Origin of the sequence: Acinetobacter sp. CIP 102529, from assembly GCF_000368325.1 — a bacterium.
GTDB lineage: Bacteria > Pseudomonadota > Gammaproteobacteria > Pseudomonadales > Moraxellaceae > Acinetobacter > Acinetobacter parvus.
Genome location: NZ_KB849355.1, coordinates 472,876 through 518,964 on the forward strand (window position 1 = coordinate 472,876; position 46,089 = coordinate 518,964).

Annotated in this window: 46 protein-coding genes and 6 pseudogenes; 14 read left to right on the forward strand and 38 right to left on the reverse strand. The window is 41.0% G+C overall.

Going from position 1 to position 46,089, the window contains the following annotated elements; translation table 11 throughout:
* Positions 1-178 precede the first annotated feature (178 nt).
* Positions 179-589, reverse strand: a pseudogene (locus F972_RS07330) (GTP-binding protein); the annotation flags it as partial.
* A gap of 260 nt (positions 590-849) precedes the next feature.
* On the opposite strand from F972_RS07330, the pseudogene F972_RS07335 reads away from it, so the two are divergent.
* The 5 genes and pseudogenes from F972_RS07335 to purB form a co-directional block, all read left to right on the forward strand.
* Positions 850-1,303: pseudogene (locus F972_RS07335) on the forward strand (transposase family protein); the annotation flags it as partial.
* Between the two features lie 64 nt (positions 1,304-1,367).
* Positions 1,368-1,856 (forward strand): NUDIX hydrolase, encoded by a 489-nt coding sequence (locus F972_RS07340; protein ID WP_034422924.1) that lies wholly within the window; start codon positions 1,368-1,370, stop codon positions 1,854-1,856.
* Between the two features lie 4 nt (positions 1,857-1,860).
* Positions 1,861-2,994, forward strand: a complete 1,134-nt coding sequence (mnmA, locus tag F972_RS07345) for a tRNA 2-thiouridine(34) synthase MnmA (protein WP_004757948.1) — start codon at positions 1,861-1,863, stop codon at positions 2,992-2,994.
* A gap of 18 nt (positions 2,995-3,012) precedes the next feature.
* Entirely contained in the window at positions 3,013-3,744 is a 732-nt protein-coding gene (gene hflD, locus F972_RS07350; protein ID WP_004757947.1) for a high frequency lysogenization protein HflD, read from the forward strand.
* Positions 3,745-3,847: 103 nt separating this feature from the next.
* On the forward strand, positions 3,848-5,236 hold the full coding sequence (gene purB / locus F972_RS07355; RefSeq protein WP_004682205.1) for an adenylosuccinate lyase: 1,389 nt from the start codon (positions 3,848-3,850) through the stop codon (positions 5,234-5,236).
* Between the two features lie 292 nt (positions 5,237-5,528).
* Here purB and F972_RS07360 read toward each other — a convergent pair whose 3' ends face one another.
* The 3 genes and pseudogenes from F972_RS07360 to F972_RS07370 all read right to left on the reverse strand — a co-directional run.
* Positions 5,529-7,691, reverse strand: a complete 2,163-nt coding sequence (locus F972_RS07360) for a malate synthase G (protein ID WP_004682206.1) — start codon at positions 7,689-7,691, stop codon at positions 5,529-5,531.
* A gap of 292 nt (positions 7,692-7,983) precedes the next feature.
* The gene (zapE, locus tag F972_RS07365) at positions 7,984-9,129 is read right to left on the reverse strand and encodes a cell division protein ZapE (RefSeq protein ID WP_004682208.1); all 1,146 of its coding nucleotides are present in this window, start codon (positions 9,127-9,129) and stop codon (positions 7,984-7,986) included.
* Between the two features lie 118 nt (positions 9,130-9,247).
* Positions 9,248-9,871 (reverse strand): annotated as a pseudogene (locus F972_RS07370) (helix-turn-helix transcriptional regulator); the annotation flags it as partial.
* 473 nt (positions 9,872-10,344) lie between these two features.
* On the opposite strand from F972_RS07370, the gene F972_RS07375 reads away from it, so the two are divergent.
* Positions 10,345-11,862: a flavin-containing monooxygenase gene (locus F972_RS07375; RefSeq protein WP_004757945.1), complete on the forward strand. Its 1,518-nt coding sequence runs from the start codon at positions 10,345-10,347 to the stop codon at positions 11,860-11,862.
* Between the two features lie 49 nt (positions 11,863-11,911).
* On the opposite strand, the gene F972_RS07380 is transcribed toward F972_RS07375, so the two are convergent.
* Positions 11,912-12,679 (reverse strand): META domain-containing protein, encoded by a 768-nt coding sequence (locus F972_RS07380; protein ID WP_004757944.1) that lies wholly within the window; start codon positions 12,677-12,679, stop codon positions 11,912-11,914.
* A gap of 95 nt (positions 12,680-12,774) precedes the next feature.
* On the opposite strand from F972_RS07380, the pseudogene F972_RS15305 reads away from it, so the two are divergent.
* Positions 12,775-12,914, forward strand: a pseudogene (locus F972_RS15305) (LysO family transporter); the annotation flags it as partial.
* A 74-nt stretch (positions 12,915-12,988) separates the two neighbouring features.
* On the opposite strand, the gene pyrF reads toward F972_RS15305, so the two are convergent.
* The 28 genes from pyrF to F972_RS07520 form a co-directional block, all read right to left on the reverse strand.
* Positions 12,989-13,669, reverse strand: coding sequence for an orotidine-5'-phosphate decarboxylase (gene pyrF, locus F972_RS07385; RefSeq protein ID WP_004757943.1), 681 nt, complete (start codon positions 13,667-13,669; stop codon positions 12,989-12,991).
* 33 nt (positions 13,670-13,702) lie between these two features.
* Positions 13,703-14,062 carry a lipopolysaccharide assembly protein LapA domain-containing protein gene (locus F972_RS07390; RefSeq protein WP_004679472.1) on the reverse strand — a complete coding sequence of 120 codons (360 nt, stop codon included), beginning with the start codon at positions 14,060-14,062 and terminating at the stop codon, positions 13,703-13,705.
* A 14-nt stretch (positions 14,063-14,076) separates the two neighbouring features.
* A complete protein-coding gene (locus F972_RS07395) occupies positions 14,077-14,379 on the reverse strand; it encodes an integration host factor subunit beta (RefSeq protein WP_004679473.1) in 303 nt (100 codons plus the stop codon).
* A gap of 157 nt (positions 14,380-14,536) precedes the next feature.
* Positions 14,537-16,219 (reverse strand): 30S ribosomal protein S1, encoded by a 1,683-nt coding sequence (gene rpsA / locus F972_RS07400; RefSeq protein ID WP_004679476.1) that lies wholly within the window; start codon positions 16,217-16,219, stop codon positions 14,537-14,539.
* A gap of 117 nt (positions 16,220-16,336) precedes the next feature.
* Positions 16,337-17,014, reverse strand: a complete 678-nt coding sequence (gene cmk / locus F972_RS07405; protein WP_004679477.1) for a (d)CMP kinase — start codon at positions 17,012-17,014, stop codon at positions 16,337-16,339.
* Positions 17,015-17,023: 9 nt separating this feature from the next.
* Positions 17,024-17,464 (reverse strand): SRPBCC family protein, encoded by a 441-nt coding sequence (locus tag F972_RS07410; RefSeq protein WP_004769394.1) that lies wholly within the window; start codon positions 17,462-17,464, stop codon positions 17,024-17,026.
* A 64-nt stretch (positions 17,465-17,528) separates the two neighbouring features.
* Positions 17,529-18,041 (reverse strand): tRNA adenosine(34) deaminase TadA, encoded by a 513-nt coding sequence (gene tadA, locus F972_RS07415; RefSeq protein WP_004769395.1) that lies wholly within the window; start codon positions 18,039-18,041, stop codon positions 17,529-17,531.
* A gap of 6 nt (positions 18,042-18,047) precedes the next feature.
* Positions 18,048-19,172, reverse strand: coding sequence for an enoyl-CoA hydratase/isomerase family protein (locus F972_RS07420; protein ID WP_171062538.1), 1,125 nt, complete (start codon positions 19,170-19,172; stop codon positions 18,048-18,050).
* Positions 19,169-19,882: a uracil-DNA glycosylase gene (gene ung / locus F972_RS07425; protein WP_004757938.1), complete on the reverse strand. Its 714-nt coding sequence runs from the start codon at positions 19,880-19,882 to the stop codon at positions 19,169-19,171. The genes F972_RS07420 and ung overlap by 4 nt, the downstream gene beginning before the upstream one ends.
* 46 nt (positions 19,883-19,928) lie before the next feature.
* Positions 19,929-20,525 carry a 6-pyruvoyl trahydropterin synthase family protein gene (locus tag F972_RS07430; protein WP_004757937.1) on the reverse strand — a complete coding sequence of 199 codons (597 nt, stop codon included), beginning with the start codon at positions 20,523-20,525 and terminating at the stop codon, positions 19,929-19,931.
* A 129-nt stretch (positions 20,526-20,654) separates the two neighbouring features.
* Positions 20,655-21,665 (reverse strand): type II secretion system minor pseudopilin GspK, encoded by a 1,011-nt coding sequence (gspK, locus tag F972_RS07435; RefSeq protein ID WP_004769396.1) that lies wholly within the window; start codon positions 21,663-21,665, stop codon positions 20,655-20,657.
* Positions 21,662-22,453 (reverse strand): type II secretion system minor pseudopilin GspJ, encoded by a 792-nt coding sequence (gspJ, locus tag F972_RS07440; RefSeq protein ID WP_004757935.1) that lies wholly within the window; start codon positions 22,451-22,453, stop codon positions 21,662-21,664. Before gspJ ends, gspK begins: the two co-directional genes overlap by 4 nt.
* Positions 22,450-22,854: a type II secretion system minor pseudopilin GspI gene (gene gspI, locus F972_RS07445; RefSeq protein ID WP_228127137.1), complete on the reverse strand. Its 405-nt coding sequence runs from the start codon at positions 22,852-22,854 to the stop codon at positions 22,450-22,452. The genes gspJ and gspI overlap by 4 nt, the downstream gene beginning before the upstream one ends.
* A gap of 169 nt (positions 22,855-23,023) precedes the next feature.
* Entirely contained in the window at positions 23,024-23,572 is a 549-nt protein-coding gene (locus F972_RS07450) for a pilus assembly FimT family protein (RefSeq protein WP_034422915.1), read from the reverse strand.
* Positions 23,573-23,583: 11 nt separating this feature from the next.
* The gene (locus F972_RS07455) at positions 23,584-24,192 is read right to left on the reverse strand and encodes a TetR/AcrR family transcriptional regulator (protein WP_004757931.1); all 609 of its coding nucleotides are present in this window, start codon (positions 24,190-24,192) and stop codon (positions 23,584-23,586) included.
* A gap of 40 nt (positions 24,193-24,232) precedes the next feature.
* A complete protein-coding gene (locus tag F972_RS07460; protein WP_004682231.1) occupies positions 24,233-25,006 on the reverse strand; it encodes a TatD family hydrolase in 774 nt (257 codons plus the stop codon).
* 23 nt (positions 25,007-25,029) lie between these two features.
* Positions 25,030-25,374: a PilZ domain-containing protein gene (locus tag F972_RS07465; protein ID WP_004682232.1), complete on the reverse strand. Its 345-nt coding sequence runs from the start codon at positions 25,372-25,374 to the stop codon at positions 25,030-25,032.
* 364 nt (positions 25,375-25,738) lie between these two features.
* Positions 25,739-26,710, reverse strand: a complete 972-nt coding sequence (locus F972_RS07470; protein ID WP_004769398.1) for a DNA polymerase III, delta' subunit — start codon at positions 26,708-26,710, stop codon at positions 25,739-25,741.
* A gap of 11 nt (positions 26,711-26,721) precedes the next feature.
* A complete protein-coding gene (gene kdsB / locus F972_RS07475; RefSeq protein WP_004769400.1) occupies positions 26,722-27,483 on the reverse strand; it encodes a 3-deoxy-manno-octulosonate cytidylyltransferase in 762 nt (253 codons plus the stop codon).
* Between the two features lie 9 nt (positions 27,484-27,492).
* Complete coding sequence (gene lpxK, locus F972_RS07480; protein WP_004682236.1) at positions 27,493-28,500, reverse strand: tetraacyldisaccharide 4'-kinase; 1,008 nt, start codon at positions 28,498-28,500, stop codon at positions 27,493-27,495.
* A gap of 2 nt (positions 28,501-28,502) precedes the next feature.
* Positions 28,503-30,230, reverse strand: coding sequence for a lipid A export permease/ATP-binding protein MsbA (gene msbA / locus F972_RS07485; RefSeq protein WP_004682239.1), 1,728 nt, complete (start codon positions 30,228-30,230; stop codon positions 28,503-28,505).
* Positions 30,227-30,655 carry an ExbD/TolR family protein gene (locus F972_RS07490; RefSeq protein ID WP_004682240.1) on the reverse strand — a complete coding sequence of 143 codons (429 nt, stop codon included), beginning with the start codon at positions 30,653-30,655 and terminating at the stop codon, positions 30,227-30,229. Before F972_RS07490 ends, msbA begins: the two co-directional genes overlap by 4 nt.
* Positions 30,656-30,669: 14 nt before the next feature.
* Positions 30,670-31,299 carry a MotA/TolQ/ExbB proton channel family protein gene (locus tag F972_RS07495; protein WP_004757921.1) on the reverse strand — a complete coding sequence of 210 codons (630 nt, stop codon included), beginning with the start codon at positions 31,297-31,299 and terminating at the stop codon, positions 30,670-30,672.
* Between the two features lie 47 nt (positions 31,300-31,346).
* Positions 31,347-32,234 (reverse strand): ParB/RepB/Spo0J family partition protein, encoded by an 888-nt coding sequence (locus F972_RS07500; protein WP_004682244.1) that lies wholly within the window; start codon positions 32,232-32,234, stop codon positions 31,347-31,349.
* Positions 32,231-33,013 carry a ParA family protein gene (locus tag F972_RS07505; RefSeq protein WP_004679507.1) on the reverse strand — a complete coding sequence of 261 codons (783 nt, stop codon included), beginning with the start codon at positions 33,011-33,013 and terminating at the stop codon, positions 32,231-32,233. Before F972_RS07505 ends, F972_RS07500 begins: the two co-directional genes overlap by 4 nt.
* 18 nt (positions 33,014-33,031) lie before the next feature.
* Positions 33,032-33,667 (reverse strand): 16S rRNA (guanine(527)-N(7))-methyltransferase RsmG, encoded by a 636-nt coding sequence (gene rsmG / locus F972_RS07510; protein WP_004679509.1) that lies wholly within the window; start codon positions 33,665-33,667, stop codon positions 33,032-33,034.
* 170 nt (positions 33,668-33,837) lie between these two features.
* Positions 33,838-34,527 (reverse strand): N-acetylmuramate alpha-1-phosphate uridylyltransferase MurU, encoded by a 690-nt coding sequence (gene murU, locus F972_RS07515; protein ID WP_004679510.1) that lies wholly within the window; start codon positions 34,525-34,527, stop codon positions 33,838-33,840.
* Complete coding sequence (locus F972_RS07520; protein WP_004682246.1) at positions 34,527-35,540, reverse strand: aminoglycoside phosphotransferase family protein; 1,014 nt, start codon at positions 35,538-35,540, stop codon at positions 34,527-34,529. Before F972_RS07520 ends, murU begins: the two co-directional genes overlap by 1 nt.
* A gap of 118 nt (positions 35,541-35,658) precedes the next feature.
* On the opposite strand from F972_RS07520, the gene F972_RS07525 reads away from it, so the two are divergent.
* Together F972_RS07525 and F972_RS07530 are read left to right on the forward strand one after the other, a co-directional pair.
* The gene (locus tag F972_RS07525; protein WP_004682248.1) at positions 35,659-38,133 is read left to right on the forward strand and encodes an LPS-assembly protein LptD; all 2,475 of its coding nucleotides are present in this window, start codon (positions 35,659-35,661) and stop codon (positions 38,131-38,133) included.
* Entirely contained in the window at positions 38,133-39,446 is a 1,314-nt protein-coding gene (locus tag F972_RS07530; protein ID WP_004757915.1) for a peptidylprolyl isomerase, read from the forward strand. Before F972_RS07525 ends, F972_RS07530 begins: the two co-directional genes overlap by 1 nt.
* Positions 39,447-39,551: 105 nt before the next feature.
* Here the strand turns inward: F972_RS07530 and fba are convergent, their stop codons facing one another.
* The 3 genes from fba to F972_RS07545 all read right to left on the reverse strand — a co-directional run bounded on the left by fba (position 39,552) and on the right by F972_RS07545 (position 42,289).
* Complete coding sequence (gene fba, locus F972_RS07535) at positions 39,552-40,589, reverse strand: class II fructose-bisphosphate aldolase (protein WP_004679518.1); 1,038 nt, start codon at positions 40,587-40,589, stop codon at positions 39,552-39,554.
* Between the two features lie 189 nt (positions 40,590-40,778).
* Positions 40,779-41,930 (reverse strand): ATP-dependent RNA helicase RhlB, encoded by a 1,152-nt coding sequence (rhlB, locus tag F972_RS07540; protein ID WP_004679520.1) that lies wholly within the window; start codon positions 41,928-41,930, stop codon positions 40,779-40,781.
* Positions 41,931-42,076: 146 nt separating this feature from the next.
* A complete protein-coding gene (locus F972_RS07545) occupies positions 42,077-42,289 on the reverse strand; it encodes a cold-shock protein (RefSeq protein WP_004679521.1) in 213 nt (70 codons plus the stop codon).
* Between the two features lie 355 nt (positions 42,290-42,644).
* On the opposite strand from F972_RS07545, the gene F972_RS07550 reads away from it, so the two are divergent.
* The 5 genes from F972_RS07550 (at position 42,645) to F972_RS07570 (ending at position 45,373) form a co-directional block, all read left to right on the forward strand.
* Positions 42,645-42,884, forward strand: coding sequence for a sulfurtransferase TusA family protein (locus tag F972_RS07550; RefSeq protein ID WP_004679523.1), 240 nt, complete (start codon positions 42,645-42,647; stop codon positions 42,882-42,884).
* Between the two features lie 131 nt (positions 42,885-43,015).
* Complete coding sequence (rpoH, locus tag F972_RS07555) at positions 43,016-43,885, forward strand: RNA polymerase sigma factor RpoH (RefSeq protein ID WP_004679525.1); 870 nt, start codon at positions 43,016-43,018, stop codon at positions 43,883-43,885.
* Positions 43,886-43,992: 107 nt separating this feature from the next.
* On the forward strand, positions 43,993-44,358 hold the full coding sequence (locus F972_RS07560) for a DUF423 domain-containing protein (RefSeq protein WP_004679527.1): 366 nt from the start codon (positions 43,993-43,995) through the stop codon (positions 44,356-44,358).
* A gap of 9 nt (positions 44,359-44,367) precedes the next feature.
* Positions 44,368-44,565 (forward strand): sulfur carrier protein ThiS, encoded by a 198-nt coding sequence (thiS, locus tag F972_RS07565; protein WP_004682254.1) that lies wholly within the window; start codon positions 44,368-44,370, stop codon positions 44,563-44,565.
* 22 nt (positions 44,566-44,587) lie between these two features.
* Positions 44,588-45,373 carry a thiazole synthase gene (locus F972_RS07570; RefSeq protein WP_004679530.1) on the forward strand — a complete coding sequence of 262 codons (786 nt, stop codon included), beginning with the start codon at positions 44,588-44,590 and terminating at the stop codon, positions 45,371-45,373.
* A 43-nt stretch (positions 45,374-45,416) separates the two neighbouring features.
* On the opposite strand, the pseudogene F972_RS07575 reads toward F972_RS07570, so the two are convergent.
* A pseudogene (locus F972_RS07575) lies at positions 45,417-45,851 on the reverse strand (metal-dependent hydrolase); the annotation flags it as partial.
* A 38-nt stretch (positions 45,852-45,889) separates the two neighbouring features.
* Positions 45,890-46,089: pseudogene (locus tag F972_RS15855) on the reverse strand (IS701 family transposase); the annotation flags it as partial.

Consider the following 46,089-nt stretch of genomic DNA (forward strand, 5'->3'; position numbering starts at 1 on the left):
TTGCTTTAAAATGATCGCAAGCATGATGAGCGAAAAGCACTTTAAATGTGACTTGTTCCATTTTAGAGATTTGTTTAAGATAAGATATAACTCATTGAGATGTGTCATAGTATTCGTCGTTAGAAAACAATTATTGTGACATTATTTCAATGAGTTATCTATTTTTGTCGTGTACAGAGTAAATTTTTAATAACTGATCATTTTGCACATCTATATGCGTAACCCCAATAACAATGTTATTACTATGGTTTTGAAACGCATCTAGATAGAACTCGAGGTCTTTTAAGCGATTAGGACTTGAGTGGTCAATGAGTACCACCGTACCAATTGCACCTTTACAGACAATCGTCCACATAAAGTCAAATCGGTCTTGCCCAGGCGTACCATATAAACCAATCTTGGTACCGTCTTCTAAACTAATTTCGCCGTAGTCAATTCCAACAGTCGTCAAGTATTTACTGTGTGCATCTAAATCTGTATTCACAGCTTCTGTACTAACAACAGGGATATCTGACAGAGCCTTAATTGCTCTAGATTTACCTGCCCCCATCGTTCCACCAAAAACAATTTTGTGTTGCTGAAGAATCATAAGAAATGCTGCTCTTATAAGTAAATATTTTTGACCCATGTCACAGATTTATTTTACCACAGATTTAAAAACATACCAAATACTTAATACTTAATACTTAATACTTAATACTGAATACGTCTAATTTTTTGCCATTGATTTTTTTATTCTTTAAATTATTTCCTATTTTTTGGTGACTATTTCACCATTCTTGGCACATTCATTTCAAAACCACAAAAAATTAGACCTCTTGCGAAAGTATAACCCCCCATAAAGAGCGAATGAGATATAAAACATTAAGCCGCTATACAGCTTCTGAATTTAAACGCTTGGTTGGCGTTCCTAGAGAATTATTTGATGATATGGTCAAAATTCTACAAGATTCGGAAACGCAAAAGAAGAAGTCAGGTCGTCCCCATACATTAAGTATAGAGGATCAATTATTATTGACACTCAATTACTTACGGAACTATAACACCCAACTTGAATTGTCAGCCACGTATGCGATAGCAGAAAGTAACGTCAACCGCACGATTCAAAAGGTAGAAAATTCCTTAATGAAATCAAGACGTTTTACTTTACCTAAGAGAACGATGCTAACAGCAGATGAGGATTTTAACTGGGTTATCATGGACGTGACAGAGAGTCCGATAGAACGCCCTAAAAAAACAGAAAAATTGGTATAGTGGGAAAAAGAAAAAACATAGCTTAAAAACACAGATTATTTTTCATCCTCTTCACCATAGCCAAAAATCCCCAAATTTCGTATGATACGCTTTTTAAAATCATGGTGCTTTGTATGACCGTTTGGACACCTCATGTCACAGTCGCCACTGTAGTCGAAAAAGACGGACGTTTTCTGTTTGTTGAAGAACACAGCGAAGGCTTTGTACATACCGTGTTTAATCAACCTGCGGGACATGTAGAATGCAGCGAAACCATTGTGCAAGCAGCGATTCGTGAGACCTTAGAAGAAACAGGTCATCATGTTGAAGTCGATCACTTGCTCGGGATTTACACCTATACGCCGCCCATGTTTCCAGATCGTACCTATTACCGTTTCTGCTTTCTTGCCCATGTCACCTCCGTTGAGGAAAATGCGCAACTGGATACAGGCATTGTCGGTACGGTCTGGATGAATCTGGATGAATTGCAGGAATCAGCCCGTGCCCGTAGCCCACTGGTTTTAAAAGCTGTTCAAGATGCCCTTACTGGCAAAAAATACCCCTTATCGCTCATTTATGAGCACCCTTTCTCTCCCTCATTCACTTCTCATTTGGACGCTTAATTAGATGCAACAACGTGTCATCGTCGGTATGTCTGGTGGTGTAGACTCCTCTGTTTCTGCCGCATTATTACTTCAACAAGGATATCAAGTTGAAGGTCTTTTCATGAAAAACTGGGAAGAAGATGATGGTACGGAATACTGCACAGCACTTGAAGACTTAGCTGATGCGCAAGCCGTTGCAGATAAAATTGGTATCAAGCTGCACACTGCGAACTTTGCAATGGAATATTGGGATCGTGTCTTTGAGCACTTTCTGGCTGAATACGCTGCGGGTCGCACACCAAACCCAGATATTCTGTGCAATAAAGAAATTAAATTCCGCGCCTTCCTCGATCATGCGATGACTTTGGGTGCAGACTTTATTGCCACAGGCCACTATGCACGTCGTGGTGCGAGTACACAAAACTCACGTGGTGAAACCTACGCACCTTTATTACGTGGTGTTGACAACAATAAAGACCAAACTTATTTCTTACATGCAGTTCATGGTCGTGAAATTAACAAGACTTTGTTCCCTGTCGGTGAAATTGAAAAACCGCAGGTGCGTAAAATCGCAGAAGAGCTTGATTTAGCAACGGCTAAGAAAAAGGACTCCACAGGAATCTGTTTTATCGGGGAACGCCGTTTTAGCGATTTCTTAAAACAGTATCTTCCTGCTCAGGCTGGAAAAATTGTCTTGGATAATGGCAAACAAGTTGGTGAACATCACGGCTTAATGTACTATACGCTCGGTCAACGCGGTGGGATCGGTATTGGTGGTATGAAAGGTGCGCAAGAAGGTGCATGGTTCGTATTGCATAAGGATGTTGCCAATAACCGATTAGTCATTGGACAGGGGCATGATCATCCGCTTATGCAAAGTAAACAGCTTTGGAGTGAAGCGATTGATTGGGTTGCAGGTGAACAAGAGATCCCACCTACGGGTTTCCGATGCACAGCAAAAACTCGTTATCGTCAGCCTGACCAAGCGTGTACAATTTACCATGATGAGCAAACCGAAAATGGTATTCGAGTTGAGTTTGATGAACCACAACGTGCTGTAACTCCAGGGCAAAGTGTGGTGTTTTACTCAGGAGAGGTGTGCTTAGGCGGTGGTGTCATTCACCATACTGATGCCCCTCAACCAGATTTTATTTAAGGATATTGGAATCGAAGCATGGCGGAGTTACCCTTTCAGCACACCCAAGCGTTGAATGTAAGACAAAACCGTGCTTTAGCATTGGCTGCTGTCTTCCAAGCAACTCAGCTGACCCATATGACTGCGATGGCGGGACAGCAGAGTATTGGAGATAGTGGTAATTTTTATTTTGAACTACTGATCAAAGCCAGTTTAAATATTCGTCCAGCCACCAATAATGCCACTCAAACTTTAGATTTTTTTAATCAACTTGCAGATATCTCTCTTGGTTTAAAAACATTAGAAAGTTGTATAACTCAACCTTTTAATACTGCTCCTAAATCTCGTATTCCGAAAATGTCGACTGCTAAACTCCCAATGTCTTATGCAATGGCGTTATTGCAATTAGAAAAGAAAGTGTATAGCAATCCTGAGTACGTCAAAATTATCGAAGCAGCTCAGCAAAAAATATTAAAACAGCTTTCATTTTTCGATAATAACTATTTGCACCCAAGTATTATTGCCAACCTCGCACAAACCTATGTTGAAACCGCAGGGCAAATCAATCCGCGCATTTTAGTCCGTGGTAATGCTGAAGCTTTTAAAGATATGAATCATACAAATCGAATCCGTGCTTGCCTCTTTACAGGTCTACAACTTGCGCATTTGTGGCGACAACTGGGCGGTAGTTCATGGAGTATGATCTTTAGTAAACGTAAGCTTTTACAAGATATTCAAGCTCTTGCTCGTTTGCAGTATCAGGTGGTATAAACCGATGCTAGAGCAAATTTTTTATACCGTTTTACAACCTCTATAAATCTCTCTTGAGGAATAAATAAAGTTCCGCAAGAGAGACAAACTTTAAGGAATCTGTATGAATGCTTTAACCGCACTCTCACCACTTGATGGACGTTATGCGAGCAAATGCGATGCTCTACGCCCTTTTTTGTCTGAGTTTGGTTTAATCCACGCTCGTGTTACGGTTGAAGTGCGTTGGTTACAAGCACTTGCAAATCGTGCAGAAATTATTGAAGTTCCTGCTTTTTCTGCTGAAACAAATGCAGCATTGGATGCAATCGTAACCAATTTTTCTGAAGAAGATGCGAATCGTATTAAAGAAATTGAACGTACGACAAACCACGATGTAAAAGCAGTTGAATATTTCCTTAAAGAAAAAATTGCGAATATTGATGAGCTACAAAATGCGGGCGAATTTATTCACTTTGCATGTACCTCTGAAGACATCAACAACTTGTCTCATGCATTAATGCTTAAAAATGGTCGTGAAGTTTTAGTTTCAAGTATGAAACAAATTCTGAATGCGATTTCTGCTTTGGCTATCACACACGCTGAGCAACCAATGTTGTCTCGTACACATGGTCAAACTGCAAGCCCGACTACGTTAGGTAAAGAGATGGCAAACGTTGCTTATCGTTTAGCGCGCCAAATCAAGCAATTTGAAAATGTTGAATTATTGGGCAAAATCAATGGTGCTGTCGGTAACTACAATGCTCACCTATCTGCTTACCCAGAAATTGACTGGGCTGCACATGCTCAAGCATTTGTTGAATCTTTAGGTTTAGCATTTAACCCATACACCACACAAATTGAGCCACATGACTATATGGCTGAATTGTTCGATGCATTACGTCGTTATAACACCATCCTGATCGACTTTAACCGTGATGTTTGGGGCTATATCTCACTGGGTTACTTCAAACAAAAATTGAAAGATGGTGAAGTTGGTTCATCAACCATGCCTCATAAAGTAAACCCAATTGACTTCGAAAATTCTGAAGGTAACTTAGGTATCGCAAATGCGGTATTGGGTCATCTTGGTGAAAAACTTCCTGTTTCTCGTTGGCAGCGAGACTTAACTGACTCAACTGTTCTTCGTAACATGGGGGTTGGTTTTGCACAAAGCTTGATTGCTTTTGATGCTTGCTTAAAAGGTATTGGTAAACTTGAGTTGAATGCGAACCGTTTAAATGAAGATTTAGACCAAGCACAAGAGGTTCTTGCAGAACCGATCCAAACAGTAATGCGCCGTTACAATGTTGAAAAACCTTACGAAAAACTAAAAGCATTGACTCGTGGTCAAGCAATGACACGTGAAATGATGGTGAACTTCGTTAATGGTGATGAACTTCTTCAAGTTCCAGCTGATGAACGTGCTCGTTTAGCAGAGCTTACACCTGCTACATATACAGGTAATGCAGCTGAACAAGCGAAACAAATTAATGATCTAATTAGCAAAATCTAAGTTTTGTTGATAAAAAAGCAAAGCCTCGGCTTTGCTTTTTTATGCGCTAACATCTTAATTTCTATATTTTTTAATTGATATTTTTGAAAAAATAAACCAACAATCTGTTTAATTTAGCTTACTCAAAAATTGCAAATCACGTTTTTTAGCTTCAATGATAGAACATTTATTAAATTTTGAAATTCACGCACATAAAATGACTAACAATACTGTGATAAGCAATATTTTACATATTTTAAGAAAACGAGGTTTTAAAAAAAGCCTCCGAGGAGGCTTTTCAGTTTAGAAGAAATTAATCACCTGTATAACCTTTTAATTTTAAACGTGCAGCATGTAACAATGGCTCTGTATAACCCGATGGTTGCTCAGCGCCTTTGAAGATCAGGTCAGAAGCTGCCTGGAATGCGATACCATCAAACTTAGGTGCCATTGGTGTATAAAGTGGATCATTGGCATTTTGCTGATCAACAATCACTGCCATGCGCTTCAACACTTCTTCAACCTGTTCGCGTGTTACAATCCCGTGACGTAACCAGTTCGCAACATGTTGAGAGGAAATACGTAATGTTGCACGGTCTTCCATCAAACCAACGTTGTTGATGTCTGGAACTTTAGAACAACCTACGCCTAGGTCAACCCAACGAACGACATAACCCAGAATACCTTGACAGTTATTTTCAAGTTCGTTGTTAATTTCTTCAGCAGTCCAGTTGGTTTCTGGAGCAAAAGGAGGTGTTAACAAGTCATCCAGAGACAACATATCTTCATTAGCCAACTCATCCTGACGTGCTTTCACGTTGATTTGATGGTAATGCAATGCATGAAGTACCGCACCTGTTGGAGATGGAACCCATGCACAAGATGCACCTGCATTTGGATGTGCAGTTTTAGTCGCCAACATATCTTTCATGCTGTCTGGTTTTGGCCACATGCCTTTACCAATTTGTGCCTTACCTTGTAGGCCACATGCCAAACCAATCGCAACGTTACGATTTTCGTAAGAAGCAATCCATTTCTGAGCTTTAACAGCTTCTTTACGGACCATTGGCGCTGCTTCCATAGAGGTATGGATTTCATCACCCGTACGATCCATAAAACCAGTGTTAATGAAAATCGTACGGTCTTTTGCAGCAGCAATACAGTTTTTCAAATTAACTGAAGTACGACGTTCTTCGTCCATAATCCCGATTTTAAGCGTCTTCGCTGGCAAGCCAAGTGCCTGTTCCGCACGCTCAAACAATTCAACTGCGAATGCAACTTCTTCTGGGCCATGCATTTTTGGCTTAACGATATACATAGAACCTTTACGAGAGTTCTTATTTTCGTTTTCGCCACGAATATCTGAAATTGTAAGTAATGGAGTAACTAATGCATCCATAATACCTTCAAATACTTCTTCACCTTCTACAAGGATCGCTGGGTTAGTCATTAAATGACCAACATTACGAAGAAGCATCAACGAACGACCATGTAAAGTTGTAGTGCCACCAATCAGGTTTTGAACAGTACGGTCTTTGTTTAAGGCACGTGTAATGGTTTTACCATTTTTCTCGATAGACTCTTGTAAGTCACCTTTCATCAAGCCCAACCAGTTACGGTAGCCTTCAACTTTCTCTTCAGCATCAACCGCCGCAACAGAATCTTCCAAATCCTGAATGGTTGTGATTGCCGCTTCAAGGGTTAAATCTTTCACGCCAGCAGCATCAGTTTTACCCACTGGGCTGTTTGCATCAATATCAATGATAACGTGCAGGCCGTTATTTAATAAAACGATTTCAGTTGGGTTTGCGGCTTCACCATTGAAACCAACAAATTGAGCTTCATGCGCCAAAGAAGTAGTCGAACCATCTTTTAAAGTCACAACTAGACGATTGTGATCAACCGCATATTGAGTTGCATCAGCGTGTGAGCCTTGTGCCAACGGGAAAGTCTGGTTTAAGAAATCTTTAGCGAATGCAATAACCTTGTCACCACGAACTGGGTTATAGCCTTTACCTTTTTCCGCACCATTTTCTTCAGAAATTACATCTGTACCATACAGTGCATCGTACAAAGAACCCCAACGTGCATTGGCTGCGTTTAAGCAATAACGTGCATTACGTACTGGTACAACTAGCTGTGGACCTGCCAATAAAGCAATTTCTTCATCTACATTTTCAGTTGTAACTTTAAAGTCAGCAACTTCTGGTTCCAGATAACCAATTTCAGTCAGGAATGCTTTATAGGCATTCAATTCAAATTTATTATTGCGGTGCCATTCATCAATCTTGGCTTGTAGTTCATCACGCTTAGCCAATAATGCCTTGTTTTTTGGGCTAAGATCGACAACGACTTGCTCGAAGTTTTTCCAGTAAGTTTCACTATCTAAACCAGATCCTGGTAAAGCTTCATTTTCGATGAAATCGTAAAGTTCTTTAGCAATCGCTAGCTTGCCTTGTTGAATACGTACAGTCATTGTCTTTCCTGATGGTGCTAACTTTTTATAACAAGATTCCTAGTATACCGATTTATACTAGCCTGAATAGTAATATCACATTCCTAAATAGTAAGCATTTTCTCTATAAGACGTATTGACAAGCGCAATTTTATCTCTTTATCAAAAAATCAAATTCCTGGGTACTTACAGTTTAGGCCTGCAATGTCCTCACATTTTTAAACGACTTTATTTATAGCAAAATTCAAACAAGAATAAAGCTTTCTCCCTCTAAATTTATAAAAAAGACATTCCGAAGAATGCCTTTGTAAATTTATGAGGTTTTTGCAACCTGTATCTGTCGATGTTCAGAATGCAGGTAGTCATCCGACTGCATTTCCAGCAATCTTGAACGGGTACGCTCAATTTCAAAAGCCAATTTCTGACCTTCATAAAGCTCAATAATTGAATCTTCTGACGTCAGCAATAATTTCACCCCACGATCATAAAACTCATCGACCAGATAAATAAAACGTCGGGTTCCTTCTGACAGGAAATCGGTCAAATTCGGAATATTGCTGACCAATACAGTATTGTAAATATTGGCAATTTCAATAAAGTCTGCTGGACTACGTGGCTTAAAGCATAATTCAGAGAATTCACACCACAATACATCTTCGGTATGCCCCAGCGTCTCTACCACACGATTGTTAATCATGATGGGTGTATTCGACTTGGTTTGAGTATGTGTAAGCGATTGGAAACGTTCAAGCATCCATGACTGGGCATCACTGCTTAATGGATATTTAAACAACTGTGCCTGTTTCAAAACTCGTAAACGGTAATCAATGCCTGCATCAACATTTAAAACCACACAGTTTTTCTGTACCAGTGTAATCGTGGGCATAAAACGGTCACGGTGAATCCCGTTTTTATATAAACCCTCTGGCGCAATGTTTGATGTTGCAATCAGGGTAATGCCACGCTCAAATAGTTTCTGGAATAAATCACTAAGAATCATTGCATCTGTCACGTTCGACACAAAGAACTCGTCAAAACAAATCACAACTGCATTTTTATAAATTTGATCGGCCACTGCATCCAGAGGATTACGCTGGCCTGAAAGCTTGTTTAATTCTTTATGGACGTGCTGCATAAAGTGATGAAAATGCATACGGGTCTTGCGGCGGAACGGGACAGCATCATAAAACTGGTCCATTAACCAAGTCTTGCCACGGCCTACACCGCCCCACATATAAACCCCTTTTGGATAGGTCTGACGACGGAAACGTCGAAATGCTTTCTTGGAAGCTTTATAACGAGTGAGTAATTCTTTCCATACTCGATCTAACTCTTGCACTGCCTGAGCCTGAGCTTCATCAGGCATAAACTGACCTGACTCAAGCGCTTGAGTATAGCGTTCAGCAGGTGATGCAGGAATAAATGCAGTGCTATGTGAGTCTGGTTTAGAATTTGACATAAGGACTTATTGCAATTTTAATTGGTGAAAATTATATCGAACATTGAGTTCAAAGGCATTAGATTTTAGGCTTAATTATCATGCTGTTTAAACATCATAATCTACCATTTTTAATTATTTAGCTATTTCGATGATATTGTCTAGGGCTTTGTCCAAACCATCTTTTAAAGGCATGATTAAATGCTGCAGGTTCAGAATATCCCAACATTTCGGCCACTTGCTCAATCGAATACGAACTGTTTTCAATGAATTTTAATGCCTTTTGCTTGATGAGCCTTTCCCGAATTTCCTTATAGCTGGTCTGCATTTGCTGTAATTGGTGCCTTAAAGTTCGTTCAGGCATGTTCAATGCACAGGCTGTTTCCGTCATGGTTGGAATCACGCCATTCTGCAGTTCCAGATAATCTTCAACATATTCGACAACGGTCAGCTTGAGGTTTTCATTCTTCTCCAGCTTTGCTAAATCCTGTAGGCATTTTTCCTCATACACCCGATAGGTCAATGTATCTGCGGAGGGGACTTTAATTTGCAGGATTTGAATATCGTCCAGAATGAATGCCGCCTGATCACAATCAAATTTGACATCCTGCCCATAATAGTCCTGATAGGCAGCCATCAATGCCAAGTCTTTTGGCCTTTTAAATGGTAATTCAATTTGAATGTGAGGAATTTCCAGCCCCATCATTTTAAAAATATCTTGTAAAAACCTATAGGTACCTGAGATTTCACATTGTGCTCGGAGATGACGCATGCCTTGAATCAAATACATTAATCCGAGGATAGATCTCTTCATAATTCCAAATGCAATTCTCAAAACTTTAGGGACGGTTGGTACTTTATCCATGATTGCGACAGAGGATATTTTTTAGACGATACAAGGCATGTTTTGCGAGATTTAGTATTCTAAATGAGCAGAACATAACGCAGTAGCGGCAAAAAATATCCCTGTCCCGTAGGGTGGTGGCTAAAAATCCCTCATACTTCGTTATGAAACTTGGCAAGGGAATAGCCATTCCCTGCGTTTCATGCCTCGTCTGATGAGTTTTTAGCCTACAACGCAATTCATTTATAAAGCAGCAACAGGCCCTATGTTGTACTATAAAAAAGCATGTAAATGAATTGCCGAAATGATCAAGTATTGCGTCTATACAATCATATTTAATCTCGATAAAACCTTTAAACTTGCGCGAAATTTAGCTGTGCAGGGCGTGGACGATGCGTGACGTAACCAAAAATGCGATTCAAAAAACCAAAGTTGCCATTATTGGTGCAGGTTTTGGTGGTTTGGCAATGGCTATTCGACTATTACAAAGTCAAATCAATGATTTTGTGATTTTGGAAAAGACCAATGATGTGGGTGGCACATGGCGAGAAAACCAGTATCCAGGTGCAGCCTGTGATGTTCAATCGCATATGTATTCCCTTTCATTTGCACCTAAAACCGACTGGTCCAAACGTTACGCAGAAGCAGATGAAATTTTTACTTATATTCAGGATATTACTGAACAATATAAATTAAAAGATTATTGTAAATTTAATCATGAAGTGACTCATGCTCAGTTTGATGAAAACCGCAATGTCTGGACTGTAGAATTTAAAGACCAGCCAACACTTGAAGCACAATTTGTTATTTTTGCTTCTGGTCCACTGCATGTTCCCCAAATTCCACACATTAAAGGGATTGAGAAATTCAAAGGCAAAGTCTTCCATTCTTCAAAATGGGAACACGATTATGATTTAAGTGGTAAATCTGTTGCCTCTATTGGTACAGGTGGCAGTGCCATTCAGTATATTCCTGAAATTGCACCCGAAGTAAAACAGCTTTATGTGTTTCAGCGTACTGCAGCATGGGTCATCCCACGTGATGAACGTAAATATTCACAACTCAGCAAGACTTTGTTCAAGGCATCGAATATTTATCGCCAAATCCATCGTACCCGCTTGTACTGGACCAATGAGTCTCGTGTCGTGCCGATTGTACAACCTCAGATCATGAAATATGGTCAAAAGCTTGCAGAAGCCTTTATTCGTTTTCAGGTGAAAGATAAAGAACTCGCCAAGAAACTAACTCCTGATTTCGTCATGGGTTGTAAGCGTATTTTGATTTCCAACAAATACTTTCCAACCTTTAACCGTAAAAACGTTGAACTGGTTACAGATGCTATTCAGGAAATTACTGCAAATGGCATCATCACCAAAGATGGTAAAGAACGTCAGATTGACTGCCTGATTTATGGTACAGGTTTTATTACCGATCCACGTATCTACTTAAAGCATTTTGATTGTGTCGGTCGTAATGGCATTGAGCTGAAACAGGCATGGAAAGATGGCGCTGAAAGTTACTATGGCATTGTCACCAAGAACTTCCCGAACCTGTTCCAGCTACTTGGTCCTAACACAATCTTAGGGCATAACTCTGTGATTTTCATGATTGAATCACAAGTGAACTATATTCTACAGTTGATCCAGACCGTTGATAAAACAGCTACTCAGGCGATTGAAATCAAGCATGATGCACAAGATCAGTTCAACGAACGTGTACAGGAACAGCTTAAAGGTACGGTATGGCAAGCAGGTGGCTGTAGCAGTTGGTATCAGGCGGCTGATGGCAAGAACTTCTCTCTATGGCCAACTTATACCTGGAAATACTGGTTAGAAACGCGTAAAGCGAATGTTGCTGATTATAATTTTATGAGTAATGACGCTAAGCAATCAAAAAAACAAGTCGCTTAAATTGTAATGATAAACGAGAGGATAATTTATGATCCTCTCGTTTATTGTTTTAAGGTTCGTAATAATCGCCATTACCTGACATTGGTGTGGTGTAGTAAACATCCACATACGGACGCTTGTGATCTTTTAGTGGAAAACGTTTCACTAAAATCATGGCATACGTATTTTCAATATGCTGATAATCTTCAATTTCATCTTGTTTAATAATTTGCCACTGTCCTTTTTCCCGATTCTCCCATAATCCGACCTCTTTAATTTCACGAATCTTTAAGCATTGTGGTCGTTCGGAAGCTGCGCTGTTATTTTCACAAGATACGAAATGAGGAAAAACCTCAAATGTTAAAATTTCAGGTTTAGACTGATATTTTGTTTCAGGTGTCATTTTTCCTACAAATGAATACTGCTGACTATCTAACATTTTAAATGTTAAGGTTGGTTGAGCAATATTAGTTGAATCCAAGGTAAATATAGCCTGCTTGTCTTGATCAAATAAATTTGTCGCTAATACTTCTTGTTTTGCTAATTCATCAGGACATCCCATAGCGGTTAGCACAAAACTTTCTGTCGCAATTAATTTTTTCCCCTGAATTTTATAAGGCGCACCCCCAGCATTACACCCTGTATTCACCCCAACACTATTATTTTCAAAGTTTAATTTAATTGGAGGATTCTCATTCGGGGGTTGATATTGCCAAACATATGAAGTTAATATTTTCTCTGGATCTAATGAAATTTTTTTTGGCTCCTGTACAACTGGGGTACAAGCAAGTAAACCCACACTACAGCATAAAAAGAAAAATATAGATTTAACTTGCATTTAGTCCCTCCTCCATACCTATCTGCTGATATTTTGTATAGCACTTTTCTGGGCATAATGGATGAATCATATACTGGGATAAAATAAAAAATTAAGCAACTTCAATGGATGTTACCCTGGCAATGGTGAAGCAATCATGTGGTACGTATTATGTACCTCATGCCATGATGAGCGGATTAATTCTTTCGCTACTCCCCCCCTATTGATAACTCTGTTTTTAAATCTGAAATTCTAATGAATATCAGTTGAATTGATCAAATCAATATAAAAGGCAAACACAAGTTCGCCCTTACATGAAGATCTATCGATTTAAATCGAAGCTAAAATAGACTTGAGCATCTCAGTTGGGTTTTCTGCCTTGGTAATTGGACGGCCAATGACCAAATGGGTTGAACCATCTTGCATTGCCTGTTTAGGTGTCACAATACGTTTCTGGTCATCTGCATTCGAACCCTCAGGACGAATACCAGGTGTTACCAATGCAAAATCTGCCCCTAACATTTCACGAAGAATTTTTGCTTCCTGTGCCGAACATACTACACCATCCAGGCCACTCTCTTGAGTGAGCTTGGCCAAGCGTTTAACTTGCTCTACAGGTTCGATATCCAAACCAATATCACGCAAATCTTCACGTCCCATTGACGTTAAAACAGTCACTGCAATCAATTGTGTTTGATAATTTCCTGCTTGCAAACGCTCAACACAGGTTTCCATCATCTTGCGACCACCAGATGCATGTACATTGACCATCCAAACACCTAGATCAGCCGCCGCACAAACCGCCTGAGCGGTGGTATTCGGAATATCATGGAATTTTAAATCCAAAAAAACTTCAAAACCCTTGTTCTTTAAGTTTTTAACAACAGATGGACCTTCATGAGTAAAAAGCTCTTTGCCTACTTTGACACGACATAGAGTAGGATCAAGTTGTTCCACAATTGTCAGAGCGTCGTATTCGCTTTTTGCATCCAAGGCAACAATGATACTCAAGAGCTTTTCTTCCCAATAAAAATAAAGCCCATATTATAATGGGCTTTTATTTTCTGTGTGAATATCCAGCACAGTTTTTTCATGTCTTGTACTTGCAGCAGCCTGAGCAGCAGCTTGTTGAGCCACCTGAATTTGTTCTTTTCTCAGATGATCAATGTCTTTACGTAAACGTTTAATTTCCCAATTGGTTTGGAAAACCCTAAATACCTGGACACCAAGAAGTAGACCAACAACAATGCCTAATGCCAATGTTAATAGAAGCAATAGACCTAAACGCATCGCAGGGACTTGGGTAAACAATAAGTTTACCTCCAACTCTGCTGGGTTCTGCAAAACCAAGGCAAGCGAATAACCAAATATAGCAATAAGTAATGCAATTAATATATAACGCATACACACCTCGAATATTATTCAGCAGATTCGTTTACCGCATCACGAAGTGCTTTACCTGGTTTAAAGTGAGGAACGGCTTTCGCCGCAACATCAACAGCCTTACCTGTTTTAGGGTTACGTCCTAAACGTGGTTCACGATGATGCAATGCAAAACTGCCAAAACCACGAATTTCGATACGATCACCATTTGAAAGCGCTTCAATCATTTGGTCAATCATGATCTTAACTGCATCTTCAACTAAAGGTTCAGCCAAGTGTGGGTTTTTAAGTGCAATCCGTTCAATCAAATCAGATTTATTAAGTGCTTCAGTAGTCATTGATGACCTCTTTAATTATTGCTACTTTTTAATGTTTTTAATAATAACCTGTTTAAATACAAAACGGTAGCGCAGTACATAAATACTACGCTACCGTTTACAGTATTTTTGTATAAAAAAGTACTTCTCTGTTACAAGAAACGTACTTTTTAACAAATTACTTCATTTGAGCTTTAATTAAGTCACCAATAGTCTTAGGACCATTGCTGTCAGCAACTTGTGTAGCAGCAGCTTGACGAGCATTGTTTACAGCTTCTTTCTCTTCAGCTTCGTCTTTCGCTTTGATAGACAAGTTGATTGAACGAGACTTGCGATCAACGTTGATGATCTTCGCTTCAACTTCCTGACCAACTTCTAGGAACTTGGTTGCATCTTCAACGCGGTCACGGTTGATTTCAGAAGCTTTAAGTGTTGCTTCGATGTCATCAGCCAATTTAACTGTAGCACCTTTCGCATCAACAGCAGTTACAGTACCTTTAACCAAGGCACCGCGCTCATTCGCAGCCAAGAAGTCATTGAATGGGTCGCTGTTCAATTGCTTGATACCAAGGCTGATACGGTTGCCTTCAGCGTCAACAGACAAGATAACCGCTTCAACTGTGTCACCTTTCTTGTAACGACGAATTGCTTCTTCGCCTTGCTCGTTCCAAGAAATGTCAGACAAGTGAACTAGACCATCGATACCGCCTGGTAAACCGATGAAGATACCGAAGTCAGTGATTGACTTGATCGTACCTGAAACTTTTTCACCTTTGTCGTGGTTCTTAGCAAACTCTTCCCATGGGTTAGCACGAGTTTGTTTGATACCAAGAGAAATACGACGACGCTCTTCGTCAACTTCAAGAACCATAACGTCAACTTCATCACCAATCTGAACAACTTTAGATGGGTGGATGTTTTTGTTAGTGTGGTCCATTTCAGAAACGTGTACTAAACCTTCAACGCCTTCAGCGATTTCTGCGAAACAGCCGTAGTCAGTTAAGTTCGTTACGCGAGCTTTAACGATAGAACCTTTAGGATAACGGTTCATGATCGCCAACCATGGATCTTCGCCTAATTGCTTAAGACCTAAAGATACGCGGTTACGCTCTTTGTCAAACTTAAGTACTTTAACAGTAACTTCTTGACCCACTTCAACCACTTCTGATGGATGCTTGATACGTTTCCAAGCCATATCTGTGATATGCAGAAGACCATCAATACCACCAAGATCAACGAATGCACCGTAATCTGTAAGGTTCTTGATTGTACCAGTAACAGTTTGACCTTCTTCAAGCTGAGCAAGCAATGCTTCACGGTCAGCTGAAGATTCAGCTTCCATTACGGCACGACGAGAAACCACAACGTTATTGCGTTTAGCATCAAGCTTGATAACCTTGAACTCCAACTCTTTACCTTCAAGGTGAGTTGTGTCGCGAATCGGACGAGTGTCAACCAAAGAACCTGGCAGGAATGCACGTACAGGACCAATGTCAACAGTGAAACCACCTTTAACCTTACCAGAGATAACACCAGTAACGATTTCGCCATCTTCAAAGATTTTCTCAAGTTTAGTCCAGGTTTCAGCACGTTTCGCTTTTTCACGTGATAAAACTGTTTGACCCATACCGTTGTCAAGCGCTTCAACAACAACATCAACTTCATCACCAACCTGAACTTCAAGTTCACGTTGTTCATTTAAAAACTCAGCACGGTCAACAACACCTTCAGATTTAAGGCCAGTGTCAACAGTTACCCAGTCAGAGTCGATACTAACAACGATACCTTTAATTACGGCACCTTTGTCAATATTAAGGGTTGATTCGCTTTCTTCAAAGAGGGCTGCAAAAGATTCGGTCATGATATACCTAAAAAATTCAACGGTCTTGGATCAGACAAGATCGGTTTAGTTAAGTTGTTACATAGCCATAAAATCTGACCAGACCATGCTTCAACTGAAAATTCATTGAATATCTATTTATATACGACTATCGATATAATCAACCATGAGCTTAAAGACCTCATCAATGCCTATTGTAGAGCTATCAATGATATAGGCGTCTTCCGCTGGCTTGAGCGGAGCGACTTCACGCTCCATATCTCTTTTATCTCTAGCCTGTATGTTAGATAAAATGTCGCTTATTTTAGCATCAAGCCCCATACCCTGCAACTGTTTTACACGTCGCTCAGCACGCGATTCGGCTGATGCCGTAAGGTATAGCTTGGCTTGCGCTTCAGGAAAAATTGAAGTTGCCATGTCACGGCCATCGGCAACCAGTCCTGGATGCTGGATAAATGCACGTTGACGTTCAAATAATGCCTTTCTTAATTCTGGCACAGTTGCCACTTTAGAAGCATACTCACCGACCTGCTCTGTTCGAATGGTATTGGTGACATCTTTCCCCTCAAGCAACACCTGCGTAGCGGTCTCATTTGATTTAAATTCAATATCCAAATGAGTTGCATCATCAACACATTGTTCCAGCCTTGCCTCAATCTGGTCCAACAAGCCCTTTTGAAATAATGACAGCCCGAGTAAACGATATAAAGCACCAGAGTCTAAAAGATTAAATCCATAATAAGCAGCTATTTTGGCTGCCAAGGTCCCTTTGCCAGAACCACTAGGACCATCAATCGTAATAATTTGAACTGTCATTCCTGTCTCTTATGAAGCAACTGATTTTGCTAATTTTGAAAAACCTAGTGTAATCGCTGCCTTGAGTTGTGCAAGAACTAATTTACTTACAAATGGTGCTTTTGCGGTAAATTCAATCTTATAGGTCACCAAAGTGATGTAGGGTGTAATTTCCCTAAAATCAATTTGTCCCAAATGATGTTTTACCAATGGGTTGTTAATCAGCTTATATTCAATCCGCTTGTTTTCTTCCAGCAGGGTAATCTCTTCCTGTAATGGCTTAATCGGGCCAAAACCCATACGACGAATTGAGCCGATGCCATCAGGACGTTGAGGGTCAGCAGAATCCTTTACCCGCACCACCTGTAAAGGTGCAAACGCCTTGTTGTAGGTTGCATGTTTTGACAATAAATCAAAAACATCAGAGATGGGTGCATTGAATTCTTTTTTTATGGTGATTGCATTACGCATAGCTTCGCCTTTTTGATCTAACCAAAATCATGGGAGGGCCTAGTTTGCCACAACTACAAGGGCATTATGAATCATTTAAGGGCGTTTTTGACGAATGGATTTTTCTCTTTTCATCACGTCTACGCTTAAAAAACTCACTTAACTGGGATGAACACTGTGCCTGCATGCATCCCTGTTCGAAAGTGAATTTATGATTGTAATAGCCGCTTTCAAGTAGCTGTCTTGCACTGACCAACGAACCAGCTTTAGGCTCTGTTGTAGCAAACACTACTTTTTTGATACGGGCATGAATGAGTGCGCCAACACACATCGTACAAGGTTCAAGCGTCACATAAAGTGTGGCATCATCTGGCAAACGGTAATTATCTATAGCCTGACAGGCGGAACGAAGTGCCTGGATTTCAGCATGTGCAGTTGGATCAGAAAGCTTGATGGGTGCATTATAACCCGAACCAATCACCTTATTCTGGCTTACAATTACAGCCCCAACTGGAATTTCGTCCTGTGATGCGGCTAGGTTAGCCTGCTCATAAGCAAACTGCATCCAGTATTCATCATTCGTTTCAGTTGAACTCATATAGGGTTAAACAATCACACCATATTGTCTTAATAATGTATTCCAGCTATCAATCGTGGTCACTGGAGGGCAGTGAGATAAAATATCTTGTAATGTGATTTTCTCGGCTGCTTTCCATTCTGGTGATAAGTCCTTATCAACTAAACGTGCACGGACACCCTCGACAAAATCGGGATGACGAATTTTCCAGTCAGAGATTTGTGATTCTAATGCAAAAACTTCATCCCAGGCATGCCCTTGCTTGCCCCATTGCCATAGCAACCATGTAATCGCAGCAGTACTTGGAGAACCTTTTTGCAGATTCTCACTTGCCTGACGTAACCAGTCACTACTTGCATCACTCAGACCAATAATCGCTTGATAGTCATACTCAAAACTTTGACCACGGCAAACACTATGAATCACATCGATTGAGTTTTGCAGAGGACCTGCCGCTACAGGACGATGTAGACTATTTAAAGTATCATCAATGGCACGGAAAGCACCCGCAGGATAGTGATTCCAATCCACATTCAAAACTTTTTGAAGAACATTATCTCGCTGTGCTTCACAAATATGAGTTGCCCAACCAATGCTAAAAGCACCAGCTGCAGTCATAATTGAACCCGTTAAACCTGTAAACAGCCCAATTTGACCACGATCTGCAAGAAAACGACTTCCCCCTACATCAGGATAGAGACCAATATTGATTTCAGGCATTGCAAGACGTGAATAAGGTGTGACTAGACGGAAAGGCGCGGCCATGAATAGTCCTAAACCACCACCCATGACATAACCTTCACCCCAAACTACGATTGGCTTAGCATAGTTATGAAGCAATAAATCAAGCGCATATTCTTGTTCAAAAAATTTATTTGCCGTATCTACTTCATTATTAATGACAAGTTGACGGAGTTTACGAACATCACCACCCGCGCAAAAGGCTTTTGGTGTGGTTGAATCAAACCAGATTGCTTTAACACTGTCATCTTCATGAAAATATTCAAATACTTTCAATAAAGCACTCACAATTGACTCATCAAGTGCATGTAAAGATTTTGGTCGGTTTAAACGAACAATACGCCAACCATTTTTAGCGTTTTCGATAATTAAATCTGGGTGATAACTATTTAAATCGGGAGAAGTCATTATGCGTCCAGTTGCCAGTCTATTGGCTCAATGCCATGTTGTTTCAAATAATGATTTGTTTTAGAAAATACTTTACAGCCAAAAAAACCACCTCGGTTTGCAGACAAAGGTGAGGGATGTGCAGCTGTTAACACTAGATGTTTATTTCGATCAATGCGCTGTCCTTTACGTTGTGCATACGCACCCCACAAAATAAAGACCACATGCTCCCGCTGTTCATTCAACACATCAATGACAGCATCGGTAAACTCTTCCCATCCCTGTTTCTGATGAGAAGTTGGCTGTCCTGCTTCAACAGTCAGTACACTGTTTAATAGCAATACCCCTTGAGCAGCCCATTTACTTAAATCCCCATGACGGGAAATCGGCACTGTGAGATCAGTATGTAATTCATGAAAAATATTACGCAAAGATGGTGGTAATGCAACCCCTCTTTGTACAGAAAAGCTTAGACCATTTGCCTGATTTGGGCCATGATATGGATCTTGGCCCAAAATCACCACCTTTACCTCATTTAAAGGTGTTGTATTCAGTGCGCTAAAAATCTGTTTACCTGGAGGATAAATGGTTTTTTCGGCAAGTTTTTCCTGCTGCAAAAATTCACGCAAGTTATCCATTTTTTGGCTCAGTAAAAACTCTGACAATGAGGTTTTCCAGGACTCATCCAACTGAACTTTATTTAACTTGTCCTGCTGTTGTTCAGTAAATTGCATCAACATTCCCTGCAATAAATTCATTGGTTGTAAAGTAGAGGATCTCTCAGATATTGACTTGTAGTTCTACATTCGGATTCTGGAATCTTACTCCCTTTTTCAGGTTGTCATACATTTGAGGATCACTCCATTCCGCCTGCACCTGTTCTGAAAAAATAATCTGGTCTAAATTTAAGATACCCATTTGTTCGTTTTCAATATCTTCTATGAAACTTTGTGCATAACCTGTATCCGTTTCATGCACAATCACCGAATAAACCTCTACATCACCCTCACCATTTTGGGTAGTGGTTGAATGAAGCACCTGCTGTGCCAGATAAAAGAAAATCCGTGAAAATTGCTCAGCAGATGGCGAAACAGGTAACGCAATCCACCGTGCACTAAATGTTTGACATGCGGCGATATATTCAGGGTCATCTTTTTGCCAATAGCAAATGGCATGATCAAAACTATCAAAAAGCTCCTTAATCACACCTTTTAACAACCCAAAATCATAAACCATTTGTCCATGATCCAGCTTTGAGGCTTTTAACAGTAATTCAACTTTATAGCTGTGCCCATGAATCGAACGCTTACAACGGTCCGATGTACAGTTACGCACAATATGAGCATTTTCAAACTTAAATAATTTACGAATTAACATGCACCAAGCTGATCTTATTTTGCAAAATGGATTTTATTATAAAGCAAAAAAACAAGCATTGTGATTGATTTTAAACCCTGTGACCATTCAATCATCCAATTTATACACTTTAGGTTTGGTAACTCGATTCTACAATGCTGGCACATCGGCATTAAATGGCGCAAGACTTCTGGAATAGACTGTCACCTGCTTGTCTTTACGCATCATGGCACTGCTAAACTGTCGTTTGCGTTCACTTAAAACTACTTCAATCTGTGCTGTAAAATAATTCGATTTATTGTCTAGCCATGCCACAGCATCGCTTTTGTTTTGTGGTTCTATTCCAGAAAATGCATTCAGTTTCCATAAGTCCTCAACACTATTGAAATAAGTCAACTCTGCCTGTTTGGCCTTTAGCTCCTGCTCTACTGTTTTCACATCTATTTTAGGATCAATACTTGCCAGCAATAACGGAGCTGCTGTATTGATGTTGATTTTTGTGGCTTCTGGCAATGCAGTGACATACGGTGCAATGAGGTCATAATTTTTTCCCTCGAATCCTCTGACCAGCTTTAACTCCTCTACCTGATGAAATTTGGTATTGGAAGCCAAGTATGAGGGATCCAAACCCTGATAATAATTACTTTCTGCGCCCATCGCACCCGTGGTTTCATCATCGGCATCTTGCCAGTCAATTACGGCCTGACTCAACTCAGCAGGCAACCCGACGCGTTGCAATAATTTTTCAAACCAGCGTCTTGCAGAGTCATCCACACTACCATCAGCTTTTAACAAGTTATTTAAATTAAATTTTCCAGACTCATCCAGCAAACGGCCTGAAACAAAACCATTCTCTACAGGAAAGGCTGGCATTGGTTTCGCCCAGTTTTCCTGTAAATGATCAATCGCACCACCATTATCACTGTCTTGAATGAGCAACTCAGAGAAGAAAGCTTCTGCACTTTTTGCATATAATAAAGATTGATTTTGACGCATCAAATACCCCGTATTTTCCGAGGTATTGGTTTGTCGTTTCGCGATAGTCGCTGCTAAAATTGTCGCTAAAGCTACCATCACCAGAATGGTCAATAAGGCGACACCATGCTGAGATGCCCCAAATCCATGAGACTTTTTACTGACGCGTTCTTTTATCTTAATCATTGTGATGGAAGCTCGGTATGATTAGATGAATTTGATCCATCTTTATTCGGTGGGTTTATTCCCCCATTTATATTTGAGTTCCCTAGGTATTGTGAATAAACTTGCGTATTTAACAGGCTAAAGATCCATTCATAATCAGTACCAGCAACGGTCAGCTGTATTTTCAAACCCAAGGGTAATTTCTTGAGCTCGGCAATATTGTTTGGATCACTATTTTCTGGCCATTGAGTTAGCTCTTGAGGATTCAGAACCATCACTTTAAATTGATCAACATTCTCCAATAAGGTACTTGAGACTGGCTGTACACGATTTGGAATATTAAGATTTGAATATTTCAGTCGATATACTTTCTTTTGTGTAGAGTCATATCGATATTCAATACGTTCATAAGGTGATAGTCCCTGTTTCAATGGGTCAGAAACACCTGCTTTGCTAAAAGCAAAATATTGATTATTCAACACAATAGCAGCCTGTAACTGTCGACCATCATTTGCAGTCAATGGAATAATCTGCAAGCTGTCTCTTAAAACCTGCTGATAAGCATCTTGCAAGGCAAATAAATGCATTTCATGCTCTGCATTTCTATCTTTTACTTTTAATAGATAATCAAATACCTTCCACCCCAACATGGAAAGTACAGCAAAGATTGCGATTGCAACCAGCAATTCCACTAAGGTAAATCCTGACTGAGGTGAAGAACGATTGAAAGCAGGCCTAGATCGCTTTGCAAGAAAACCACGCTTAGCCCGAATCCAAGTTGAAAAGCGATGCTCGAAATTATATGTCATTGTGTTCTAGCCTTTGCTGGATAGTTAAAGAACACAAGATTAGTAACACCCGCTTCAACCTTCCCTTGTTCATTATTAAATAAACTGACTTGTAACTCGATGCGTTGTATCTTCGGGCTAATGGTAGATTGTGCTTTTTTGTCAATTTGCCACGTTTCGCCATGCGAAGTCACTTGCTTGGATTGTGTCCCATCCAGCCATTCCTGGTTGATTTCCATCCTTGCCACTTCATTCATTGCGACAAATTGTGCCTTTGTCCTTAAGATTGCATTTGCTGTCGATTGCGTATATTGCATCGCGACTTTCGTTAACGCGATGGCAGCCACGGCAAAAATCGCCAAAGCCACCATTACTTCGAGTAAGGTAAATCCTGAGCGAGGGTTAGTGAAACAACGTTTCACTCGAGCGCAAGACGAAGAGCTATGCTCGAAGTGAGCACGATTAAATCGAGCACCGCTCGGCCCTGCTGCAAGGCGAGAAGCTATGCTTCGAGTATAGAGGTTAGTGAAACAACGTTTCACCCTGAAAAGCGCAGCTTCGCAAGAAGATGGAGAGCTATCATCTGAATCTTTAATTTTCATCTATTTTACCCAAATGATCTAGCTCTAACTCATGGCCAATTGGTTGTTGCTCATAATAGAACTGAATTCGAACAGGTTTCACTTCACCATTGCCGAACCAAATTAGTTGTGGTGTTTTACCACCCAATAAATCTTCATTTTTCGCTTTGCTATAGTTTGCCGTGTCTAAGCTTTGAATACCGAAAGAAACACGATCTGGTAACTGTCGGGTTTTAAATTCTTTATAGAGCCGCCAAGTACGATCTGCCTGTTGAATCTGCTCCCGACTCTGATCGTGATATTCAAACAGGTTATAACTAAATGGGGCAACATCTGTAGCATTTTGAGTATTTAAGGCAAAAACTTTGGCCTGATCTGTCGCTTCTTTATTAATTTTTTTGAGATCAAGAATAAACATTTCCCTAGCTTGCATTGCTCGACGTTGATCCACTCCACCGATATTTAACACCACCAAAGATGCCATAATCGTCATAATGACAATCACCACCATGACCTCAATCAGAGTAAAGGCTTTTTGTAATCGCAGTGATGATCTCATCGTCTTTTCAACTAAGGTAAAGCAGATTCAAGTAACTTGGGTAATGCGAGTGCCTGTTCAATATAAGCAACACGCAATGTGTCTCGCGATCCAATGTAACGTTGATAAAAACTCGAATTCAAAATTACAGCCGCGCCATAGGTCAACGACCAAATGGAGGCGAGATAATCACGTGTGGTCATGGTGCTATTGATGTCCAACAAGTAACTCTCAGTCATTCGAATGATGATACGTAAACGTTGCCGACGCACTTTATATAATTCACTAAACAGCAACTGAATGCCCTGACCCGTTGTTGAAAGACGTTCTTCGATTTGGTGAAATAAAGCGGTACGCTCAGGATGATGCAAATGATGCAGCATAAAAAAAGCCAAATGTTCTGGAAAAGCTTTTTCAGTATCTTGAATCATTTCAAGTAACATGCGCTCATTGCGAATAATAAGCAGCATATATAATTCGTCTTTACTTTGAAAATGTTTGTATAAGGTCCCTTTTGCAAGATCTAGTTCCGCTGCTAAGGCATCTAGTGTCATGCCCGCTTCACCATTTTCTAATAGGAGTTGCTCCGCGATTTGAAAAATTAATACTTCTCGTGCTCTGAACTGAGCTTGCCGATCCATTTTCACGTAATAACTCTCTTTCCTAATACAACAAAACCGTTTATTTCAAATTTAAAAGATTTTCAAAATTTTGGGCAGTGATCATGCCAATTTCTTCAACCGATTTATCATATACATCACTGAGTGCTTTTGCTACATACGGCACATATTTCGGTTCGTTGGTTTTACCACGATAAGGTACAGGTGCTAAATAAGGACTATCTGTTTCAATCAGTACACGGTCAAGTGGAACCTGTTTAGCGACATCTCGCAAATCCTGTGCATTTTTAAATGAGATAATGCCAGAGAATGAAATGTAGTAGCCACAGTCCAGAACAGCTTTCGCAGTTTCCCAGTCTTCGGTAAAACAATGCAATATTCCATGCGTTGACTGCTCAGTCTTTATAATATCAACCGTGTCATGCTTAGCCGAACGTGTATGTACCACCACAGGTTTCTTTATAATCTTTGAGGCCTGAATATGCCGTGCAAAACACTGCTTTTGCGCTGCAATAAAATCAGTGCTGTGATAGTAATCCAGACCAGTTTCACCCAAAGCCCAGACTTTTTCAGATTGGGCAAGCTCCACCAAATAATCTGTTGTCGCGCGTGCCATGGTCTGCTCATCCTCACATGGATGAACACCAACCGTATAGCCAACATCCACATGTCTGGACGCGATCTGTGACAATTGAATATGGTCATCCAGATCAACTGAAATTCCCATAAATTTTGACACACCCGCGAGTCTGGCCTGTGCAAGTGCCTGATCCAGATCTCCTTGATAAGGTGTCAAATCCAGCATGGTTAAATGGCAATGCGTATCAACAAACACTCTTTTTTTCCTATCTATAACGCTTACATGGTGTAACTTGGGCGATCAAGGCCTTTTGAACCTGCCAGCAACTTTTCAGCCTCATTTTTATAATACACACCTTTTTCACCCATCAGTTGGATTGCAAAACCCTGTGGTTTAAAATGTGTTTGTTTATAAGAAATCCAGATCACTTTACCTGTCAACGGAATCTTCTGTGCCTGATCTGGTAAGGTTGCCAGAACAAATACCTCCTGTCCCATCTTGACCGCCTGCTTGGTTGGAACAAATAAACCGCCGCCTTGAACAAAAGGCATATAACTTGATTGCAACGTTGCTTTATCAGGAATATTGACCTGTATAATTCCACCCATCATTTGTGGTTGCATAACATTCCCCTGTTAACATAAAAACCGAACACTTTTATATCATGCTGATTAATCTAACAAATTGAACCATCTATAAAAATCAATCTAACTCAGACTTAGCAGATAAAAGATAAGTAATGAGTTAAAGCATTTACATCGTTACTTTTGATTATAGGAAACATTGCTGGAAACAACAAATAATGTTTAATAAAAACGTTCAAACCAAAGGAATTTGCTTGTTCTTTAAACAGAAGAATTTTCTTTATATTTTTTATCTATAGCTGAATACTTCATTTATCATCACACCTAAAACCATAGGAAATGAGGTTTTACAGATATTTCCTTGTGCTAGTATTTTTAGAATTTAGCTATATAATACCAAGAATTAAGCATTCATTAATTGTATGAACAGCTTATCAAGCACCAGTTGGGTTTGAACATTTTGCTCCACCATCAATTTCTGCTGCTGTAGATCTGAATAAACTTCAAACAAACTTTCCAGATCATAGCATTGGCCAAGTTTTTGAAAATCCAGATCATCATTCTTGATTGACTGATTTAATTTTAAAGCAATGACATCAGCTAAAAGATATTCAAACATGATCAGAAATTCTGAAAAATTTAATTCCTTAGACCACTTGTTGGCGTAGTACAAAGGCATATTCTTTTCAGATACCAGCTTCAACCAGTCATTTAAAAATGTAGCCCGTTTCTCTAGCCAGTGACTCTGTTGAATCTCGATTGCCTTTAACGGCATATCATTGCCAAGATTCAACAACAGTGAAGTTTGCTCAGATGTTAAATCTGGAATTTGCTGTCGCACAAAAGTCTGTGACTCTTGAGGGGTTAGACGATCCAAGGCGAAATGTTGTAGACGACTGCGGATGGTTGCGGGTAGTTTCAAGTAATGATCGGCAACTAAAATCAGCACCACACGCTCACCTGGTTCTTCCAAGGTCTTGAGCAATGCATTGGAAGAGGCAATATTCAGTGCTTCCGCTGGCTCAATCATTACCACACGCCAGCCTTCACCTGTCTGCTGCACGAAAGGTAATAAGTCACGGATTTTTTCAATCTTTATTTTTGCATTTTGCTTTTTATTGTCTTCGTCTGTGGTGATATGCACATAATTGGGATGGGTGTCAGATTTCAGCCATTGGCAGCTAGAACACTCACCACATGCCGCCTCAGCCTGTTTATTCAGACAAAGTACCCATGCAACAAACCGTTCGGCAAACTCCTGCTTGGCGCAGCCTTGTTTACCATAAAACAGCAAACCATGACCAAGCTCAGGAAAGCGCGTGGTGAGCAAAGACCATGTTTGCTCATGCCAGGGATAAATCATGGTTTGTTGCATATCACTCAATACTACTCAAATAAACTAACAGGCATCGCATTTAAACGGTCTAAATCCGTTTGTGTATCTACCCCAGGAGGTAAATTCGCTTCTGCAACAGCAATCGCAATACGGTGGCCGTTTTCCAATACACGCAATTGCTCCAGGCTTTCCAGTTTTTCCAGATTTCCCTGTTCCCAAGTGACATATTCTTGTAGCAATTTGACACGGTAAGCATATAAACCCAGATGGCGGAATGCCTGATCATGCAAGGTGGGCGGTGACTGTTTTACTCCATCACGATCATACGGAATGGTGGCACGGCTAAAATACAATGCTTCATTGCGATTGCTCATCACCACTTTCACAATGCTGTCACGTTGAAACTCATCTAACTGATGAATAGGCTCACATAAAGTAGACATTGAACATTGTGGTTGCTCAACCAGAAGTTGCGTTACCTGCTGTACCAACTGTGCTGGAAGCAAAGGCTCATCACCCTGAACATTGACAATAATGTCATCGGCAGACCAGCCTTTTAGACGGGCAACCTCACTTAACCGATCTGTGCCTGATGGATGATCAGCACGGGTCAAGACCACATCCACTCCCTCAGCTCGACACACTTCGGCAATACGCTCATCATCCGTTGCCACACACAAATCATCAAAGTCCTGTACTTTTTTGGCTTGATCAACTACGCGCAAAATCATTGGGCGACCATGAATAAGCAATAAAGGCTTGCCTGGTAAACGAGAACTGGCAAAACGTGCAGGAATAACGATGTGTTTCATAGTTGCCCTCTAAGAAAATTGAATCCCGACTTGCTGTAACTGTTGCCGCAGCAAGTCATAACAATCTGATGATAAAACTGCCTCTACAGGCACCACCCAAATGGGAATGTTAAATTCAGGATGTTGCTTTAATAATGTCTTGAACTTAACCGCATCTTTTTCAGTCGTGATAATTACATCATGATGATCAAATGTTAAATCAGCAATTTCATAATCATGATGATCTGGAAACTCATGTGCCTGATATTGGTTAACACCGAGCTTATTCAGTGTTTGATAAAAACGCTGCGGAAAGCCAATCCCCACCACAGCATTAAAATACTGCTTGGCATCAAAAGTGTTTGTGCTTGAATTGGGATTAAGCAAATAAGGTTGGCCAATCTCTAAATGCATATTTCGCTGAGCTCGTGCAATTTTAGTATGTTCAATGACCGTACTTCTATTTAAGCGTGATTTAGGCTCACGCAGATAACCTTCAGGTAATAACTTTTCATTGCCCAAACCACGGTTTTGATCCAGCACAATCCATTCAAGCTGACGTGCCAAAGCCCAATGCTGCAAACCATCATCACTCATAATCAGGTCAATCGCGGTAGATTTTAATAACAGTTCAATCGCTGCCTGACGGTTTGGACCAACCGCCATGGGAACATGGGTTGCCTGTACAATCAGACAGGGTTCATCACCCACTTGATCAGGTTCAGAGGTTGTGGTCACCAGCGCAGGAAAATCTCCCTTACCGCCATAACCACGGCTAATCACTCCAACACGAATATTGTGTTGTTGAAGATACTTGACCAGTTGAATCAACAACGGCGTTTTGCCACTTCCCCCAACCGTGATATTACCAATCACCATCACAGGCACAGGTGCGGTATATACTTTCTTGATTCCAGTTCTATACAAGCCCTGATTCAGGCAAAAACCAAAACGGTACAACCATGACAATGGACGCAACAACACTAACCATGCTGCCTGTTTATTCCAGGCATCCTGAATGGTTTGCGCCATAGACATGTTTAGTGTTCCTCAAAATTGCGTTGATGCAATTGATAATACATGCCATGTTTTGCGAGCAATTCGGTATGTGTGCCTTGTTCAATGATCTGCCCTTTGTCCATCACCACAATCACATCAGCATTTTCAATGGTCGATAAACGATGCGCAATCACAATGGTAGTACGACCTTGCATCGCCTCATCAAAAGCCTGTTGAATAAAATATTCAGACTCATTATCCAGCGCACTGGTTGCCTCATCAAGAATCAGGATTGGAGAATCTTTGAGAATCGCTCTTGCAATGGCAATACGCTGACGTTGACCACCAGAAAGGCTCAAGCCCTGCGCACCGAGAACAGTGTCATAACCCTGTGGCAAGTTCATGATAAAGTCATGTGCATAAGCCGCTTTTGCCGCCGCAATCACTTTCTCGTCACTTGCATCCTGTAATTGACCATAGGCAATATTGTCACGGACTGAACGATTAAACAGAATCACCTGTTGATTGACCATTGCAATCTGTGATCTCAGGCAAGACAATTCAATGTCCTGAACAGGCACACCATCAAACTTCAGTTGCCCACCGCTTAACTCCTGAAAGCGTGGCAGCATATTCACCAATGAGGTTTTACCCGCACCTGAACGTCCCACCAATGCAACTGTCTGTCCAGAATGAATCTTTAAAGAAAAATCCTTAATCGCATGCGTACCGTCTTCATAACATAAATCTGCATGTTCAAACTGGATATTGCCTTTCAGCACAGGTGTGAGTTGCCCCTTATTCTGTTCTTCAGGCAAATCTAGCAGTTCAAATACAGAGTGTGCTGCTGCCAAACCACGCTGTAATTTTTCATTAATATCCGTCAGGTTCTTCACAGGTTTTGAGATTAAACCTGCTGCTGCAATATAGGCAACAAATTCACCAGCCGAAGTATCACCCAAAACTTGTGGACGTAATGCAATCCATAAAATCACTGCGATTGCACAAGAGAGAATCAACTGGATAATCGGGCTGTTAATATTTTGCACCACCACCATTTTTAAGCCACGGCGAAGATTCTCTTGTGACGATTTATAAAAACGCTGCTGTTCAAATGCTTCACCTGTAAAGCTTTTGACGACACTATTGCCATTGATGGTTTCCTGTACCACATGGTTGACATCACCCATGGTATTTTGTACCTGAATCGACAGCTTACGCATTTTTTTCGAGGCAATACGCACCAAGATGCCAATCACTGGTATAAAGACAATAAAACATAGTGTTAAACGCCAATTGGTATACAGTAAATAGCTCAACAATCCAATAACAATCAAACCGTCTTTAATCAGGGTTTTCAAAGACTCTGATGATGCGGCTGAAAGCTGTTCAACGTTATACATTAACTTGGCAGTAATATGACCAGAGCTATGATCAAGATAATATTGTGCAGGGAGTCTTAATAGTTTGGCGTAAACTTCCTGACGAATACCAAAGACCAACTGACGTGAAATAACGGCGGTAAAATATCCACCTAAAAATAATCCAACGCCACGAAAAAACATCAATAGCACAATTAAAACAGGAAACCAGTTCAGATTCTCTCGATCACCATTTTGAATGGCATCGATGATATATTTCATCAGCTTGGCGACTGAGACTTCTGTGGTGGCATTAATCGCAAAACCGATCAATATAAATAAGGCAATACCCCAATAAGATTTTAAATATGAGATGAGGCGCAAATAAACCTTAAAATCCTGATTCACTCAGTAAAACCTCTAGTCGGAACTTTAGTGCTGATATTGACATTAACAAAGCCAAGCTGACCTGCCACGTCCATCACACGAATCACGTCCTGATGGGTTGCTTTGGCATCCGCCGCAATAATAAACATCAAATCACGCCGATCCTGTGCAGCCTGCTTGATTGCGGTACTTAAATCCGCAATATCCTTGGTTGATAATGCTTGACCATTCACAGAATAATGCCCCGTTGAGTCTACCATGATTTCAATTTTCTGATCGAACTGTTTTGGTGGCACACCCTGTGCATCGGGCAAAGTCAGATTGATACGGCTTTGCTGGCTGAATGTTGTGGACAATAGCAAGAACACCAGAATGAACAACAGACAGTCAATCATGGGTGTCAGGTTGATATGAATATCTTCAACTTGAGAACGTTTAAATTTCATAATGTCACCTATGCTCAGCTTGCATGGCGATGTTCTTGCACATGAGGTGCTTTTTTGTAGAAAAGTGCAGCATGAAATAATGTTGATTGTTGTTCTAACTCAGCAATATATTCATGTACTACACGTTGAAAATAACGGTAGGCAATCATGGCAGGGATCGCTATCAGCATACCTACAGCCGTAGTAATCAATGCTTTAGAGATACCAGGCATCATCATACTTGCATTTCCAGCAGAACCGATATCAATCACTAAAAATGATTCAATAATACCAAGTACGGTTCCTAACAAACCAAGCAAAGGTGCAATGGCACTTAAGGTACCCAGAAAATTGATATTTTTTTCCAGATGGCTGATTTCCCGTGAAGCAGTTGCCTCCATCTGCGCACGCGCAAACTGCTCGCCCTGGTCACGATGTTCATATCCTGCCTTAAGAATACGACCCAAAGGACTTTTTGCGGCAGCATCCTGCTCTAGTTGTGAAATGACAGATTCAGCATCCGAACCATTGACCAATAATGTCTGTGGCAGTACCTGTGCCCGTTTTAACCGAATATAGCGTTCAATTGAAATTGCAACCGTAAAAATTGATGAGAGAATAAGCGGTAGCATTAACCAACCACCCGCTTTCACAAGTTCCCACATATTATTCCCCAATAATATTTAAAATATAAAAGGACGCACCTTGAATATTAGTTAGGTAAACAAATATTTAAAATTCCATCCAACTCATCCAATGAGTGGTAATGAATGACCATTTTTCCTTTACCTTTTTGGTTATGGTCAATTTTCACATTTGCCCCAAAACGTTCCGACAGTTTCTGAGTCAATTGTTCAATATCAGGAGAAACCTGCACCTTTTCCTTTTCAGGCTTTGGTTCACACCACTCACGTACCAGTTGTTCAGTCTGACGCACTGACAGGGCTTTTTCAATCACGATTTGCGCCACGTCAATCTGGTCTTTGGCTTTCAGGGTGAGAATGGCACGGGCATGTCCCATATCAATCTGCCCCTGTTGCATCAGGTCCTTAATTGGGTCAGCCAGACTGAGTAAGCGTAATAAGTTACTCACTGTGGTACGGGCTTTACCCACAGTATCGGCTATTTCCTGATGACTTAAACCAAATTCATCATGAAAACGTTGCAAAGCAACTGCCTGATCAATTGGATTGAGGTCCTGACGCTGAATATTTTCAATCAGTGCCAATGCAATTGCGACCTGATCGTTCAGTTCACGAACAATGGCAGGGATTTGAGTTAAACCCGCTAACTGCGCTGCACGCCAACGACGTTCACCCGCAATGATTTCGTAAGGGTGCTGTTCATCGTCAACAGGACGAATCACGATTGGCTGCATCACCCCATGCTTCTCGATGGATGACGCAAGTTCCTGTAAATCCTGTTCCTGAATAAAACGGCGTGGCTGATATTCGCCACGTTTTAATAAGTTGACATCAATCTGCTTGAGTTCACCATGATCCAGGGCTTGTGCTTCGAGTTGCAGTTTTTCTTTTTGAATTGAACCCAATAGCGCATCTAAACCACGACCTTTAGCCAATCCGCGTTTTTTGATGCTCATACAGCACTTCCTTTTTTCACTTTACTTTTCTTCAACATTTCTGCGGCAAGGTTTAAATAGGCAACCGCACCTTTTGAACTTTTTTCGAAATAGATCACTGGCAAACCATGTGCTGGCGCTTCAGCCAAACGAATATTTCGAGGAATCACCGTATCATACAATTTTTTACCAAAATACTGCTCCAACTCTGCCGACACATCACGAGTCAGGGCATTACGGGCATCATACATGGTACGCAACACCCCAATGATTTCCAAGTTTGGATTGAGGGCTTTTTGTATACGGTCAATGGTCTGGGTCAGATCAGCCAGACCTTCCAAAGCATAATATTCACACTGCATTGGAATAATCACACCATCAACCGCTGCCAAGGCATTCACAGTGATGAGGCTCAAACTTGGGGCACAATCCACAATGATATAGTCAAATGAGGACGCGACTTCCTGCAAGGCATTTTTCAGGATAAATTCACGCCCATCCTGCTCCGCAATAACAAGCTCCACCCCTGCAAGCTCACGGTTTGCACCCAAGACCTTATAACCCACCTCAGCCTTTTGAATGGCTGTTTCAATGGGCACTTCGCCCAACAGCACATCCGTCACTGAATAAAGCAAGTCATTCTTTTGAACGCCAGACCCCATAGTGGCATTACCCTGTGAATCCATATCGACCAGCAGGACACGTTTTTTCAAAATTGCCAAAGATGCGGCAAGATTCACTGCGGTCGTGGTTTTCCCTACACCACCTTTCTGGTTTGCAATTGCAATAATTTGAGCCATGACTACCCTTAATATTTTTTATTGAATACGTTGAAGTAACAGTAAATGACGTTGTTCATCTAATCTTGGTACACGAAGTTCGATCACCGTACATGAATATTGATCTTTGATTTGCTCAACTTCGTCGGTTGGAATTAAGCCTTTCATTGCGGCAATAATGCTCTGTTTATGCATATAAGGTTGTGCAGCATCGACAAAGTCAGTCAGAGAGGCAAAGGCCCGACTTGTAATGACATCGAAATGACCAAGCTCGTTAATACTGTCTTCGTTTTCTACACGTGTTTGCACTGCAATTACATTTTTAAGCTTTAGATCAGCAATAAACTGCTTTAAAAAACGAATCTTTTTCCCATTGGAATCCAGAAGCACACAAGAACGCTCTGGCTGACATAACGCAATGATCATGCCTGGCATGCCACCACCCGTTCCCACATCCAGCAAACGGCCCTGGGGTAAATCATTCAGGATACTTAGGCTATCCAGTAAATGTTTCACCAGCATTTCTTTAGGATCACGAATAGCGGTCAGGTTATATGCTTTATTCCATAGCACCAAAGCATCTTGATATTTCAATAAGAGTGTTAAGGCCTCATCACTCAGGTTTAAACCCAAAGCCTGGCTACCTTGCTTTAATTCTTGAAAAAAAGGATGCATAGCGGTGTAACATCTCGATAAACTTGCCGTGCAGTATACCGATTTCTGATGCAAGGCACAGTAGGACTTGTTGAACGATTATGCAGTTAAACAGTGGCAAACATGATAAACTGCACAATCCTGTAGGCTTTTGTCTTTTTCCATACAAATCAAATAAAGACAATGACCTACTACGAAAACTTATTTTGCTTAATTTGTTGATCTAGCTGCTCCAAACGTTCAGGTGTGCCAACATCCACCCAAATCCCTTGTAATTTTTCAGCCGAAACCTGCTGTTGCTGCATTGCCTGTTTTAACAATGGCGCCAAAGGTCGCTTGCCATTTTCCAGACCAGCAAACATCCGCGGATGAAGCACGGCAATACCGCTATAAGTTAATGCTTCGCCCAACTGCTCCTGTTCAAAGGTATAAGCCAGCCCGTTAGAAAGGATAAAATCACCCTTTAAATGTTGTGGGGGATTTTCCACCAAGACCAAATGTGCCTGCTGCTCACCTAACTGAACATCTAATAATGAAGCAAAATCCATGGTGGTCCAGACATCTCCATTTACCAGAATGAATGGCTCATCACCCAACAATGGCAAGGCATTGATGATTCCACCTGCGGTTTCAAGACCCTCACCCTCATGTGACCATAGGATTTTGACACCGAATTGAGAACCATCACCCAGCGCATTCGCCAGTTTTTCGCCTAGCCATGCGGTATTGATGACGATCTCAGTCACACCAATCTTTTGCAACTTTTCAATATGCCAAACTATCAGCGGTTTTCCACCCACTTCAAGCAAAGGTTTAGGAGTATGTAGGGTTAGCGGACGCATGCGATTCCCTAGCCCTGCAGCAAGAATCATCGCTTTCATTATGCAACCACCTCATAGCTACCATATTTTGCAGTAAATTTAGGCATGACCACATCACGAATAAACTGCATAAAGTCATTCAATTCGTCGTAGCCCTGACTTTCTTCAAGCAAATACCACATCACACGCGGTAAATCTTTTAAATAACCCGATTTACCATCACGCTCAAACAATCGCACGAAGATACCCAAAATCTTAAGGTGACGTTGAATCGCCATTAAATCAGCATCACGCTTGAACTGTTCAAAACTACGGTTTTCTTTTGCAGTTTCAGGCAACAGGTCATAGAACACTTTAAACCAATTATAGACACGTTCAGTATTCCATTGCACATAAGCATCACGGGTAATCGAGATCAGATCATAGGTATCTGCACCAATCACTGCATCCTGAAAGTCAATCACACCAAGCTCTTGCTCATTGTCGATTTTCATGAGGTTACGGCTATGAAAATCACGATGCACGATGACTTGTGGCTGATGCGTTGCTTCAATCGCAAGGAAGTCGAATGCCTGCTCAATGGTTTCAAGCTGCTGCTCTGTAGGCTGAATATTCAAGGATGGTAACATCCATTCAGTCAATAGACGCATTTCTGTCATCAGCTTTTCATAAGAATAGGCAGGTAAATGATTTTTTCCATCAATCTGCTGCAACTCAATCAACTGTTTAAAGCTTTGTGCATAGTATTGGTCAACAGTTTCGTCATTCAATAAAGTGGACAACACCACATCACCAAAATCTTCAAGCAGTAACAAACCCTGGGTTAAATCCTTGGCGACGATATGTGGCACACGAACCCCATGTCCATCAAAGAACTCATCAATACTCACAAATGGAATACAGTCTTCTTTTTCAGGTGGCGCATCCATGAGCATATAGGTTTTGTTTTGTAACTTGATTCGCGCATAACGTCGAAAGCTTGCATCTCCTGCCAAAAAACTGATCTCAAATTGATCGGACTGAAGAACGGCTTGAAGCCAAGTTTGTATCAATTGTTCACGTTGTGTATTCATTTGCAATAAAATCTAAAACTAGCTGAGATTTTGAAAGCTTAAGTGTAGCCACTTATCAACTTTTTCTCTATGATGCGACAATAATTAATTGTGAATTAGCGTACTGGTTAATGAGACAATGAAACATCAGTTTAAATTTAATCCTTTAGCAACAGCTATTTTGACACTTTTGTGTGGCGGCTCGATTCAATCAGGTTTCGCAGCTTCAGCTGATGCCGTCTCTACGCTTGACAATAAACAGCTTAAAGCCATCACCCAACAAAATCAGGCTCAGCCAAAGCAAGAAAGCTATAAGGGTGAAAAGTTTTTCCAGCAATATTATGTGGACAAATCAGCAGCAGAAGCCCAGTTACGCGACAATCGCTATTTAAGCTCTTCCTTTTGTCAGGGCACATGGATTACCCCGATTAATCCACAAACCAAGCCATCCGATGCCAATAACACCACTTCAGTAATCACCGCAGACTATGGTCATTACAACCCTGAGGGAGATTCTTTCCTGCAAGGCAATGTTGTGATTGATCAGGAAGGGCGCAGTATTCGCGCAGATCAGGTCACCATTGATTCAACCCAAACCCATGCAAAAGCGCAAGGACAAGTGCAGCTTGCACAATCAGGCCTGCTCACGCAAAGTGATGAGATTGACTACAACCTAAAAACACAGACAGGTGATTTAAACAATAGTTTCTACATCTCTGAACAGCAGCATGCGCATGGTTATGCAAGTCAAATCCAGCGTCAGAATGAAAACCTGGTTATCTTAAAAGATGCAAGCTATACCGCCTGCCCACCTGGACAAAAACCAGCCTGGAAAATTCAGGCAAAGCAAATAGAACTGAATCAGGATACGGGTCGTGGTGTAACACGTGGCACCAAGCTTTATGTCAAAGATATACCTGTACTTGCCGTACCCTATTTCAATTTCCCGATTGATGACCGCCGTACCACAGGTATTTTAACCCCTACTTTCGGTTATACCAATGATGGTGGTGCACAGCTTGGCGTGCCTGTTTATCTTAACCTGGCACCAAACTACGACTTAACGCTTACTCCAAGCTTTATGAGTAGACGCGGTGGCAAGCTGGATGGTGAATTCCGCTATATGACTGAGAATTTTGGTTCAGGTCGAATCTGGGGCGGATATTTACCAAACGACAATCAATATGACAATAAAGACCGTGATGACCTGCATTTCATCCATTACTGGAAAATGAATAATCAATGGTCGACCAATTTAGAATATAACTATGCATCAGATAAGGATTATTTCGCAGACTTTGAAAATAATCCAAATAGCAAAACCGATCTGAATCTACGTCGCGCCTGGGAACTGAATTATCAAAATGGTATTCCAGGTCTTAAGGCTCAGTTGAAAGTCGAAGATTTCCAGACACTGGATAAAACCATTAAAGACGCAGATAAGCCCTATGCCCGACTGCCACAATTTTTATTAAATTATGTTACAGGCGATCCACAAGGATTACAGTATGAATTTAATAACGATACTGCCTATTTCAAAAAGTCTATTAATGATGATTCAGCTCTGGAATCAAGTGGTACACGTATCTATAACCAGTTTGCCGTTCGTTATAACTACATTACCCCATCATGGTTCTATGCGATTCCAGAAGTTTCTGTACGCAGCATCAACACATTCTATGATCAGGACTCCAAGAAGAGTATTGGACTGTCCAAGTCAGATGATTTAGAAAAATCTGTTGTTGTACCCCAGTTTACATTGGCAACAGGGGTCACTTTTGAAAAAGAGGGCAAATACCTGCAAAGTATTTCGCCACGGGCTTTTTATGCCTACTCACCTTATAAAAAGCAGGATGATTATCCAAACTTTGACTCAACCACAGCCTCGATCAACTACGACCAGCTTTTTAACCCCTACCGTTTCTATGGCCATGACCGTCTGGATGACAACAACTTTTTGTCATTGGGTGTAACCTATAGTTTATTGGATACAGAAGGTCTGGAGCGTATTCGCGCCAGTGTCGGTCAAAGCTATTATTTTAGTGATCGACGTGTCAGCCTGAACCAACAGCCTGACGAGTTTGATACCCAGCGTCAGACAGGTCCTATTGTCAGTGTATCTAGTCAGCTCAACCAGAATTTCACCATTAACGCCAATTCAGCTTGGATGTCGAATGGTGACAATGCTCAGCGAGATGTGCAAGCCTACTATACAGGCGGTCAGGGCAACCTATATAACTTAGGCTATTTCTACCGTAAAGACATTCCTGACCGTCAGAATTATTACGATCAGGTTGTTGCATCCTTTATACAACCTGTAAAGGATAATTGGCGTATCATGGGCCATGCTCAATATGACCTGGACAACAAACTAATGCGTGAGTACCTGCTTGGCATCAATTATGAGTCTTGCTGTTGGGCTGTTTCAGTTTATGGTCGTTCCTACTATAACGATCTGGATGATCCAAACTCTCCAGATGTTCGCAAAAAACGTGCAGTTATGGCCGAGTTTACCCTGAAAGGTTTAGGGGGCTTAAACAACAAGCTTGCCTCTCTTCTGGAAAATAGAGTTTTAGGTTTCAACAAAATTAATCAATCTTGGACACAACGTTAATGAAGATACAACACTTTCAACATATCTTTAGAGCCACTGTTCTCGCTGCCCTAGTTTCTTCATCAATGCAAAGCTTTGCCCAACCTACGGATGAGGTTGTCGCAATTGTGGACGATAGTGTTATTCTTAAAAGTGACTTAGAGCAAGGAGTTGCGGAAACGGAACACCAGCTAAAAGCACAAAATAAAACGGTCCCACCTCAACAGTATTTACAAATGCAGGTGCTGGACCAGTTGATCGTTCGTCAAGCCCAGTTAGAGCAAGTAAAACGCTATGGCATTAAACCAGACGAGAAAAGCCTGAATGCAGCCGTACTAAAAGTTGCGAATCAGTCAGGTGCCAGCACATTAGAGGCTTTCCAGCAAAAGCTGGATGCCATTGCGCCTGGTACTTACGAAAATCTACGTAACCGAATTGCTGAAGATTTAGCCATTGGCCGCCTGCGTCAACAACAGGTGATGTCACGTATTAAAATCAGCGACCATGATGTGGAGAATTTCCTAAATTCTCCTGAAGGTCAGGCTGCCTTAGGGATTCAGGCACACGTCATTCATATGCGTATTTCAGGTGAAAATACCGATGAAGTCCAAAAAGTAGCTCAAGAAGTTAAAAAAGCTTTGGCTACAAGTGATGATCCTAAAACGATTAGCTCAAAGCTATCCACCTCAACCGTCAAGGTTGATGGCGCAGATATGGGTTTCCGCCCGCTATCTGATATTCCTACCGAACTTTCAGCGCGCCTTACACCATTAAAAGTAGGTCAAACCACTGAGTTGATCAATGTGCGTGATGGTGTTCATGTACTTAAATTACTTGAACGCAAACAGAATGACCAAAAAGCTCTGGTCTCTCAATACAAAACACGCCACATTCTGATCCAACCATCAGAAGTCGTAACCATTGACCGCGCCAAACAAATGATTGACAGTCTTTACACACGCGTAAAAGCAGGTGAAGATTTTGCAACATTGGCTGCAACTTATTCAAATGATACAGGTTCCGCCCGTGATGGTGGTAGTCTCGGCTGGGTGAGCCCTGGTATGATGGTTCCAGAGTTTGAACAGGTCATGAAAGACACACCAGTTGGTCAAGTCAGTAAACCATTCCAGACCCAGTTTGGCTGGCATATCCTACAGGTTACAGATACTCGCCAGCAGGACATGACCAAGGAAGTTCAGGAACGTATGGCTCGCCAGATTTTAGGTGAACGTCAGTTTGATACCGAAGTGGATAGCTGGACACGTGAACTTCGTGCCAATGCCTATGTTGAAATTAAAGATGCCAACCTAGACACCAAAGCTCCACAAAAATAATCCAGCTACTTTAATGCAAATGCCAGCCTGTATAAGAGCTGGCATTTTATTTACTCGATAAAGAAAAAACAGCGGCAAATGCCGCTGTTTTTAGCTACAAATGAGTTATTTGTAACGATCAACCATCTTCTCTAAAGAAATTGGACGAATCTTGTCAGCATTGCCTGCTGTACCAAACGATTCATAACGATCGATACAGATTTGCTTCATTGCTTCAACTGTCTCGCCAAAGAATTTACGCGGATCAAATTCACTTGGTTTTTCAGCCATCATACGGCGCATTGCACCTGTTGAAGCCAAACGCAAGTCAGTATCAATATTGATTTTACGCACACCATGTTTGATTGCTTCAACAAGCTGCTCTACAGGCACACCATAAGTTTCTTTAATATCACCACCATATTGGTTAATCACAGCCAACCATTCCTGTGGTACGGAGCTTGAACCATGCATCACAAGATGCGTGTTTGGCAGTGCAGCATGAATTTCTTTAATACGGTCAATTGCCAGAATATCGCCTGTAGGTGGGCGAGTAAACTTGTACGCGCCATGTGAAGTACCAACAGCAATCGCCAGAGCATCAACATTGGTATCTGCCACAAACGAGGTTGCCTCTTCAACAGAAGTCAGCAATTGAGAATGGTCAAGTACGCCTTCTGCGCCAACACCATCCTCTTCACCAGCCATACCAGTTTCAAGGCTACCTAGACAGCCAATCTCACCTTCAACTGAAACACCACATGCATGCGCCATCGCAACCACGCGGCGAGTTACATCAACGTTGTAATCGTATGAGGTTGGTGTCTTGCCATCTGCACCCAATGAACCATCCATCATGACTGAGCTGAAACCCAACTGGATCGAACGCTGGCAAACATCAGGGCTGGTACCATGATCCTGATGCATTACCACTGGAATATGCGGCCATTCTTCAATTGCAGCCAAAATAAGGTGACGCAGAAACGGCGCACCTGCATATTTACGCGCACCAGCCGAAGCCTGCACAATTACAGGTGAGTTTGTTGCATCCGCAGCGAGCATGATTGCACGCATTTGTTCTAGGTTGTTTACGTTAAATGCTGGTACGCCGTAGTTATGTTCCGCAGCGTGATCCAAGAGCTGGCGCATTGAGATGAGTGCCATAATATCCTCCCAGGTAATGCGCCATATTCTACATGCTGATTTATTTCAATTCAGCAACTAATCACAGGAAATCAAAAAAAATCCCTGATCTTTTGTGCAATCTGGTGAACGAATTGTATTTTGCAATAAAAAAAGACCAAATCTATGAACAATTTGGTCTTTTCCGTATTTATGCTGGGTTTATTAAAATTAACAATACCCATCCAGACGAGTTAAAGGCAATTTTTTACCAATCGCCTTTTCAATCTCTGGTAAATAAAAAGCATCATCTTCCGACAGGAAGCTAATACTTACGCCCTGCGCTCCTGCACGTCCTGTACGCCCAATACGGTGTACATAATCATCCGATTGCTCTGGCAAGGTAAAATTAATCACATGCGACACACCATCAACATGAATACCACGACCTGCCACATCGGTTGCAATCATAATGTTGTGCTTGCCCTGCTTGAATTGGTCCAGCATCTTTAAGCGCTTGTCCTGGGCAATTTCACCCGACAACATCCCAACCTTATAACCATCACGCTTGAGATGGTCATACAAACGGCGAACCTGATCCCGACGGTTCGCAAAGATCATGACTTTATCAATAGGCTCATCACGCAAAATTTCTTGTAGAAGCTTATATTTGTCTTTTTTCTCAACCACATACACGCGTTGCTCAACATCGACATTGGTTTTCTGCTCAGGCTCAATCTCAACCGTAACAGGTTCAAATAACCATTGGCGTGCAAGATTGAGAACATCGTAGCTAAACGTTGCCGAGAACATCAATGTTTGACGCTGCTCCTTAAATGACGAATAACGCACAATACGTTTTACTGAAGGAATAAAACCCATATCCAGCAAACGATCCGCCTCATCAATCACTAAAAATTCAATTTTATCAAGCCAGACTTCTTTTTGCTCCACAAAATCAATCAGTCGCCCAGGAGTCGCAACAATAATATCGACAAAATTCTTGTCCAGCATTTTCTTTTGCTTGTCAAAATCAACACCACCCAACAAAGTGACAACATGCAAATTTGAGAATTTTGTTAAAGCCTGAGCATCACTTTCTATCTGTAAAGCCAACTCACGTGTCGGTGCCAGAATCAAGGCACGCGGTTCACCACGAAAACGCTGGTCCTGAATAGGATTATTGAGTAGATCATTGATCACGCTAATCAAAAAGGCCGCTGTTTTGCCTGTACCCGTTTGCGCTCGACCAATGGCATCATGTCCTGCCAACGTATATTTTAAAACCTTTTGCTGAATTGGGGTCATTTGTGTAAAACCCAAAGCATCAATCGCTTTTTTTAACTGCGGATGTAAATTTAAGGTTTCAAAACCAGATGTCATATATGCACTCGAACCATCAATGAGCAAAAGAAAGTCGCTATTATAAACCATAAAAAATAAAAACGCCCCAATAAGATTGGAGCGTTTTATAACCCCCTATAGTTCCCCCTTATTAAGGGGGAACTATAGGGGGTTAAAGCAACAAATTAGTCTAAAGGCTGAACGTTTTCAGCTTGGAAACCTTTTTGTCCTTGAACTACGTTGAATTCTACGCGTTGGCCGTCACGTAAAGAACGGTGGCCATCGCCCATAATTGCGCGGAAATGAACGAATACGTCATCACCACCATTACGCTGAATAAAACCAAAGCCTTTAGTGTCGTTAAACCACTTTACTACGCCTTGTTCACGAGCTGTCATAAGTCAATCCTCAGATATTGAAAGATAAGGACCTTCCGGTGTTGCAAACAGCAGAGCCAACAAGGTTTTAAAATTTTTATAATTTTAAAGCTTGTAATCATTCTGTAAAACTATCAACAATTTCCGGTTACATCCATTTGTTATAGGGTTTAATACAATAAAATTTAATTAAACACTTTCTAAAACGCATCGAGCTTAACATGGGTTTATGATAATTAATAGATTTATTTTAAGTTATTTCTAATGTTTCTATCTGTTTTTTTCAATCATTTAGCTGTTTTTTTAATGAGATTCCCCCTCTAAAGTCACACGAAAATTTGCTAAGATAATGACGTATTCAGCGGCTTAAACGATTATGACTCTTATTTCCAGTTCACCTGAGATTATTGATGCCCTAGGGCAGCCCTGCCCAATGCCACTGTTGATGTTGAAACGTGCCTTAAAAAAGGCACCCGAAAAACAGCAGTTTTTACTCAAGTCATCCGACCCACATAGTGAAATTGATGTAACACGATATTGCCAAATCCAGCAACTTCAATGCCAGCCTCAAAAAATTTCAGAGAATGAGTTTCACTATTTAATTGAATCTATGTAATTCTTTGCTAAACTCTGACTAAAGATAAATGCATTAAATTTACATTTCTATACTCAAATTTCCTTAGTGATGAAGTCTATTCGCATTAAGATGAAATTGTTGACTTAAATATAATCCTATAAGGAGACTCCATGACTACTGACAGCAGCAATCAATTGATGCCCCTGTCATTGTCTGCGCCAGGTGTAAACCTTGGTGCATATATCAGTACTGTCAATCAAATTCCAATTTTAACGGCTGAGCAGGAAAAAGAACTTGCTGAGCGTTACTATTATGACCAAGACCTTGATGCTGCCAAACTTTTGGTAATGTCACACCTGCGCTTTGTCGTACATATTGCACGTAGCTATGCAGGTTATGGCCTTCCACAAGGTGACCTGATTCAGGAAGGCAATCTTGGACTAATGAAAGCGGTTAAACGTTTCGACCCAAACATGGGTGTTCGTCTAGTTTCTTTTGCTGTGCACTGGATTAAAGCCGAAATCCATGAATATGTGATTCGTAACTGGCGTATTGTCAAAATTGCTACTACCAAAGCACAGCGAAAATTATTCTTTAATTTGCGTAGTCTTAAAAAATCAAGTAAAAAACTCACCTTAGAAGAAGCACGCTCAATTGCAAATGATTTGAATGTAACACCTGAGCAAGTGCTTGAAATGGAAGGTCGTTTAACCGCTTATGATGCTGCGTTTGAAGCACAGGGCGATGATGATGACGATACTCCACATACCGCCCCTGCACTATATTTGGAAGATAATCGTTACGATCCTGCGCGCTTGATTGAAGAAGAAGATTACGAGGAACAAAGCACCACTGCCTTACATGAGGCTATGGATCAACTTGATGATCGCTCACGTAACATTCTACAACGTCGCTGGCTGGATGATGATAAATCGACCTTGCATGAACTTGCGGCTGAATATAACGTTTCTGCAGAACGTATTCGCCAACTTGAAAAGAATGCAATGGAAAAAATCAAAACCGCCATGTCTGCGAGTTAAGATTACATCAAACACAAGGGCTTTCATGCCCTTTTGTTTTATCTGGCTTTGTTTAAACACCCGAATATGTTAAGTTTGTTCATCAAATTTTTAGTTCCATTATCATTATGTGGATAGCAATCTCTGCGCTAAATCTCGCGCTTGCAGTTATGTTAGGCGCTTTCGGCGCGCATGGACTCAAATCTTTTGCCACACCTGAGCAACTGGCTTGGTGGAGCACAGCAACCCAATACTTTTTCTATCATGGCCTTGGCTTACTGATTTTAGGTGTGCTTCATAAAACCACACCAACTCTGCCAATAAAAATTCCTTTTATTTTGATGCAAATTGGTATCATTTTTTTCTGCGGTTCGTTGTACATTATGGCACTTGGTCTACCAAAAATCTTAGGTGCGATCACCCCGATTGGTGGTGCATTTATGATTGCAGGTTGGCTTTTGCTCGCATGGCAAGCGCTTACGCATGCGAAATAAGGATTTATCATGCACATCTATTTAAATGGCGAGTTGACTGACACGCCTTGTGAAAACCTACAGCAATTGATTCAGGTGTTGGCTTTAGAGGGTAAACGCTTCGCTGTGGAGAAAAATCAACAGATCATTCCGAAAAGTAAACTTGAGCAAACCACAATTGCTCCCGAAGATCGTATTGAAATCATTCAAGCTGTTGGTGGCGGCTAATCGGCTAAAAATGGAGTAGCCCATGCAAGATTCCCCTTTAATTATTGGCTCACGTACTTTCCAGTCTCGTTTATTGGTCGGAACAGGCAAATATAAAGATTTAAATGAAACTGGTTTAGCCATTCAGGCAAGTGGCGCTGAGATTGTGACGGTGGCAATTCGTCGAGTCAATATCGGACAACATGCAGATCAACCTAACCTGCTTTCAGTGATTCCACCTGAGAAATATACCATCCTGCCAAATACCGCAGGTTGCTTTGATGCGGATAGCGCAATCCGTACCTGTATGCTGGCGCGTGAACTTTTAGATGGACACAATCTGGTCAAGCTGGAAGTTCTAGGTGATGAGAAAACCTTATACCCAAACATCACTGCAACACTGAAAGCGGCCCAAACCTTGATTGATGATGGTTTTGAGATCATGGTCTATACCTCGGATGACCCAATTGTGGCCCAAGAACTTGAAAGTATGGGTTGCGTGGCAATCATGCCTTTAGGTAGCCTGATCGGTTCTGGTTTAGGCATTCTCAATCCACACACTATTTCGATTATCAAGGAAAACGCCAAAGTACCTGTGCTGGTCGATGCAGGTGTCGGTACAGCCAGTGATGCAGCGATTGCAATGGAATTGGGCTGTGACGGTGTCTTGATGAATACAGCGATTGCGGCTGCTCAAAACCCGATCTTAATGGCTTCTGCCATGAAGAAAGCGGTTGAAGCAGGTCGTGAAGCCTTTTTAGCAGGTCGTATGCCACGTAAGCGCATGGCAAATGCAAGTTCGCCTGAGACGGGTTATTTCTTCAAATAGTTCATCAAAAACATATTCATTTTGTTATAAAAAGGTGCAATTATCATTGCACCCTATTTAAATTCTGCTTTGCCTGTAATTCAAAATTCTGTTGAAAATATTCAGTCTGATAAAGCGGTTGTGTTTGATAAAAATGCTGTAAAACTTCTTTTCTCTTCACTGCATAAAGTTCTGGTTCAACCCAAACATACTCTTTTTGAATCTGTTGTTCATATTCTACAAAACGTGCTGGCGATGCTGCTAAAATCGATAAATCAATATCCAGTAAAAACTGTAAATCCAATTCATCTGTTGTTGCATGTTTTTGTGTGGCTAAAATCCATTGCTTAATTTTGATAACTGTTTGATCAGATAAATCAGCAGTCACATACTGTTCAAACAGCTCTGCACTTTTCAGTTCATTGTCTTTGGCTTGTGGATTATAAATAGCATCATGAAACCAGAGTGCCAGAGCAACTGCATAAAAATCATTTAAATAGGGTTTAACCAATTCAAGTAAATAGGACTTACGCACTATTATTTATAGATTCTCTGTGATAGCAGATGATTTTTATCGAGAATAAAGTCATCAATGAAGTTTTTGATAACTGGTCTAAATAATTTCTTCTGCCAACGATATACATTTTCAAAGATCCCCTCAAACTGGTTCTTTTGTATCTCAACGTAGGCCATCAAGGCTGAAAAAATATGATTCAAAATCAGTTTAGATCGTCTTA

Excerpts from the sequence above, each read along its gene's own strand:
- F972_RS07380 (WP_004757944.1), bottom strand. The coding sequence starts at position 12,679 with ATGCAAGTTAAATCTATATTTTTCTTTTTATGCTGTAGTGTGGGTTTA.
- F972_RS07360 (WP_004682206.1), bottom strand. The coding sequence starts at position 7,691 with ATGACTGTACGTATTCAACAAGGCAAGCTAGCGATTGCTAAAGAACTT.
- F972_RS07505 (WP_004679507.1), bottom strand. The coding sequence starts at position 33,013 with ATGGCTCAAATTATTGCAATTGCAAACCAGAAAGGTGGTGTAGGGAAA.
- purB (WP_004682205.1), top strand. The coding sequence starts at position 3,848 with ATGAATGCTTTAACCGCACTCTCACCACTTGATGGACGTTATGCGAGC.
- hflD (WP_004757947.1), top strand. The coding sequence starts at position 3,013 with ATGGCGGAGTTACCCTTTCAGCACACCCAAGCGTTGAATGTAAGACAA.
- zapE (WP_004682208.1), bottom strand. The coding sequence starts at position 9,129 with ATGTCAAATTCTAAACCAGACTCACATAGCACTGCATTTATTCCTGCA.
- F972_RS07500 (WP_004682244.1), bottom strand. The coding sequence starts at position 32,234 with ATGAGCATCAAAAAACGCGGATTGGCTAAAGGTCGTGGTTTAGATGCG.
- rpoH (WP_004679525.1), top strand. The coding sequence starts at position 43,016 with ATGACTACTGACAGCAGCAATCAATTGATGCCCCTGTCATTGTCTGCG.
- gspK (WP_004769396.1), bottom strand. The coding sequence starts at position 21,665 with ATGATTAAGATAAAAGAACGCGTCAGTAAAAAGTCTCATGGATTTGGG.
- rsmG (WP_004679509.1), bottom strand. The coding sequence starts at position 33,667 with ATGCATCCTTTTTTTCAAGAATTAAAGCAAGGTAGCCAGGCTTTGGGT.
- F972_RS07570 (WP_004679530.1), top strand. The coding sequence starts at position 44,588 with ATGCAAGATTCCCCTTTAATTATTGGCTCACGTACTTTCCAGTCTCGT.
- murU (WP_004679510.1), bottom strand. The coding sequence starts at position 34,527 with ATGAAAGCGATGATTCTTGCTGCAGGGCTAGGGAATCGCATGCGTCCG.
- F972_RS07520 (WP_004682246.1), bottom strand. The coding sequence starts at position 35,540 with ATGAATACACAACGTGAACAATTGATACAAACTTGGCTTCAAGCCGTT.
- cmk (WP_004679477.1), bottom strand. The coding sequence starts at position 17,014 with ATGACAGTTCAAATTATTACGATTGATGGTCCTAGTGGTTCTGGCAAA.
- F972_RS07375 (WP_004757945.1), top strand. The coding sequence starts at position 10,345 with ATGCGTGACGTAACCAAAAATGCGATTCAAAAAACCAAAGTTGCCATT.
- rpsA (WP_004679476.1), bottom strand. The coding sequence starts at position 16,219 with ATGACCGAATCTTTTGCAGCCCTCTTTGAAGAAAGCGAATCAACCCTT.
- F972_RS07490 (WP_004682240.1), bottom strand. The coding sequence starts at position 30,655 with ATGAAATTTAAACGTTCTCAAGTTGAAGATATTCATATCAACCTGACA.
- F972_RS07550 (WP_004679523.1), top strand. The coding sequence starts at position 42,645 with ATGACTCTTATTTCCAGTTCACCTGAGATTATTGATGCCCTAGGGCAG.
- rhlB (WP_004679520.1), bottom strand. The coding sequence starts at position 41,930 with ATGACATCTGGTTTTGAAACCTTAAATTTACATCCGCAGTTAAAAAAA.
- thiS (WP_004682254.1), top strand. The coding sequence starts at position 44,368 with ATGCACATCTATTTAAATGGCGAGTTGACTGACACGCCTTGTGAAAAC.
- mnmA (WP_004757948.1), top strand. The coding sequence starts at position 1,861 with ATGCAACAACGTGTCATCGTCGGTATGTCTGGTGGTGTAGACTCCTCT.
- F972_RS07470 (WP_004769398.1), bottom strand. The coding sequence starts at position 26,710 with ATGCAACAAACCATGATTTATCCCTGGCATGAGCAAACATGGTCTTTG.
- F972_RS07560 (WP_004679527.1), top strand. The coding sequence starts at position 43,993 with ATGTGGATAGCAATCTCTGCGCTAAATCTCGCGCTTGCAGTTATGTTA.
- F972_RS07410 (WP_004769394.1), bottom strand. The coding sequence starts at position 17,464 with ATGCGTAATGCAATCACCATAAAAAAAGAATTCAATGCACCCATCTCT.
- tadA (WP_004769395.1), bottom strand. The coding sequence starts at position 18,041 with ATGAGTTCAACTGAAACGAATGATGAATACTGGATGCAGTTTGCTTAT.
- F972_RS07390 (WP_004679472.1), bottom strand. The coding sequence starts at position 14,062 with ATGCGTTATATATTAATTGCATTACTTATTGCTATATTTGGTTATTCG.
- F972_RS07340 (WP_034422924.1), top strand. The coding sequence starts at position 1,368 with ATGACCGTTTGGACACCTCATGTCACAGTCGCCACTGTAGTCGAAAAA.
- F972_RS07525 (WP_004682248.1), top strand. The coding sequence starts at position 35,659 with ATGAAACATCAGTTTAAATTTAATCCTTTAGCAACAGCTATTTTGACA.
- F972_RS07545 (WP_004679521.1), bottom strand. The coding sequence starts at position 42,289 with ATGACAGCTCGTGAACAAGGCGTAGTAAAGTGGTTTAACGACACTAAA.
- kdsB (WP_004769400.1), bottom strand. The coding sequence starts at position 27,483 with ATGAAACACATCGTTATTCCTGCACGTTTTGCCAGTTCTCGTTTACCA.
- F972_RS07450 (WP_034422915.1), bottom strand. The coding sequence starts at position 23,572 with ATGAGATCATCACTGCGATTACAAAAAGCCTTTACTCTGATTGAGGTC.
- gspJ (WP_004757935.1), bottom strand. The coding sequence starts at position 22,453 with ATGACATATAATTTCGAGCATCGCTTTTCAACTTGGATTCGGGCTAAG.
- fba (WP_004679518.1), bottom strand. The coding sequence starts at position 40,589 with ATGGCACTCATCTCAATGCGCCAGCTCTTGGATCACGCTGCGGAACAT.
- F972_RS07530 (WP_004757915.1), top strand. The coding sequence starts at position 38,133 with ATGAAGATACAACACTTTCAACATATCTTTAGAGCCACTGTTCTCGCT.
- ung (WP_004757938.1), bottom strand. The coding sequence starts at position 19,882 with ATGCAATTTACTGAACAACAGCAGGACAAGTTAAATAAAGTTCAGTTG.
- F972_RS07465 (WP_004682232.1), bottom strand. The coding sequence starts at position 25,374 with ATGCAACCACAAATGATGGGTGGAATTATACAGGTCAATATTCCTGAT.
- F972_RS07455 (WP_004757931.1), bottom strand. The coding sequence starts at position 24,192 with ATGGATCGGCAAGCTCAGTTCAGAGCACGAGAAGTATTAATTTTTCAA.
- F972_RS07495 (WP_004757921.1), bottom strand. The coding sequence starts at position 31,299 with ATGTGGGAACTTGTGAAAGCGGGTGGTTGGTTAATGCTACCGCTTATT.
- lpxK (WP_004682236.1), bottom strand. The coding sequence starts at position 28,500 with ATGTCTATGGCGCAAACCATTCAGGATGCCTGGAATAAACAGGCAGCA.
- F972_RS07430 (WP_004757937.1), bottom strand. The coding sequence starts at position 20,525 with ATGTTAATTCGTAAATTATTTAAGTTTGAAAATGCTCATATTGTGCGT.
- F972_RS07395 (WP_004679473.1), bottom strand. The coding sequence starts at position 14,379 with ATGACTACTGAAGCACTTAATAAATCTGATTTGATTGAACGGATTGCA.